The sequence below is a fragment of the Caulobacter sp. genome, from assembly GCF_039596335.1.
GTDB lineage: Bacteria > Pseudomonadota > Alphaproteobacteria > Caulobacterales > Caulobacteraceae > Caulobacter.
In genome coordinates this window covers 1-56,820 of record NZ_JBCNJZ010000011.1, presented here as the reverse complement: position 1 = coordinate 56,820, position 56,820 = coordinate 1, and the positions used below count along the sequence as shown (strand labels likewise).

Sequence of the window (56,820 nt, the reverse complement as noted above, 5' to 3'; positions counted from 1 at the left end):
GCACCAGCACCGGGGGGCCGTCCCGATCCGGCCGAACACTGCGCTCGACCAGCAGGATCCGACCATCGAACGGTCCGTCGGCCAGGCGCGCGTGCCAGTCATCGCCGTCGACGCTGGAGGCCGCCAGCGCCTGGTCCCACAGCGAGACCGACCGCTGGCTGCCCGCCGGGGTCGTGACCTGCCAGTAGAGCCCGCCGGCCGCCTTCATCAGGCGCGGGTCGGCCAAGCGAGCCTCGACGGTAGGCGCCCCATCCGAACCCAAGCGCAGGCCCGCGACGACCGCCTGGCCGACCCGGGTCAGTTCGGCGGTCTCGCGGCGGACGATGTGGCGCTCGAACAGCCAGGTCATGGCCAGCCACGACACCGCCAAGGCCGCCAGGATCGCCAGCATGCCGCCGGCGATCAGCCGCCACCGGAGCGAGACCCCCTTCACGCGTCCAGCCCGGTCAGCAGATAGCCGAAGCCGCGCCGCGTCTCGATCACCTCGGCCCCGACCTTGCGGCGCAGGCGCGTGACCAGGGCCTCGATGGCGTTGGCGTCGGCGGTGTCGGCCACGCCGTACAGCTGCTCGGCCAGCTCGCCGGCCGATACCGCGCGGCCGGGATTGTGGGCCAGGCAGTCCAGCAACCGGAACTCCAGCGGCGACAGCTTCAGCGGCGCGCCGTCCAGGGTCGCCGACATCCGGCGGGTGTCCAGCGCCAGCCGGCCGGCCTGGATCACCGGCGAGGTGCGGCCCGCCGCGCGGCGCACCAGCCCCCGGGCGCGGGCCAAGAGCTCGCCCATCTCGAACGGCTTGGCCAGATAGTCGTCGGCCCCGGCCTCGATGCCCTCGACCTTCTCGGTCCAGTCGCCGCGCGCCGACAGGATCAGCACCGGAAAGGCCCGGCCATCCTTGCGCCAACGACGCAGCACCGAAAGACCATCCAGCCGCGGCAGGCCCAGGTCCAGGATCACGACCGCATAGTCCTCGACCTCGCCCCGGTACGAGGCGTCCTCGCCGTCGCGGGACAGGTCGACCACGAAGCCGGCCTCGCCCAGCGCCTTGGCCAGGTCGGGACCGACGACCGGATCGTCCTCGACGACAAGCGCCCGCACTCAGTCGTCCTCGAGCTTCAGGGTCGCGCCGGTCTTCGCGTCCAGCTCCAGCTCGCGGACGCGGCCGTTCTTGCCCAGGATCTTCAGGTCGTACTTCAGGCGGCCCTTGCCGGCCTCCTCCAGCTCGACCTCGATCACCTCGCCCGGCGCGCGCTGGGCGGCGATGGCCAGGATGCGGGTCAGCGGCAGGACCTCCTTGCGCAGCAGCGCCTGGCGGGCGGCCTCGTGGCTCTGCTTCTTCTTGTCGTCGGCGGACGCGGTCGTGGCCGAGACGGCGACGACGAGCGCAAGGGCGGCGAGGATGGGGTGCTTGATCATGGGCTCGATGATTCCACGGCCATCCTGACACGGCCCTGACGCACAGCAACGCTAACCGTCAGCCGGGCGTCAGCGACGCAGCTCTAGAGGAGCGGCCAACGTCACCGGAGGGGCCCACCATGAACCGTCGCCTGAAGCTTGCCGCCAGCCTGCTGGCCCTCGCCGCCGCCACGCCAGCTCTTGCTCAGACCGTCACACCGATCGGCGCGACCGTCCCCACGGCCCAAGGCGGCGCCAATGGCGTGGCCCTGCTGCGCAATCCCGCCGATCCGGCCAAGAGCGTGATCCTGGCCAGCGGCGAACTGGGCGGACTGGAAGCCTATGGTCTGCACGGCCAGCGCACCGGCGCGACGCCGGGCGGCGAGACCTATGCCGTCGACGTCCGCGACGACCTGATCGCCGTCCTGGACCGAAAGGACGGCCGCCTGCGCCTGTCGCGCTACGACTTCGCCGCCGGCGCGACCACGGCCATCGACGCCCGGCCGCTGACGCTGGGCTATGCCGGCGAAGGTCTTTGCCTGCACCGCAGCGCCCGCGACGGCGCGTTGTACGCCTTCGCACTGGGCGGCGCGGGCCAGTTGGACCAGTGGCTGCTGTACCCCACGGCCGACGGCAAGATGGACGGGCGCATCGTGCGCCGCCTGACCCTGTCGTCCGAGGCCAAGTTCTGCGTCGCCGACGACGCCAGCGGCGCGCTCTATGTCGCCCAGGAAGCGGTCGGGATCTGGCGCTACGACGCCGATCCCGAGGCCGAGGCCGTTCCCACGCTGATCGACGCCAACCGCCTGGGCAAGATCCAGGGCGAAGTCGGCGGCCTGGCCGTGCTGAACGGCGGCAAGGGCGGGAACTGGCTGGTGGCCGCCAATGTCGAGGCAGGCGACTTCAACGTCTATGACCGCAACGCCGACGACCGCTTCGTCGGAGCCTTCAAGGTCGCCCCCGGGTCTATCGACAGCCCCTCGGGCCTCTACGGCCTGCGCGCGCCGGTCGGCTCGGCCCTGCCTGCCGGCACCCTGCTGATCGCCGACGACCGCAAGAGCGGCGCCCACAGCCAGATCGTCTCGTGGGCCGATGTCGCCGCCGCGCTCAAGCTGCCGGTCGGCGAAGACGCCCCGCAGGCCGCGCCCAGCAAGCTGGCCCTGGTCCAGGCGACCATGGAGACCACGCCGGTGGCCAATGACGGCGACGCCGCCGACGATCCGGCCATCTGGGTGCACCCGACCGACCCGGCCCAGAGCACGATCATCGGCACCAACAAGAAGCGCGGCCTGATGGTCTACGACCTGTCGGGCAAGCTCGTGCAGGACCTGCCGGACGGCAAGATGAACAATGTCGACATCCGCTCTGGCTTCAAGCTGGGCGGCAAGAGCGTGGCCCTGGTCGCCGCCAGCGACCGCACCCACAAGTCGATCGCGCTCTACACGGTCGATCCGGCCACGCGGAGGCTGACCAGCGTCGCCGACGGGGTGCAGGCCACCGGCCTGAGCGATCCCTATGGCCTGTGCATGTACCAGGACCGCAAGGGCGCGACCTTCGTGTTCGTCAACGATCCCGAAGGCCTGGTGCGGCAGTGGAAGCTGGTCGCCACCCCGGCCGGCAAGGTCCGCGCCGCGCTCGTGCGCGACGTCAAGTTCGACACCCAGGTCGAGGGCTGCGTCGCCGATGACGAGACCGGCGCCCTCTATGTCGCCGAGGAAGACGTCGCCCTGTGGAAGCTGGGCGCCGACGCCAAGGCCGGCCAGGCCAAGACCGCCATCGCCCGCGTCACCGACAATCCCGCCCTGAAGGACGACCTGGAAGGCGTGGCGATCTACGCCCAACCCAAGGGCCGGGGCTACGTCATCGTCTCCAGCCAGGGCAACAACACCTACGCCGTGTTCCACCGCGAGGGCGACAACGCCTATGTCGGCAGTTTCGCGGTCAATGCGAACGGGGCGCTGGGCATCGACGGCGTCTCCGAGACCGACGGCCTGGAGGTGACTTCGGCCTCGCTGGGCGCGGGCCTGGAGGGCGGCGCCTTCGTGGCCCAGGACGGCCGCAACGTCGCCCCGCCCGAGAACCAGAACTTCAAGGTGGTCCCGTGGTCGGCCATCGCCGCGAAGCTGAAACTCTAGAGCTTGGAGCGTGGCGGGCGCCGAAACCGCTCACACTTTCTGCTGCCACGCTCTTAGGCAGGGCTGCTCGGAATCGGACCGAGACACGCTTTGTTACGAACGCGATGCACAGCCGAAAGGCGGCCTCTCCACCTTTATAGACATGAAATCGCTAGCTTCCTTCAGCCTCGCCGCGGTGACCCTGTTCGCCGCCGCCCCGGCCCTCGCCGGTCCGGCCGGCCACGGCCTGACCTTCACCGAAGAAGTCCACAAGAAGCGCATGGTCAGCGTTCAGGCGTCCATCGCCTGCGCTGCGCCTGCGGCCGCCACTTTGCGCGCCCGCACCGATGTCGCCAAGGTGCAGACCCAAGACGGCCTGGTCCACGTGACCTTCCGCAACGCCTCGGCCGCCAAGTCCCAGGCTCGCGCAGTCCGCGCGCAAGTGTCGGAAATCTGCCGCACCGCCTAAGGCCCACGGCCTAGAGACGCCGCTTCGGCGGCCAGCCTCCGCGCGTAATCCCCAATACCTGCAATACGCGCGGGGGCGCCCTTTCTTCATCGATATCCCCTATCCTGGGATTGACCCGCTTGTTCGCGGCCGCGCCGCCCTTAAATACCGAGACCATGGACTCCACAGGCCCAGGCACCATCGCCCTGCCACGCGAGATGGCGACGGCTCCCGTCGCGCCCGTCGTGCTGATCGTCGAGGACGATCCGGCGCTGCGGACCCTGCTCATGCGCCTGCTGCGCGAGGAAGGCTTCCAGCCGCTCAGCGCCGCCCACGGCGCCGAAATGGCCCGGATGCTGGAGACCAACGCGGTCGACCTCATCCTGCTGGACATCATGCTGCCCGGCAGCAACGGCTTCGACCTGTGCCGCAGCATCCGCCGCGAGAGCGACGTGCCGATCGTCATGCTCAGCGCCCGCGACGACGAGACCGATCGCCTGATCGGCTTGGAGCTGGGCGCCGACGACTATATCGGCAAGCCGTTCAGCAAGAAGGAGCTGATCGCTCGCATCCGCGCGATCCTCCGCCGCACCCAGAACGGCGTCCAGGCCGCACAGCCCCGCGGTCATCAGCAGATGACCTTCGCCGGCTGGACCCTGGATCCGGGTCGCCGCGAGCTGCTGTCGCCCGACGGCGCTTTCGTCGATCTGTCGGGCGCCGAGTTCGATCTGCTGCTGGCGTTCCTGAGTTCGCCGCAGCGCGTGATCGGCCGCGAGCGCCTGCTGGAGATGTCGCGGGCCCGCTTCTCCGACGCTTCGGATCGTAGTATCGACGTGCTGGTAAGCCGCCTGCGCCGCAAACTGGCCGTCACTGGTCAGGCCGAGGCCCTGCTGCGGACCGTCAGAGGCGTGGGGTACATCTTTACCGCCGCCGTGGAGCGTAGATAGCCTGCATGAAGCCGTTGCGGCTGTGGCCCCAGCGGCTGGTCGGCCAGGTCACCCTGGTCCTGATGCTGGCCGTGGCGCTGGAGTTCATCGGCAGCTCGATTCTCTTCGAGAACAGCCGCATCTATCCCAATCGTGACAACCAGATCCGGCGCGCCGCCGAGCAGCTTGTAACCGCCGAGGCGCTGCTGGACGTCTCGCCGCCCGAGATCCGGGCCTCGCACGCCGCCGAGATGTCCAGCCACGGGGTGACCCTGCACTGGTCGGCCCTGCCCCCGCTGATCAATCACGACCGCGGCGCCGAACAGCAGATGCGCGAGCGTTTTCAGGACGCCGAACCGACCTTGCGCGGCCGCGACCTGCGTATCAACGCCGACCTCGACCGCAGCCTGCCCCGCGACACCCATCTGAAAGTGGCGCTGAAGCTGCGTGACGGCACCTGGGTGACGCTGAAGACCAAGATCCGCGCCGCCTCCTGGGCCGTGCTGCTCAGCAGCGCTGGCTCGGCCTTCATCCTGGGCCTGGGCGTGGTCGCGGCCTCGACCCTGGTGCTGCGCAACCTCAGCCGCCCCCTTCGCGCGCTGGCCGAGGCTGCCGACAAGATCGGCCAGGGCCAGGGCGCCCAGGTCCGCATCGCCGAGAGCGGCGCCGGCGACCTGAAGCTGGTGGCCAAGGCCTTCAACGCCATGCAGGACCGCATCGCCGGCCTGCTGAAGACCCGCACCGAAGCCCTGGCCGCCGTCAGCCACGACCTGCGCACGCCGCTGGCCCGCCTGCGCCTGCGCGCCGGCTTCGTCCAGGACGCCGCCGCCCGAGAGGCGCTGGAGAACGACGTCGACGAGATGGCCGCGATGCTGAACTCACTGCTGGCCTATCTGGGCGGGCAGGAAGACCCCGAGCCGCCGCGCCGCACCGACCTGGCGGCCATCGCCATGACCATCGTCGACGACGCCGCCGACGCCGAACGCCCCGCCACCTTCGCCGGTCTGGAACATGTGCCGGTCATGGCCCGTCCGCTGTCGCTGAAGCGCGCGATCAACAATGTCGTTGAGAACGCCCTGCACTACGGCGGCGAAGCGGCGCTGACGCTTTCGCGCGATGATCGCACCGTGATCCTGGCGATCGAGGACAACGGGCCCGGCATTCCGGAAGCGCAATTGACCGAGGTTCTGCAACCTTTCCACAGGCTGGACGACGCCCGCTCGCGCAATACCGCGGGATTGGGCCTGGGGCTGACTATCGTGCAACAGATATTGCAGCGCGAAGGCGGCAACTTGGTGTTGATGAACCGTGCTCAAGGCGGTTTGCGCGTTGAGCTTCGGCTTCCCGCGCTCTGAGAGCAGCTGATACCCTTTGTAACAAAACCGCTGCGACGCAGCAAAACCCCGACACGACCTTCGTTATGTGTCAGGCGCCACCCGTCTGACGCCCGCCGCGGCGCCTGCCCCCCCTTTTCCAAGCGTCGCGGCGGAGAAGTTCACTCGAAGTTTTGGCCGGTCGCGACCTCCTTGAGTGGCGACAGCCGGGCTTCAGCGCACGGAGGTTCCCTTGGAACAGTTTCTCGAACGCGCCGCGCTGTTCCGCGGCCAAGTCTTCCCCGCCCAAAGCGCCCTGTATGAGCGCCTGGCCAGCCACGGTCAGAACCCGTCGGCCCTGATGATTTCGTGCGCCGACAGCCGCGTCGTTCCGGAACTGATCACCCAGGCCAACCCGGGTGACCTGTTCGTCTGCCGCAACGCCGGCAACATCGTTCCGCCGTTCAGCCAAGCCAACGGCGGCGTCTCGTCGGCCGTGGAATACGCCGTCATGGCGCTGGGCGTGCGCGACATCGTCGTCTGCGGCCACTCGGACTGCGGCGCCATGAAGGCCTTCTCGAACCCGGCCGCCCTGGAAAAGATGCCGAACGTCGCCGCCTGGCTGCGTCACGCCCACGCCGCCCACAGCGTCGTCTGCAACGCCTATCACGGCCTGGACGAGCATGGCGCGACGCGCGCCCTGTCGCTGGAAAACGTGGTGGTCCAGCTCAATCATCTCCGGACCCACCCGTCGGTGGCCTCGGCGATGGCGCAAGGCAAGCTGACCCTGCACGGCTGGTTCTTCGAGATCGAGACCGGCCACATCCAGGCCTACAACGGCGACACCGGCCAGTTCGAGCAAGTCTATGAAGGCTCGCCGCTGCCCGTCGCCGCCCGTCCGGCCAAGCGCATGGTCGCCGCCGATCACCTGGGCATCGCCGCCGAATGACCGCTCCCGCCGCCTCCTCCCCGGCTGCAAAGACCGGTTTCTCGGCGACCATCTCGCGTGACTTCATCGCGTCGATCGTCGTCTTCCTCGTCGCGATGCCCCTGTGTATGGGCATCGCTGTCGCCTCGGGCGTTCCGGCTGAACGCGGCCTGATCACCGGCATCATCGGTGGCGTCATCGTCGGCGCCCTGGCCGGCTCGCCCCTGCAGGTCAGCGGCCCCGCCGCCGGCCTCGCGGTCATCGTGTTCGAGATTGTGGCCAAGCATGGCCTGTCCATGCTGGGTCCGATCCTGGTCGTCGCCGGCCTGGTGCAGCTGATCGCTGGCGCGTTCAAGCTGGGCCAATGGTTCCGCGCCATCTCGCCGGCCGTTGTGCACGGCATGCTGGCCGGTATCGGCGTGCTGATCGTCGCCGGTCAGTTCCACGTCCTGTTTGGCGACTCGCCCAAGGCCCACGGCCTGCAGAACCTGGCCGCCATCCCCGGCGCCCTGGCTGGCGTACAGTTTGCGACCCTGACCCAAGTCGAGGCCGCCCTGGCCGTCGGCGTGGTGACCATCGGTTCGATCCTGCTCTGGGAAAAGTTCCGTCCGAAGGCCCTGAAGCTGGTTCCGGGCGCCCTCTTGGGCGTCATCGCCGGCACCGTGCTGGCCATCGCGCTGAACCTGGACGTCCAGAAGATCGTCGTGCCGGAATCGATCGCCGCGGCGATCGCCATCCCCGGCGTCGCCGACTTCGCCAAGATGGCCAACCCCATGCTGCTGGTGACCGCTGTCGCGGTGGCCTTCATCGCTTCGGCCGAGACCCTGCTGTCGGCCGCGGCCGTGGACCGCATGCATGACGGCGAGCGCACGAAGTACAACAAGGAGCTGGGCGCCCAAGGCATCGGCAACATGTTGTGCGGCTTCGTCGGCGCCCTGCCGATGACCGGCGTGATCGTGCGCAGCTCGGCCAACGTTCAGGCCGGCGCCATGACCCGCATGTCGGCCATCCTGCACGGCGTGTGGATCCTGGCCTTCGTCGCCCTGCTGCCCTGGCTGCTGCGGATGGTGCCGAGCGCGGCTCTGGCCGGCGTGCTGGTCGTGACGGGTTGGAAGCTGGTCAGCCTCGACCACGTCCGCCACCTGTTCGCCCGCTACGGCCTGCTGCCGGCCATGATCTGGGGCGCCACCTTCGTGATGGTCGTGGCCACGGACCTGCTGACCGGCGTGCTGGTCGGTATGGCCCTGACGCTGCTGGAACTGGTTCCGAACCTCAAGAAGATGCGCCTGAATATCGCCCAACAAGACGTGGGCGACGAGAAGGAGATCCGTCTCGAGGGCGCGGCCACCTTCGTCCAGCTGCCCAAGATCGCCAAGGTCCTGGACGCTGTTCCCAACAACGGTCGCGTCAAGCTCGACACCCGGGGCCTCACCAGCCTCGACCACACGGTGGCCGAAGCGCTGAGCGACTGGATGAAGGGCAAGGCGCGGGTCGGGGTTCACGTCGAACTCCCCAGCCCCTGCGCCTTCGGCGACCGCCTGCGCGCCGCCGGGGCCCACTAACCGACTAACCCGCCTACCGGCCCGGGGACGCCTTCCAGAAAGCGTGTCCCCGGGCCTTTTCTTTAAGCGAAAGCGAGACTTGTGATGAACAAAGCTCAGGAACGCGCCGCGGAGATCGCCGCCCAAGTGGTCGCCGCCTATGTCAGCAACAATGCGGTCGCGGCCGACGATCTGCCGGGCCTGACCGCCCGCACCTACGCCGCTCTAGAAGTGGTCTTCGCCGGCCAGCCGGGCGCTGTCGCCCCGCGCAACGCCCCGACCGCCGAAGAGATCGCCGCCAGCATCACCGACGATGCGATCATCAGCTTCGAGAACGGCCGCCGCTATCGCTCGCTGCGCCGCCATCTGAACCAACTGGGCCTGACGGACGACCAGTACCGCGCCAAGTGGGGTCTGCCGGACGACTATCCGCTGGTCGCCAAGAGCTTCTCGGACCTGCGCTCCAACGCCGCCCGCGCCCAGCGCTTCGGCGGTCTGGCCGTCGCGGCCGAATAACCGAACACGCAAAAAGAAAAGCCCGGGCGAAACCGTCCGGGCTTGAGAAGTTAGGGAGGAAACGCCCAGGAAGGGCAGAGGCTCTCGCCTCACGAGGGTGAGTTATGATCACTCTTTGACCATTCAAGGGCGTGACCTGAAAAAAACTTCCCGCTCCGCGCGCTTGGCTTGCCGGGGCCGTGTGGTATTCCACCGCCGAGACGAGTGAGGGCGTGCGCCCGAAGCGAGCGCCCCATGTCCGACGATCCCAAAGACGTTTCCCCCGAGTCTTCCGAGGCCACGCCCGGGCCGAAGCCGCGTCGGCCTCGCAAGCCCCGCGCCCAGGCGGCGATGTCGGCCTCGGCGGGTGAGACCTCCGAGCCACCCAAGCCGCGCCGCCCGCGCAAGGCCCCCGCCGCCGCTGCGCCCGTAGAGCCGGTGGTCGAAGAGGTCCCCGCGCCCGAACCCGAACCCGTCGTCGAACCCGAGACCCCGCCGCAGGACGCCGAGCCGGAAACGGCGCAGACCGAACTGCCCGAGGCGGTCGAGACTGTCCCGGAAGCCGCCCTCTCCCCGGCCGAGCCGGTCGCCAAGCCCGCCAAGCCGCCGATCTGGAAGCGCCCGCTGTGGATCGGCGGTTTGGCCGCCATCCTGCTGGCCCTGGTGCTGCTGGTCGGCTCGCTGTTCTGGTCGCTGCCGCTGAGCCAGGCGCTGGAGCCGCTGGACAACTCGGCCATCGTGCTGGTGGCCCAGGACGGCTCGCCCATTGCCCGCCGAGGCTCCTACAAGGAAGCCCCGATCGACGTGACCAAGCTGCCGGCCTATGTGCCCGGCGCCTTCATCGCCATCGAGGACCGCCGCTTCTACAGCCACATGGGCGTGGACCTGAAGGCCATCGCTCGCGCCCTGAACCGCAACGCCCAGGCCGGCGGCGTGTCCGAGGGCGGCTCGACCATCACCCAGCAGCTGGCCAAGAACGCCTTTCTGTCCAGCGACCGCAACCTGCGTCGCAAGGCCCAGGAGGCGATGATCGCGGTCTATCTGGAGATGCGCCTCTCCAAGGACGAGATCCTGTCGCGCTACCTGTCGTCGGTCTATTTCGGCGACGGGGCCTTTGGCCTGCGCGCCGCGGCCCGCCACTATTTCGGCAAGTCGCCCGAGCAGCTGTCGGTCGGCGAGGCCGCCATGCTGGCCGGCATGGTCAAGGCCCCCTCGCGCCTGGCCCCCACCGGCAATCTGGACGGCGCGCGCGAGCGCATGGCCGTGGTGCTGGAAGCCATGGTCGAGACCGAAACCATCACCCGCGCCCAGGCCGACGCGGTCCGCGACATCGGTCCGGTCGAGGGACAGGACAAGCTGCCCACCGGCTCCTACTTCGCCGACTGGGTCCTGCCCCAGGCCCGCGCCACGATCGGCGCCCGCTATGGCGAGACAGAGGTCCGCACGACCCTGGATCCCAAGCTGCAGGCCCGCGCCGAGCAGATCCTGAACGACTATATCGCCCGCGACGGCAAGGTGCTGAACGTCACCCAGGGCGCCCTGGTGGCCATGCGCAAGGACGGCCGCGTCGTGGCCATGGTCGGCGGCCGCGACTACGCCACCAGCCAGTTCAACCGCGCCGACGCCGAGCGCCAGCCGGGCTCGGCCTTCAAGCTGTTCGTCTATCTGGCCGGCCTGCGCGAGGGCATGACCGTCACCAGCCCGATCCTGGACACCCCGGTCGAGGTCAGCGGCTACATGCCCAAGAACCACGAGGGCAAGTATCACGGCCGCGAGGTGCCGCTGATCACCGCCTTCGCCGGCTCGTCGAACGTCGCCGCCGTGCGCCTGGCCCACGAGCTGGGCCCGGCAAAGGTCATCAAGGTCGCCCGCGACCTGGGCGTCACCGAGGACATCCCCACCGACCTGACCATGGCGCTGGGCACCGGCCCGATGAGCCTGACCCGCCTGACGGCCGCCTACGCCTCGGTGGCGGCGGGCGAGTACCCGATCGTCGCCCACGGCCTGGACACCTTCCAGAAGCCTGCGACCAAGACCTACGACAAGGCGGTGCTGGCCAACATGCGCGACCTGCTGCGCTCGGCCACCCATCGCGGCACCGGACTGGAGGCGGCCATCGCCGGCGCCTATGGCAAGACCGGCACCACCCAGAACTATCACGACGCTCTCTTCGTCGGTTACGTCGACGACCTGGTGGTCGGCGTCTGGCTGGGCAACGACAACAACAGCCCGATGAACGGCGTCGTCGGCGGCGGCGAGCCGGCCAAGATCTGGAAGGCCTTCATGCTGGCCGCCCTGGGCCGCCCGGCCGCCGCGCCGGTCGAGGTCGATCCGCTGGAAGACCTGGGCCTGCCCTTTGAAGGCGAGATCGGTCCGGATGGCCTGCCGCTGGCTCCGTTGACAGTGCCGACGGAACCGGCCGAACCTGCCGAGCCGACGGAGCCTCTGCCCCCACCGCCACCGGAACCGCCGCGCCCCTAAACTTGGTAGCCGAGATAGGCGCGGCCCAGCCGCACCAGCTCGTCCTCGAAGTCCTGGCTCTGCAGGAAGTCGGCGCCCTCCAGCACGGCGGCCCGCATGGCCCCGTGCACGGCGCGCGACAGCACGAAGGCCTGCACCCGGGTCAGCGGCCGCCCCTGGGCGTCGACGATCCCTTCTTCGGCCGCCGAGAACCGCGCCGCCAGCTCGGCGTGGTCGGCCTGAGCCAGCATCGCCGACGCCGCGATCCGCCGCGCCCGGTTGCGGCCGGCGAAGGCCTGCACGAAGGCGCGGATGATCGCCCGGTCGCGGGAGACGCCCGACGCGCCGTCCTCGACCACCGCCATCACCGCGCGCCGGTGCGCCTCGGTCTCGCGCAGGGCCAGGGCCCGCAGGATCGACTGCTTGTCGGGGAAGTAGCGATAGAGGGCGCCGATGCTCACCCCCGCCCGCTCGGCCACGGCGTTGGTGTTGAAGCCGGCCTCGCCGCAGGCTTCCAAAAGCTGAGCCGCCGCTTCCAGCACGACGTCGACCGTGTCCTGAGCGCGGCTCTGGCGCGGGATTTTCCGCATGTTTTCAGCGGTGTTCATTCCAAGCCCTCCCCGGCCCGGCGGTCCCTGGAAAGTCGAGTAACAGAGCCGGGCCGCCTCCCCTAGCCTTCCGTCAGGTTCGACAAGCGGGAGGATGCGATGACCTGGGCCACCGATCGACTGGATGCGCTGAAGGCCGGCACGGCGACCCCACCGCCGATCGTCGAAACCTTGAAGCTGGGCTTGATCGACGACTGGGGCGACGGCTGGGTGCGCAAGTCGTGGCGGCCGACGCCCGAGCTGGCCACCGCCGACGGCTCGCTGTTCGGCGGCTACCTGGACGCCCTGGCCGACCAGGTGCTGGCCTTCGCGGCCATGACCGTGGTCCCGCACGATCGGCTGTATCGCACCGTGAACCTGCAGCTGAACTTTCTCAAAGTCGGGCGTGGCGGCCCGCTGGCGATCGAAGCCCGCGTCGTGGCCCAGACCCGCCAGCTGATCACCGTCCGCGCCGAGTTCCGCCGCCAGGACGGCGCCCTGATCGCCGACGCCACGGCACAGCAGATCCTGCTGGCCTTCGACCACTGGCCCGCCGAGCAGGCGGCGATCGAGGCCCTGGCCTAGACTCGGAAGCTCCGCCTAGACTGACCGCTCAAGTTCAGGAGTGAGGCGATGCGGAAGATCGGGCTGGTCGGCGGGATGAGCTTCGAGGCCACGGCGATCTACTATCGCAAGATCAACGAGGCGGTGCGCGACCGGCTGGGCGGTTTCAACGCGGCCGACCTGGTGCTGGGCTCGGTGAACTTCCAGGACATCGTCGACATGCAGAAGTCGGCCCGCTGGGACGACGCCGGCCGCCATCTGGGCGCGGTCGCCAAAAGCCTGGAAGGCGCCGGCGCGGCGTGCATCCTGATCTGCGCGGTGACCATGCACCTGGTCGCCCCGGCCGTCGAAGCCGCCGTCGGCGTGCCGGTCATCCACGTGATCGACGAGACCGCCGCCAAGCTGAAGGCCGCCGGCTGCACGCGCCCCCTGCTGATCGCCACGCGCTACACGATGGAGAACGGCTTCTACCAGGCGCGCATGGAGCGCCACGGGATCCAGGTCATGGTCCCCGACGCCGAGGGCCGCACGGCGACCCACGACATCATCTTCGAGGAACTGTGCGCCGGCATCGTCAAGGACAGCTCGCGCGACGTGCTGCTGGGCCTGATCGAGACCGCCAAGGCGCAGGGCGCCGACAGCCTGATCTTCGGCTGCACCGAGATCTGCATGATCCTGGACGTGGCGACCTCGCCCCTCCCCGCCTTCGACAGCACCGATATCCACGCCAACGCAGCGGTGGACTTCGCGCTGGGCGGTTAGTGGGTCCGTCCTCGCCCTTCGACAAGCTCAGGGTGAGGACTACTTTCAGGCCACAGTAGAGAACCTCACCCTGAGCTTGTCGAAGGGCGAGGTTATCGGCCCCCTCAGTCCCCCACCAGCTTCCCCGCCGGCGGCACGCGGACGATGAAGTGGCCCTTCACGCCTTCGGGCCACTGGCGGTAGGGCACGACGCCCTCTTCGCTGGCGGCATAGGCCTGGGCGTAGGCGACGATGGCTTCGGCGGCTTCCGCCGTGGGTTCGAACCGGCCCAGGACGTAGCCGATCTTGCCAGGCGCGCGCAGGTGGATCGAGCAGTGCTGCGTGCAGTTAAACAGGCACGGCATTTCCTGGATCGCGACCGCGGTACCGGTCGCCGCCTCGCGCAGGGCCGCCGCCAGCAGCGCCCCGCCGCGCAAGCCCTCGGGCGTCTCCCGCTCCTCGGCGGAGAACCGGCAGGTGTTGCAGACGACGATGGCGGCTGCGTCGTCGGCGTCGCGCAGAACGCTCACTGCGGCAGGGCCAGGCGGTAGACCAGCACCAAGCTGTCGTTGTCGCCGATCCCCGTCTCGCCCTTCAGCCCGGCGTCGAAGTCCTGGCCGTTGACGTGGCCCTTGGCGGTGGCGAAGTCGTTGTCGCTGCCGACCAGCAGGAAGACGTCGTTGGGCGCGGCCGCGTCGAAGGCCGAGCCGACGGCCAGGGCCTCGATCTTCTCGGGCAGGCTGGTCGGGGTCGAGGGCGACACATCCAGGTTCAGGCCGAACTTGGCCAGCTGCACGGGGTTGAGGATGTTGACCAGCTCGGCCTGGCCGGCCGGCTTGATGTCGGGGTTCAGCGCGCCGTCCTTGGCGATCGGCTTGGCCGTCTGTTCGTAAGCGCTGCCGGCCAGGTTGGTGGCGTTCGCCAGGTCGACCAACAGGATGCTCTTGTAGACCGCCACGTTCGGCGCGCCCTTGCCGCGGCCGTTGCCGTCGCGGGCCAGCACCAGCAGGCGCGTGTCGCTGAGCGCCAGGGCCTCGGATTGGGCGGCGGTGATGTCGGCAGCGCCGCCGTCGCCGGCCTCGCGCACGGTCGGCAGCTGCAGCACATAGTGGCCGATCGGCGCCTTGGGCAGCTTGGTCTTCGAGAGGTCGTAGACCAGGACGCGGGTGTTGTTGCGGGTGGCGTTGTTGCTGGACTGGTCCTGCATGGCCGCGCTCTGCAGCACGGCGATCAGGCGCTTGCCGTCGGGACTGATGGTCAAGGCCTCCAGGCCCTGGTTGTTGCGGCGGCCGGTCGTGGGGGCCTTCTCGGCGCCGAAGTCCAGCTGGCCCTTCTTCATCGGCAGCAGGGCCGGCACGGTCTGGATGGCGCCGACCAGCTTGGCGCTCTTGTCGAACAGATAGATGCCGGCCGCGTACTCGTCCGAAACGTAGAACCCGCCGTCCGGCAGGTAGGCGATCGCCTCGCTGTCCAGACTGATCTTGCCCGCGCCCTCACCGCTGGCCGGTGAGGGATAGCGCACGCCGCCGCGTTCGATGACGTTGGAGCCCGGATCCATGCCGGTGAACGGCTGGCCGGTCTGGTCCTTCAGAAGGAAGCCGCCGGTCGGGGTGATGGTCAGGCCCTGGCCCGGGACCAGGCGCACCTGGTGCTCGTGGACGCGGTTGGCGTAGTCGGTGGTTCCCACGAACGGCCCGACCATGTTCGGCCCGCGATCCGGCAGGGTGCGCAGGGTCCCGACATAGGCGCCGTCGGCCATCTTCTTCCAGTTGGACAGCGCCATGCTGGAGAACGAGCCCAGGGTCTCGCCCCGGAAGTCGCGCGTCGCGGCCGGCAGCCAGCCCACGGCGACCAGGCCGCGATTGACGTAGGTCTTGCCGCCGAAGGTCACCGCCACGTCGCCGGGGCTCTTGTCCCAGTGCGGGGCGACGAAGGTTTGGGACTGGGCCGTGGCCTGGACGCCCAGGGCCGCCGCCATCAGGCCAGCGACAGTTCCAACGAAATGACGACGCGGCATGCTGGCTCCTTGGACGTCGAGGCGTCCGCTTCCCAGAGCCTCAGGCCTAGTTCCTGTGGCCAGAAACGCAAGAGCGCGAATACAGCGCCCACAACTGCGGAGTTTTCCCGGAGATCAGCTGACATTTTCACGACAAGAGCTGCAGAAAAACTGTCATCAACCTGTGAAATAGACGCGGCGCTCAAGAACAACCGGCGCCAGACGCGAATCCGCGCGGCGCTCGATATCGGGGGATATCCGAATGCTGCTCAGAACCGCCAGCCTGGTGGCCATCGCCGCCTGCCTCTCGCTCGCCGCCCAAGCCCACGCCGCCGATGCGCCGGCTCCGGCCGCCGCCGACAACACCGAACTGGACGCCGTCGTCATCGTCGGCGCCGGCCAGACCCGCTCGGTCTTGACCCTGGTTCCGGCGCACCTGGAAGTGCTGCCGCCGGGCACGAGCGTGCAGAAGGCCCTGAACTTCCTGCCGGGCGTCAGCGCCCAGTCGATCGACGCCCTGGGCGTCAACGAGCAGTCGCTGACCCTGCAGGTGCGCGGCTTCAACACCACCCACCTGGGCTATTCGCTGGACGGCATGCCGCTGGGCGACGGCGCCTACAACAACTACAACGGCCTGACCATCAGCCGCGCCCTGATCTCGGAGAACCTGGGCCGCGCCGACCTGGCCACCGGCATCGCCGGCCTGTCGATCCCGTCGACCAGCAACCTGGGCGGCGCCCTGATCTACGTGTCCAACGATCCGAAGAAGGACATGGGCCTGTCGGTCAGCCAGAGCTTCGGCAGCGAGGACACCTACCGCACCTTCGCCCGCATCGACACCGGCGAGCACATGGGCTGGTCGGCCTATTTGTCGGGCCACTACGCCCAGCAGGACCTGTTCGTGAACCAGGGCGCCTACAAGAAGTCGACCGGCAAGCAGTTCAACGGCAAGGTCACCTACAAGGGTGAGCGCGGCCAGCTGACCGCCTTCGTCGACCTGTCGCGCACCAACCAGGCCGACGACGCCTACCTGTCCAAGGACATGCAAAGCCGCCTGGGCTGGGACTGGGCCGGCTACGCCCCCGACTGGAACAAGTATGTCAGCCGCGCCGCCTGTTCGGTGGCCTCGCAGGCCGCCAAGTGCGTCCAGCCGACCGGTCCGGAGAAGCTGAGCGACATCACCTTCACCAACGGCCAGATCCTGCGGAACGACGACCTGTTCTACATCGCCGGCGACTTCGACGTGACGTCGAACCTGAAGGCGCACATGCAGGTCTACCGCCACACCGACAAGGGCGCGGGCAACAACTTCATCACCGGCCTGTCCAACCAGGGCACGACCGACACGTCCGACGACCTGCCGGTGCAGATCCGCGACACGCGCTACACCATCGAGCGCGACGGCGTCGTGGCCAGCCTGGCCTGGACCGTCGGATTCAACCACCTCCAGGCCGGCCTGTGGCTGGAGCAAAACACCAGCAGCGCCGCGCGCTACATCTGGACCAACGTCAAGGGCCCGTTCAGCCTGGCGCAGTTTCTGAAGGGCCAGCCGGACACCGCCCAGTGGGTCCAGGCCACCGACTGGAACACCCAGCAGTTCTACGTGCAGGACACCATCACCCTGCTGAACGACGCCCTGAGCATCGACTTCGGCTTCAAGAGCACCGCCGCCAAGTCGAACGCCCGCGCCCTGCCCGGCATCGCCAAGGCCCCGGCCGCGGCCGCGACCCAGTTCGCCACCGGCTCGCTGAAGGCCGCCGACAACTTCCTGCCGGAAGCCGGCGTGCGCTGGCGCATCGCCGAGGGCCACGAGGTCTTCGCCAGCTACGCCGAGAACGTGGCCATGTTCCAGGGCGGCTTCAAGCTGGGTCCGCAATCGGTCTCGCAAGCCGTCTGGGACGCCCAGGGCCGCTACCTCGAGCCGGAAACCTCGAAGAGCTTCGAGGGCGGCTATCGCTTCATCAGCGGTCCGCTGCAGGTGTCGATCTCGGCCTATGAGGTCGACTTCAACAACCGCCTGCTGCAGTACAACCCCTGCCCGACCAACCAGCAGCAGAACCCGGGCTGCGGCAACTCCTTCCACAACGCCGGCAGCGTCACCAGCAAGGGCGCCGAGATCGGCGTGATGTGGCGTCCGACCTCTTGGCTGAACTGGTACAACTCGGCCTCGTACAACAAGTCGACCTACGACGAAGACCTGAACTGGTGCACGGGCGCGACCTGCGTCGTGAAGAAGACGGCCGGCAAGCAGCAGGTCGACACGCCGAAGGAAATGTTCGCCTCGATGCTGATGCTCAAGCAGGGCGGCTTCTCGGCCTCGCTGTCGGGCAAGTACACGGGCCGTCGCTACTACACCTACACCAACGACCAGGGCTTCGGCGCCTACACCACCTTCGATCTGGGCGTCAGCTACAAGTTCGACCAGGTCAGCTTCATGAAGGGCGCCAAGGCGTCGCTGAACGTCACCAACCTGACGAACAAGCGCTACGCCTCGAACTTCGACGGCAGCGTGTTCGCTCCGGACGACGCCGCCGGCTCGATCGTGGTCTTCCACTCGTCGGCGCCGCGCCAGGTCTTCGGCACGCTGAGCTTCGAGTTCTAGGACTACTGGCTCTTCCTCACTCGGATGAGTGGGGAAGAGCCTCTACCCAACACACCGCTCATCCCCGCGAAAGCGGGGACCCAAGCGGCGTTGGAGGCCTACCACCGCCTGGTCCATTCCCCCTGATTCAGCTTGGATCCCCGCCTTCGCGGGGATGAGCGATTTAGGGGGTGGTCAGTTCGGAGGTAATATCCATCAGCGCGCGCGTGACGCCGTTGGTCCAGCCGAAGCCATCCTGGGTGGGATACTCCCCGCCCCCGCCGGCCCGGACCTCCTGGATGTCGTACTTCTCCAGCATCTTGCCGCTGGCCTGGTACTCGCGCTCGACCGTGGCCAGCCAGCGCTTGGCGATCTCGCCCGACAGCGCCCGGTCGCCGTAGCGGCGCAGCCCCGCCACCGCCACCCACTGCAAGGGCGCCCAGCCGTTGGGGTCGTCCCACTGCTGGCCGGTCTGCTCGGTGGTCGTGCGCAGGCCGCCCGGCGCCACCAGTTCGTCCCAGGCCTTCATCGCCACGATGCCAGCCCGACGCTCGTCCGACGCCCCGACGAACAGCGGGTAGAAGGTCGCCGCGCTCAGGTGGTCCAGCCGCTGGCCGGTCTTCCACAGCGCGTCGAGATAGCCGCCCTTGGGGCCGTCCCACAGGTGGTGCTGGATGGCGGCGGCTCGCGCCTGGGCCCGGCCGTCATAGGTCTGGACGCAAGCCGTATCGGCCAGCTTGGCGCAGCCGTCCGAGATAGCCTTCTCCAAGCCGAACAGCAGGCTGTTGAGGTCGACCGGCGCGATGGCCGTGGTGCGGATCGTGGCCAGGGTCTTGCCGTCGGCCATCCAGCGCGAGGAATAGTCCCAGCCGCTCTCGGCCCCGGCCCGCAGGTCGCGGAACACCTGCGCGGGCGGACGGCCGCTCTTGTGGGCGGTCTCCAGGTCCTCGCGGTACGACTCGTCGCGCGGCGTGTCGCGGTCATCCCAGTAGCGGTTGAGGATCGCACCGTCGGGCATGGCCACCACGCGGCGATGGGCCTGGCCGGGCTTGAGGCCCTTTTCGCCGTCCATCCAGAAGGCGTGCTCGCGGCGCATGCGCTCGACCCGCGCCTTGACCACCGCCGGGTCGGTCACGTCCGACAGCCCGACCATGGCGTAGAAGAACGGCGGCTGCGAGCGGCTGAGATAGTAGCTCCGCGCGCCGTTGGGGATGTGGCCATAGGCGTCGATCAGGCTGCCGAAATCGTCGATCATGCTCTCGACGAGATCGGTTCGGCCGTCGGCCTTCAGGCCCAGCATCGTGAAGTAGCTGTCCCAGTAGTAGATCTCGCGGAAACGCCCGCCCGGCACGACGAATGGCTTGTCCATGGCCAGGGCTGAGCCGCCGGCCACGGGCTTGACCGGCGGCCGGGTCAGCTGCGGCCACAGGCTGGCGATGTGGGTCGCAAGATCCGTGCGCTGCGTCGTCGTCTTGGCCGCCGGCGCGTCCTGCGGAACCACGAAATTGGCGTGGACGAAGCGCTTCAGCTCGGCGTCGCTGAACCGCGCCCGGGCGCGATAGTCGGCCATGATCGCCGCCGGAGCACGCTTGGGCGTCGCATCGACGAAGGTCTTACCGTCGGCAAACAGCTTGCGGGTCTGCACCTGGTGGAACAGCGGGCCATAAAGGTCGGCGGGCGTCTGGACCGAGGCCGCGCTGGGCGTCTGGGCATTGGCGGACGCGGCCAGGCTCAAGGCGACGGCGGCGATGGCGATGGCGAGCGAGCGGATACGGACCATGGGACCTCTCGACTGAGCGGGACTTTACATCCTGCGCCCTGGCTGGTTCACGGAACCGGCTCAGGAGACTCCCCCATGTCCGTCACCGTCTATCACAATCCCAAATGCAGCACCTCGACCAAGGTTGTCGCCCTGCTGCGCGAGGAAGGTCATGATCCCAAGGTCGTGGAGTACCTGAAGACGGGCTGGACGCGGCAGCAGCTGCAGGACCTCGTGGCCCGCTCGGACACCGACCTGAAGGGCCTGCTGCGCAAGATGGGCACGCCGGCCGAGGAGTTGGGCCTGCTGGAGGCCGACGTCACCGACGACGCCCTGCTGGACGCCATGGTCGAGCATCCGATCCTGGTCAACCGGCCCATCGTCGACGGCCCGAAAGGCGTGGTCCTGGCCCGGCCGATCGAGAAGGCCCTGACCGTCGTCTGACGGCCGCTTCCCGTCGCAAAACTGTCTTTAAGCTGTGACACAAGCCCGGACATCGGTCCGGCAAGGTCGCCCTCTCGCCGCCAGATCAAAAATTAGAGCGTGGCAGGCGCCGAAACCGCTGACACTTTCGGCTGCCACGCTCTAGGACCCCTAGGACCCTGACGACATGAACAAGCTTCTCGGCGCCGTCGCCACGCTCGCCCTGCTCGCCGTCGCCGACAACGCCCACGCCGCCCGCGACTACGTCTGGTCGGCCGGTTCGTCGACCGTGTTCCCCTTCACCACCCGCGTGGCCGAGAACTACTCCAAGAAGACCGGTCGCAAGTCGCCCAAGGTCGAGAGCCTGGGCACCGGCGGCGGCATCAAGATGTTCTGCGGCGGCCTGGGCGAGCGCTATCCCGACATGGCCAACGCCTCGCGCCCGATAAAGGCGTCCGAGTACGCGACCTGTCAGAAGAACGGCGTCAAGGACATCGTCGAGATCAAGTTCGGCTTCGACGGCATCGTCATCGCCAGCGACAAGAAGGGTCCGACCTTCGATTTCAAGCTGGAGCAGATCTATCTGGGTCTCTCCAACCAGACCCTGCGCGGCGGCCAGCTGGTCAAGCAGCCCTACAAGACCTGGAACGAGGTCGGCGGCAACCTACCCCGCGCCCGCATCCTGGCCTACGGCCCCCCGCCGACCTCGGGCACCCGCGACGCCTTTGTCGAGCTGGGCATGGAAGCCGGCGCGGCCAAGCTGCCGACCCTGGCGGCGATGAAGAAGGCCGACGAGAAGAAGTTCAAGGCCACCGTTTCGCCGATGCGCACCGATGGCGGCTGGATCGACGCCGGCGAGAACGACAACGCCATCGTCGGCACCATCGAAAAGACCCCTAACGCCCTGGGCGTGTTCGGCTTCTCGTTCCTCGGCGAGAACGCCGCCCGCATCAAGGGCGCGGCGATCAACGGCGTGCTGCCGACCCCGCACACCATCGCCACCGGCCAATACCCGCTGTCGCGCTCGCTGTACGTCTACGTGAAGAAGTCGCAGATCGGCGTCACGCCGGGCCTGCGCGAGTTCATCAACGAGTTGGTCTCCGACGCCGCCACCGGCCGCGGCGGCTATCTGCGCACCCGCGGCCTGATCCTGCTGCCGGCCCCGCAACACGTGATCATGAAGGCCGAAGCCAAGGCCGGCAAGGTCATGGCGCCGCCGACGCACTAGCGCGGCTCATCCTCCCAGGCCGGCTTGTCGGGGAGGTATTCGTGGAAGGTCGTGCGGATCCCCGGATCGTCGTCCAGGCAATTGGCGGCGATGGCCAGGATCCGTCCGCTCTCCGGATCGCCCAAGGACGCGCCGCAGCGCTTGCAGAAGGTCCGCGTGAAGCGGTGCGGCGGCTTGGGGCGATAGCGGGTCAAGAGGTCCCGCCCCGCCAGCCAGCGAAACGCCTCGGCCCGGACATAGACATAGGCCTCTGAGCCGGCCTTGCGACACCGCGAGCAGTGGCACACGCCCAGCATGGCCGGCGGTTCGAACAGCTCGAACCTGACCCCGCCGCAGCAGCAGCTTCCCTTGATCGTCAACGCAGATCTCCTGGATCGCCCGACTGTGGACGACCTGGGGATAATTGCGCGCGCCCTGCCGCCAGCGCGGTGTCAGCAGAGATGGGGGCGGAGGTGTGGCGGGGTGTCGCGGGTGAGTTCGAGCAACCCAATCACCGTCATCCCGCGCTTTATGCGCGGGACCCATGGTTCAGCTGACACGTGAGATCTCAAGCTCGCACTGCCCATGCGGCGGACAGATGGGTCCCGCGCATAAAGCGCGGGATGACGATCTAAGTTAAGGCCGAGCCCGCGAGGTCATGCCGGCGGCGGCCGCATCATCGGCCACCTGCGGGTCCAGCTCGTGGGGCACAGTCGCCGGGCGCTCAACCGGCGGCGCGGCGACCGGCGCGCTCACCACCGGCGGGGCGGCGGGTTCAGTCCGGCGCAGCGGCGGCAGGTTGCTTTCGCCGTTCATCGCTGCGGTGGCCGCATCGTCGGCGGCGGTGCGGACCTCGGACGGGCCGTCTTCGTAGCCGCCGTCGCTAGAGCTGAGGAACAGGATCGCCCCGAAGGTGGCCAGCACGCCAACGATGAAGCCGAGAATGACCCAACCAAACGGGTTACCGCGACGTTCGCTCATGGGGTGCGCTTCTCCTCAGGCCAGAACGGCCCGCTACCATGCCCTAAACGCGCAAACTAGAGCATGGTTACCGTTTTCCGCCCTCAGGCGAACCCGGATCAGGTCCCCGACCACTTGCGCACGCGACCCACGTCGACGTGCACGAACTTGCTGACCGGATAGTAGCCGACGCCGCCCTTGCCCACGTCCAGGGCCGCGGCCTGCAGGTGCTTCAGGTCCACGTCTTCCAGGAAGACGTCCATGGCCTGGCCGTCCATGTGCAGGCTGTGCTTGGCGACCTCGCCGCTGCGGGCGGCCAACATCTTGTTGGTGGTCGGCGAGCGATAGCCCGAGATCACCTGGAACGGCGTCTTGGCGCCGGTCTTCACGTGGATCTGGTTGAGAATGTCATAGAGGCCCTTGTCCATCGGGTGGACCTCGTCGTTGCGGTAGTCGCGCAGCACCTTGTTCAGGGCCTGGACCGCATCGGGCACGTACTCGCCCTTTTCCCAGTAGACGGCCTCCAGCTTTTCGCCGGTGTGGACGTTGCGCAGGTTCACCCACTTGGGCTCGACCAGGGGGGCCGGCGCGATGATTTGCGGCGCGGCCGGAACCACGGGCGCGGGAAGCGGTTTTCCTTCCAACAGCGCGCCGATGATGTCGTCCTGCTGGCGCGCGTTCGCGTCCGCGACCGGCAAAAGACCAGCGCCAAGGGCGCTGAGGCCCAGCTGAAACAGCTTCCGTCGATGCATAAAGGGTACGCCCTGTCCCGACACTAAGGTCGGGGAGGACACCCGAGAAATGTTACAATTGCAAGCGGAGCCGGTTCACAGTGCGGCGATCCGCTGCACCAGATCACGATCCCAGCCATACGGATCGTCGCGGAAATTCACCTGCCCGTCCGGGGTCACATAGGCCGTCCAGTACAGCAGGAACACCGCAATCTGTTGCGGCAGCTTGGCCCGCACGGTGTCGCCGCCGGCCAGGGTCGCGTCGATCTTCTCATTGGTCCAGACCGGGTCGCCGGCCAGCAGCGCCTTGGCCAGTTCGATCGGCTTTTGCAGGCGCACGCAGCCGTGGCTGGCCAGGCGGCTGAAGCTGTCGAAGCGCGCGCGGCTGGGGGTGTCGTGCAGATAGACGCCGTAGGGATTGTTGAAGTCGAACTTCACCTTGCCCAGCGCCGCCAGCGGACCGGCTTTCTGCTGAAGACGCGAACCACCGCCGCCCGTGGGGATGACGATGAAGTCGTTGCGGCGGAAATAGCCGGGACTTTTGCGCTCCTTGGGCCACAGCTCCTTGGTGGCGATCGACTGGGGCACGTTCCACGGCGGGTTCAGCACGATCGAGTGGATCATCGACTGCAGCATCGGCGTCTCGTCGCCGGGACGGCCGGTGACCGCGCGCATGGTCAGGGTCGGGGTGTCGCGGCTGAACACCGACAGGATGGCGGCGGCGACGTTCACCTGGATGCGATCGGCCGGCAGGGTTTGGGGCAGCCAGCGCCAGCGTTCCATGTTGGCGTTGATCTGGTCGATGCGCTGCTCGACCGGCGTGTTCAGCGCCGCCAGGGTCTGCTTGCTGACAATGCCGCTGGGATTGAGGCCAAAGCGCTTCTGGGCGCGCTGCACGGCCTGGGTCAGGGCCGCGTCGAAGATCGGCGCGCCATCGACGGCGATGGTCGGGTCCTCGGCGGCCAGACGCGCTTCCAGCGCCACGACGCGAGCGCCGGTCGAGCCTTCCTTCAGGTCCGGACCGGCGGCGATCGGCTGCCACCCGCCGCGGGCGGCGATGTCGCGATAGGTCGCCAGGCCCACGCGAAGCGTCTGGTAGCCGGTATAGGGCGGCGGCAGACCGTCCAGCCACGGGGCCAGGCGGTCCTGCTGCACGGCGTTGATGAAGTCGATCGTCGGATCGTAGGCCGCCGGACGCAGACCCCACTCGTTCTTGAAGCCGCTGGCCGGCAGCTGACCGGTGCGCACGGCCTTCGCGTACGCCAGGGTCATGCCGATCAGCTGGGCTTGGGTCTGGGCGCGCTCGGGCGCGAACTGGCCGAGCTTGAAGCCGTGGGTATGGGCGTCGCCCAGCACGCGGCGCAGGATCTCGACCTGATCCGGCCGCAGTTGCACGGCAGAAATGTCGGGCTGAAAGGTGTTCGGACGCGGCGCCACCAGCGGCACGTTCTGAACCTGGCGGCCACCGGCCAGCACAGGACGCTGCGACTGCGCCTGTGCGGCGTCCACGACCAGGAGGCTCAGCGACGCCGCCAGCAGGGCGCAGGATCTCTTAACTCGCATCACCGTCGAACAGCTCGCCGCACTGGTGCGGCCAGGCCGCGTTAAGATTTCAGATGGCGGGCGCTGGGTCGTGACGTCAACGCCACGATCGCGAAAGGCGAACCCAAACCCCGGCCCGACACCGGATTTTCAAGGACAGGAACCCGCAAGCCACACCGTTGGTTTCACCCGGACCGGGGATGTACGCGTAGAGGGCCCAAATGACGGACAAGACTGTGAACAAGAAGACGCTGGACCTCTATCCGATCGGCAACTGCGCGGTCAGCGCCCTGATCGACACCGCCGGCCGTTTCGTCTGGGGTTGCGCGCCGCGGGTGGATTCCGACCCGATCTTCAGCGCTCTGCTGGACGACGCCGATCCCGACGGTCCCGACGCCAAGGGCGTGTGGGAGGTGCTGGTCGACCACCAGGCCGAGGTCCGCCAGGGCTATCTGCGCAACACCCCGATCCTGCGCACCGAGATCGCCGACCAGGACGGCGCGCGGATCGAGATCATCGACTTCTGCCCGCGCTACCAGCAGTTCGGCCGTACGTTCCGTCCGACGGCCTATATCCGGCTGATCCGCCCGATCGTCGGCGTGGCCCGCGTCACCCTGCGCCTGCGTCCGACCGCCGACTGGGGCGCCAAGGTGGCCGAGCACACCTCCGGCTCCAACCACATCCGCTATCGCTGCGCGGACATGACCCTGCGCCTGACCACCAACGCGCCGGTTTCGCACATCCTGGAGGAGCGCACGTTCCGGCTGGAACGCCCGATCGCCATGTTCCTGGGCCCGGACGAGGGTTTCGACGCCGACGTCGCCCAGACCTGCGAGCGCATGCTGCGCGAGACCGACAACTACTGGAAGCTCTGGGTGCGGGGCCTGGCCCTGCCGCTGGACTGGCAGTCGGCCGTGATCCGCGCCGCCATCACCCTGAAGCTGTGCATGCACGAGGAGACGGGCGCCATCGTCGCGGCCCTGACCACCTCGATCCCCGAACACGAGGGCAGCCAGCGCAACTGGGACTACCGCTACTGCTGGCTGCGCGACGCCTATTACGTGGTCCAGGCCCTGAACCGGCTGGGCGCGGTCGACATCCTGGAGAACTATCTGGGCTATCTGCGCAACATCGTCGACCGTGCCGAGGGCGGTCACATCCAGCCGCTGTTCGGGGTGGGCTTCGAGGAGACCCTGACCGAGCGCTTCGCCCCCGACCTGCCCGGCTATCGCGGCATGGGCCCGGTGCGGGTAGGCAATCAGGCGTTCGAGCACCTGCAGCACGACGTCTACGGCCAGATCGTGCTGTCGACCGTCCAGGCCTTCTTCGACGAGCGCCTGCTGCGCCCGGCGACCGTCGAGGATTTCGAGGCCCTCGAGCCGGTGGGCGAGCGCGCCTACAAGCTGCACGACCAGCCTGACGCCAGCCTGTGGGAGTTCCGCGGCCGCGCCAACGTCCACACCTATTCCTCGGCCATGTGCTGGGCGGCCTGCGATCGGCTGGGCAACGCCGCCGAGAAGCTGGGCCTGAAGGACAAGGCGGCGCTGTGGAACGCCCGCGCCGCCGAGGTGCGGATGGTCATCGAGACCCGCGCCTGGAACGACACGCTGGGCCGCTATTCGGCGACCTTCGAAGGCGACGTGCTGGACGCCTCCCTGCTCCAGCTGGTGGACCTGCGCTTCCACAAGGCCGAGGACCCGCGCAACCTGGCCACCCTGGCCGCGGTCGAGGACGGCCTGCGCCGCGGGGCCTATCTGCTGCGCTACGCCATTCCTGACGACTTCGGCTCGCCGCAGACGGCGTTCAACATCTGCACCTTCTGGCTGATCGAAGCCTTGCACATGTCCGGTCGCGGCGACGAGGCCCGCGAGCTGTTCGAGGACATGCTGTCACGCCGCACCGGCGCGGGCTTGCTGTCGGAGGACATCGGCTTTGCGGACGGCGAGCTGTGGGGCAACTACCCCCAGACCTACTCTCTGGTCGGCCTGATCAATTGCGCGGTCCTGCTCAGCAAGCCGTGGACGGCCGTGCGCTGAGCTTTTGCAGCCACACCATTGTTGCAACAAAGCCAAAAACTGAAATGCGCTCGTCATGCAACGCGGCGATGTGCAAGCCAGGGACATATTTGAATCGGAGAACGCGTCCATGAGCCGCAAATTGGCCCTGGTCGGTGTCCTGGGAGTCGTCGCGTCCGGCGCGGCTCACGCGCAACAGACTGCCCCCGCCCCTGCCCCGCCGCCCGCCGAGGCGCAGCGTCCCGTCACGCCACAGGACCTGGACGAGACCGAGGTCGAGGCCGTCACCATCACTGCCAGCGGCAAGCCCTATGGCGCGGTGGTCGGCGACATCAAGCCCGAGGAGACCTTCAGCGTCGCCGACATCCGCTCGTTCGGGGTGTCGTCGATGGAGGACCTGCTGTCCGAGCTGACGCCCCAGACCACCAGCGGCCTGGGCGGCGCGCCGGTGGTGCTGCTGAACGGCCGGCGCATCTCGGGCATGGGCGAGATCCGCGACATCCCCACCGAGGCCATCCAGCGCGTCGAGGTGCTGCCGGAAGAAGTGGCGCTGAAGTACGGCTATGCGGCCGACCAGAAGGTCGTGAACGTGGTGCTGCGCCAGCGCTTCCGCGCCGCGACGGTCGACGCCCAGATCGGCGGCTCGGCCGAGGGTGGCCAACTCAGCCAGCAAGGCGCCTGGAGCCGGCTGCAGCTGAACCGCCAGGGCCGCACCAACCTGGCGATCAAGGTCCAGAACAGCGACTGGCTGCGCGAGAGCGACCGCGACCTGACCAGCAACGCCCAGAGCGGCCTCTATGACTTCGTTGGCAATGTCGCCACGCCGACCGGCGCGCCGCTGACGGCGCTCAGCGCCCTGGCTGGAACCCCGGTCACCGTAGCCGGCGTCCCCGCTTCGGCCGCGACCGGCGCCCAGCCGCTGTCGGCCTTCCTGCCCGGCGCCGGCGTGGCCAACACCATCGACCTGTCCGATAGCCGCACTTTGCTGCCGGCCAGCCAGCAGGTGTCGATCAACAGCGTCACCAACCGCTACCTCTGGGACAATGTCTCGGCGACGCTGAACCTGGGCCTGACCGCCAACAAGAGCGAGTCGCTGTCGGGTCCGGCCCGCGCGGCCCTTCGCATCCCCGGCGCCAGCCCGTTCTCGCCGTTCGGCCAGGACACCGTCCTGTACCGCTATCTCAACGAGTTCCCGGCCCTGGGCCAGACCTCGCGCAGCCTGCAGGGCCACGCCGGCTTCACCCTGAACCGCGACACCGAGACCCTGCGCCTGTCGCTGACCGGCAATTACGACCGCACGATCAGCCGCACCCTGACCGACCGCGGCGTCGAGCTGACCGGCGTGCAGTCGCGGCTGGCGGCCCTGGACCCGACCCTGAACCCGTTCGCGGCGCTGGGCGGCCTGCCCGTGACTCAGGACCGCGCCCGCTCGACCACCGACAGCGCCGATCTGCAGCTGGTCGCCAACCGCGCCCTGGCCAAGCTGCGGGCCGGCGACCTCTCGACCACCCTGAAGGTCGGCGTCAGCGGTTCGCGCCTGAAGGGCACGTCGATCCGCTCGGGCGTCGAGGTCGACAGCGAGCAGTCGCGCGGCGACGCCAACGCCCAGGTCAGCTTCGACCTGCCCCTGGCCAGCCGCCGCAAGGGCGTGCGCGCCGGGATCGGCGATCTGTCGACCAACCTGAACCTGGCCGTGCGCCAGGTCTCGGACTACGGCGCCCTGACCACGATCGGCGGCGGCGTGAACTGGTCGCCGCTGGCCCCGATCAGCTTCACGGTCCAGGCCAGCCGCCAGGAAAACGCCCCCAGCATCGCCCAGCTGGCCAATCCGCTGGTCACCACGCCCGACGCCCGGGTGTTCGATTATGTGCGCGGCCAGACCGTGGACGTCACCCGCATCACCGGCGGCAATCCGAACCTGAAGGGCGAGGAGCGCAACACCCTGCGCGTCGGCGTCAACTTCCGGCCCGTCCAGGTCACCGGCCTGACCCTGAACGCCAACTACAGCCGCACGCGGATCGACAATCCGGTGGCCAGCTTCCCGGCCGCCACGGCGGCGGTCGAGGCCGCCTTCCCCGATCGGTTCCAGCGCGACGCCGACGGCGACCTGATCCGCATCGACACCCGGCCGGTCAACTTCGTCAAACGCGAGAGCGAGCAGGTCCGCTGGGGCTTCAACTACTCGCGCCAGATCGGCAAGACCCCGCCCCCGCCGGCCGGCGGCTGGCGTCGCCAAGGTGGCGCGGCCGCCGCGCCCGGCGGGGAAGCCCTTGCGCAGCGCGGTCAGAACGACGAACCGCCGCGCCCACCGTCGGCCGAAGGCGAGCAACCAAACCGTCCCGACGACAACGCTGCGCCGCGCACCGACGGCGCGCCCGGCATGACCCCCGGCGGCGGCGGTGAAGGTCCCCGCTTCGGCGGCGACGGCCCGCGCGGTCCCGGCGGCTTTGGCGGCGGCGGTCGCGGCTTCGGCGGCCGGGGCGGTGGCGGCAACCCACGCGCCACGCGCCTGCAGATGTCGCTCTACCACACCGTCCATATCAGTGAGCAGGTGGTGGTGGCCGACGGCATCCCCGCGCTGGACCTGCTGGACGGCGACGTCCTGGGCTCAGGCGGCGGCCAGCCGCGCAACGAGATCGAGGCTCAAGCCGGCCTGACCCGCTACGGCCTGGGCGCGCGCCTGTCGGCCAACTGGAAGAGCGCCAGCCAGGTCCGCGCGGGCCTGGGCGGTGCGTCGCGGGACCTGGACTTCTCCAGCCTGGCGACCGTCAATCTGCGCCTGTTCGCCGATCTGGGCGTGCGCCGCGAGCTGGTGCAGAAGCACCCGATCCTGCGCGGCACGCGGCTGACCTTCTCGATCAACAACCTGTTCGACGAGCGCCAGACCGTGCGCGACGCCACTGGCGCCACGCCGATCAACTACCAGCCCGACTACCTGGACCCCCGCGGCCGGGTCATCCAGTTCAGCGCCCGGAAGCTGCTGTTCTAACCGTCGACCGCCCCAGGGCCGCCCTCGCCCTTCGACAAGCTCAGGGTGAGGGCTAATGCAGCGCCGGAAGTAGAAAACCTCACCCTGAGCCTGTCGAAGGGCGGGGTTTTCGGCTCCTCTGCCCAAAATATGAGCCCCGTTCGCATTGGGGCGAAAATCCGGCGAACTTAAGTGTCAGGTCGGGATCGAACTGCCAGCCACGGCGTTCTGTGCGGCATGTTGCTTACCGATCAGGGGGTATTCGCCATGGCCGCCGCTCAGCCGGTCCTGCGTTCGGAGTCCGTCGTGCTCCCACCTCCGCCCCTAGACCTTCCGCGCCGCACGGCCCTGTTCCTGGACCTGGACGGCACCCTGGCGCCGATCATGCCGCGTCCCGACGACGTGGGTCCCGACCCTCGCCGCGCCCGGCTGCTGCAGCGCCTGCACGCCGCGTTCGACGAGCGCGTCGCCGTGGTCAGCGGCCGTGACCTGTCGAACCTGGACTACATCCTGGGCGGCGGCGTCAAAGCCATCGGCGCCGTTCACGGCCTGATGCGTCGCGCCGCCGACGGTCAGGTGATCACCCGCGAGCCGCATCCCGGCCTGGCCGACGCGCGCCGCATCCTGGTCGAGCTGGCCCATTGCGAACGCGGCCTGCTGTTCGAGGACAAGGGCCTGTCCGTCGCTCTGCACTATCGCAACGCCCCCGGCTGCGCCGAAGCGGTGATCGAGGCCGGCGAGCGCCTGTCTCAGGCCACGGGCCTGGTCCTGCAGCTGGGCGACATGGTCGTCGAGCTGCGCACGCCCGGCGCCGACAAGGGCGCGGCCGTCACCGCCTTCCTGCGCGAGGCCCCGTTCCTGGGCGCGACGCCGGTATTTGTCGGCGACGACCTGACCGACGAGGACGGCTTCCTGGCCGTCGCCCGCCTGGGCGGCTTCGGCGTGCTGGTGGGCCAGCCCCGCCCGACCGCCGCTCGCTATCGCCTGGACGACACCCACGCCGTCGCCCGCTGGCTGGAGGGCCTGACGTCGCCCGCCGAGCTGGGGATTCCCGCATGAGCCGGCTGATCGTCGTTTCCAACCGGGTCAACCCGCCCAACCCCGCCGAGGGCGGCGAAGGCAGCGTCGGCGGCCTGGCCATGGCCCTGGCCGCCGCGCTGCGGGAGTATTCCGGCATCTGGTTCGGCTGGTCCGGCAAGACCATTCCCGAGTTCACCGGTCAGCTGAACATGCAGCGGATCGAGGGCGTGACGGTCGCCACCGTCGACCTCGAGGAGACCGACTACCAGGAATACTACAACGGCTACGCCAACAAGACGCTGTGGCCGCTGTTCCACTATCGCGTCGACCTGACCGCCTATGACCGCTCGTTCGGCGAGGGCTATGAGCGGGTCAACCGGCGCTTCGCCGAGACGCTGCTGCCGCTGATCGAGCCGGACGACATCGTCTGGATCCACGACTACCACCTGATCCCGCTGGCCAAGGAGCTGCGGCGGATGGGCGTGAAGAACCGCATCGGCTTCTTCCTGCACATCCCGTGGCCGGCCCACCAGCTGGTGGTCACCCTGCCGCGCCACCGGCAGCTGGTCGAAGCGCTGTTCGACTACGACCTGATCGGCTTCCAGACCGAGGAGTCGCTGCAGGCCTTCGAGGGCTACGTCTATTCGGAGGTCCACGGGACCAAGAACGCTCGTGGCGAGCTGGAGGCGTTCGGCCGCAAGACCTGCGCCGCGGCCTTCCCGATCGGCGTCGACGCCGACGACTTCGCCTCGATCGTCAAGGGCGATACCGCCCAGCGGACCTACGACCGGATGATGGCCCACAGCGTCTTCCGCAAGATGGTCGTGGGCGTGGATCGCCTCGATTATTCCAAGGGTCTGGAAGAGCGGTTGATCGGCTTCGAGCGCTTCTTGGCAGACCACCCCAACATGCGTAACGAGGTCATGCTGCTGCAGATCGCGCCGCTGTCGCGCGACGAGGTCGAGGCCTATCAGGACCTGCGCGGACGGCTGGACGGCCTGATCGGCCGCATCAACGGCGCCTATGCCGAGATGGACTTCACGCCGATCCGCTATGTGAACCGCTCGTACCGGCGCGACGAGCTGGCCGGGGTCTATCGCGCCGCCAAGGCCGCTCTGGTCACGCCGCTGCGCGACGGCATGAACCTGGTGGCCAAGGAATATGTCGCCGCCCAGGACCCGGAAGATCCAGGCGTGCTGATCCTGTCGCGCTTCGCCGGCGCGGCGCGGCAGATGAAGGACGCCCTGATCATCAATCCCAACAGCCCGGAGGAGATCTCCGACGCCCTCGAACGCGCCCTGTCGATGGACGTGTCCGAGCGCAAGCGCCGCTGGGAGGCCCTGTTCGACAACGTCCAGCGCGAGGACGTCACCGCCTGGCGCGACGACTTCGTCACCGCCCTGCGCGGCCGCCCAGAGGCGGCAGACGAGGACGCCTCCGCCCCCGTCCGCAGCCTGGACGTGGCCAGCAAGGTGCTGCGCGCCAAGACCCCCGAAGCCAAGGCGATGCGGGCCTAGGCTAACGGAAAGGTCGGCGGCGGCAGCTTCAGCGTCGTGTCGCCGACCGTCTCGCCGCGGAAGAACCGCACCAGCAGGTCCTGCACGCCCGGATGGGCCTCGAAGACGTTGTGGCCGGCGTTCTCGACCATGACCTGCGCCTTGTTGCGGAACTGGGCGATCACCTCGGCCTGCTCCTCCAGCGGCGTGCGGCCGTCCAGCGAGCCGGCGACCAGCAGGGCCGGCGTGTCGATCTTGAATGACGCCCGGAAGTCCTCTCCCAGATCGACCCTCGGGATCGCGCCCAGCAGGTGTGGCATCGGGTAGTTGAAGGCGTCGCCGAACACCGCCGTCTTGGCTTCCGCCCGGATCAGCGCCAGGCGCCCCGGCGAGACGCCGGACGCCAGGTCCATGGCCTCGGGCATGCCGCCGATGGTGAAGAGGCCGCCCACGCCGGCCAGCAGCGGCGCCAGCACCTCGGTCCGGCCGGCGTCCAGCGCCAGATAGAGGCCCGGCAGGCGCGACAGGCTGGGCGGATTAGCCACCATCCCCGAGGCCAGCATCTGGATGCCGAAGCCGCCCAGCGTCAGGTCCTTGCCGTCGATCTTCAACGTCACCGGCTTGGCCTCGTAGCGGGCGTGCACGCGGCGCATCAGGGCCGGCAGGTCCGGGATCGCCGCGCGGGCCGCCGAATCCTGACCCAGCACGCCATCCACCCGCCGCATGAAGGCGTCGATATGGGCGGGGCGCTTCACCGTCTGATCCAGGCCCTCCAGGCTGGCCAGAGCGACGCGGTCGATCACGTCGGCATGGCGCTTCAGCACCGCCAGGCCCAGGTGCGAGCCGTAGCTTAGGCCCCACAGGCTTACCTTGTCCGCTCCCAGGTGGCGGCGCAGGTCGTCGATGTCGTCGGCGCTCTGCTCGGTGTTGTAACCGGCCATGGCGACGCCGGCCGCGGTCCAGTCCACCCAGGCCTTCTGGGTCTCGTCGCGGACCCAGCGGGTCAGGCCCTGATGCGTCAGGGCCGGCCAGGGCGCGGTCGAGGCCGGGCGCTCCGGGATATGGGCCGACAGCCCCACGCCCCGCTGGTCAAAGGCGATGACGTCGGCGACCTCGCGCAGCGCCATGAAGATCGAGAACCGCGGGCCGGTCGCCGCGTCGACGCCGGACCCGCCCGGTCCGCCGGCCAGATAGACGATCGGCGATCCCGGCTTGGCGGCGGTCGAGCGGAAGCGGACATAGCCCAGGCGGATGCGGCGCGAGCGCGGGTCGCGGCGATCCTCGGGGACCTCGAAGAAGCCGCGCTCGGCGTCGGCCTCCTGGCCCTTACGGCTGGCGAACCGGAACGGTCCGGCTTGAGGCTGGCGAGCCAGCGCGACACTGGGCAGCGCGAGGCTGGCGACGGCGAGAAGAGAGCGGCGGTTCAGGAAGGTCTGGGTCATGCTCCCGTTGAAGCCGACTTTCTGGGCCCGTGAAGCCGCGCTTCGGCGAACGGTCGCCCTGCCTCGGTGAACGGATGCGCATTTCGGTGAGCGACACGCTAGGGTGCCGGCCATGTGGCGCAGCTTGTTTCTGATCACTCTCCTCCTGGCCGTCCTGCCGTCTTCGTCGCGGGCGCAGGAGACGTCGTGGCAGGCGTGCCATGCAGACACGGGCGGGCCGACGCCTGTCCTGCGCGACTGCCGCCCGGTCGAAGGCGTCATCGATCCGCAAGGCCGCGAACTGTGGCTGCGCGCCGTCGTGCAGCGTCCGGCCGGGGCCAACGCCACCGCCTTCTATGTCGTCGGGGTCGCCTCTTCCGAGGTCTGGCTGAACGGCCAGACGCTGGGCGCCAACGGACGCCCCAGCGCGTCGCGCCAGACCGAGACGCCCGGCCGCTACCAGATCGCCTTTCCGATTCCCGAGCGTCTGTGGCGGCCCGCGGACAATGTCGTCGTCGTCCACCTGTCGTCGTTCCACGGAACCGTGCGGCTGGACACGCCCATCGGCGGGCTCATCGTGGCGCCCTATCCCTGGCCCGAGCGCACGACGCTGCTGGCTGTGACCTTCCTGGCGGCCGGCGCCCTGTTCGCGGCGGCCTTCGGCTTCGGCGTGATCCACGGCTTGAGACGCACCGCCTCCAGCCTGACCCTGGCCGCCCTGGCGTCGATCGCCGGCCTGCAGGCCCTGCTGGAAACCTTGCGGGCCCTGGTTCCCTATGCCTACCCCCTGCACGGCCTGCGACTGGTCGGCATCTGGGCCCTGAGCGCCGCCTTCGCCGTGCTGCTGGTCTCATATGCGGTGACCCGGTTCTGGCCCCAGGCGCGCCGCCCCTTGATGGGTCTTGCCCTGGCGGCGGTCGGCGCGTCGTGCCTGGCGCCCGGCTTCGATCTGAAGACCGTGCTGGCCTTGCTGATCGGCGTCGGCCTGGCGGCCATCGCCGCGGCGGTCGCCGTCTATCGTCGCGTCCCGTCAGCCCGCCCGACCCTGGCCTATCTGCTGGCATTCCTGGGCGTGGGCCTGGTCTTCCCCCAGTGGCTGGCCGACGTGACCTATTTCCTGTTCGCCGCCGGCCTGCTGCTGCCGCTGCTGATGGCCGAAGTCATCCGACTGGGCCGCGACGACCAGGACCGCGAGGTCGCCCTCACCCGCGCCGCCGATCGCCCTGACTGCCTGACGGTGGCCTCGGCTCGCGGCGTGGAGCGGGTGCCGCTGAGCGCCATCGTCGCCGCGGTCGGAGCCGACGACTATGTCGAGCTGCGGCTGACCGACGGCCGGCGCCTCCTGCACGCCACGCGCCTGGACCGGCTGGACGCCGAACTGCCGGCGACCTTCCTGCGCATCCACCGCTCGGTGATCGCCAACTTCGCCCATGTGCGCGGTTTCGAGCGCGACGGCGGCCGCCATCAGCTTCTGATGCACGACGGCGCGCCGCTGCCGATCAGCCGCAACCGGCTGCCGGCGGTGCGCGAGGCGCTGGACGCCTAGCGCTTCTCTTCCAGGCCCGCGATCAGGGTCTTCAGCTTCTCGACCTCGTCGGCCTTCAGCGGGCGGTGCTGGGCGAAGTGGCTGATCAGCGGGGCCAGTTGGCCGTCGAACAGCCGGTCCAGCAGGCCCTGGCTCTCGATCTGGACATAGGCTTCGCGCTCGATCAGCGGGCGATAGCCGTGCTTGCCCTCGGCCCGCTCGGACTTGATCGCCTTCTTCTTCAGCAGGCGATTGATCAGGGTCTTGACCGTGGCGTCGCCCCAACTCTGGGCGGCCCCGACCTCGGCGACCAGTTCGTCGGCCGACAGGGGATGACGGCGCCACAGCGCTTCCATGACCTGGGCTTCGGCGGAGGTGATGTGCATGACGCTTACATCCGTAATTCTCGGCGACGCTATACCCGCTATTACGGGTGTCAAGCACGGGGTGAGTTGGGGCGCCGCCTCCCTTCCGGGAAAGACGGATCGACGGGCCGGACGGGGTGGTTAGCTGCCCTTGGCTCCGAGCAATCGTAACTATAGCCTGGCAACTATGACCGCCCCGATTGTGATTGCGCGAAAGTCCCCGTGGGTGGTCGGCATTGCTTCGGTTTGCGCGGTTGCAGCTGCCATCGCCTTTACACATTTCTCCATGCAGACCGGTTTCGACACCTCGTCACGTCCTTGGATGACCAATCGTCTCTGGCTTTGGATCGCAGCAGCCTACCTGGTTAGTCCGCTACTGATTATCTTCGTTCTGACCCATTGGGTCATTCTCGCTCGTCGCGAGTTCGTTTGCATCGCATCGGAAGGCGACCGCTTGGTTATCTCCGCGCTCCCGGCAAGAAGCATTTTGCTCTCCGCACTGGAAGCTGTGGAGGCAAAGGGCGGACTGCTGCTGCTCACCTTGGATAGCGGACAGCAGATCGGCGTTGGGCGCTGGGGCTTGATCGGTGGGACCGATGCCGTGATCGAACGGCTGCGGCGACTGAAGCCAGGGCTTGAACCGGAAAGCGGACAATTTTGAAGTCTGCTCAGGGTGGTGAGCGGCCTTTCGAAATCCCTCTCTCATAGAGAGAGGGAGGGGCCCGCCGCGAAAGCGGTGGGAGGGTGAGAGGTTACACCGCTCACCGATTGATCCTCGGCCTCTCCACTTGGGTTGCGCAAAAGGCCCAGCCGGTCCTGGCTATCCCAAGGCCTGTATCCGCCGCCTTGCCCCCCGCCTGGTCCGGAAAGGCTGTAACCTCTCACCCTCCCACGCCTGCGGCGCGGGCCCCTCCCTCTCTCTATGAGAGAGGGGCCGTAGCGTCCCAGACGGGTCGAAATTCGTCCCTAAAACCCCTCTTTCATCGAGAGCGGATTCTGGTGGTGCTCGCCGCTTCGCCACGGCATCAACGGCCCCTGCAAGCTTCGGAGACGGTGATGGCTGACGGCAAGGTCAAGGGTCCGGCGTCCTATTTCCCGTCCATCGAGAAGACTTACGGACGCCCGGTCGCCGACTGGCAGGCTGTGGTCCGGAGCGCCTATCCGGCCAAGCACATGGAGTTGGTCGCGCTTCTGAAGACCGAGCATGGCCTGGGCCATGGCCACGCCAATGCGATCGTCGCCTACACCCTGGCGGAAGACGGCTTGAAGTAGCCCCGCCCAACCCCTTTCGCATCCCTTAACGGCCGCATTGTCAATGACACCGGTTTCCACTAGACACGATGCAAACCCGCCAAGCGGGGCTTGTACTGATGTATCGAGGGAGGGTTTACGGCGTGACCGTTTCTGAGGCCGACAGCAAGGTTTTCACCCCTGCGGCGATCGCTCCCCAGTTTGTAAAGGCCAGGCAAGAGGGCGTTTCGGTCCCCGGTTATCCGGGCGACGTGATTCCCGACAGCATGGCCCAGGGCTACGCCGTCCAGGACATCGCCATCGACCTGTGGCCCGACGAACTGGTCGGCTGGAAGGTGGGCCTGGTCCCGCCGCAGCACCGTGAACGCCTGGGCGCCGAGCGCCTGGCCGGCTGCATCTTCAAGAGCAAGGTTCAGGACGCCAAGGTCGGCGCCGCGAACGAATACCGCGCCATCGAAGGTGGCTTCTGCGCCGTCGAGGCCGAGTTCATCATCCGCGTGGGCAAGGACGCTCCGGCCGACAAGACCGAGTGGACCGCCGAGGAAGCCGCCGAGTACGTCGGCGAAGTGATCGTCGGCGTCGAGATCGCTGGCAGCCCGCTGGCCACCATCAACAAGCTGGGCCCGCCGGTTGTGTCGTCGGACTTCGGCAACAACGACGGTCAGATCCTGGGCCAGGTCATCCCCAACTGGCGCGACGTCGCCTGGGAAGACATGCCGGTCGAGACCATCATCAACGGCGTGTCGCTCGGCAAGGCCACCGCGGCCACCATCCCGGGCACGCCCCTGGCCGCCTTCGCTTTCCTGCTGGGCCTGGTCGCCTCGCGCGGCAAGCCGCTGAAGGCCGGTCAGATCGTCACCACCGGCGCCACCACGGGCATCCACGACGTGGTCGCCGGCGATGTGGCCAAGATTGACTTCGGCCCATACGGCGTCATCGAGTGCGTCGCCGTTCCGGCGAAATAAGAACAAGTAGGGGAAGGAAAGCGTCCATGGTGGACTTTTCTAAAGCGCCCGAGCCCTCCGAGAAGATCGGGCGGTACCGGTGGATCATCGTCGGCCTGCTGTTTGCGGCGATGGTCATCAACTATGTCGACCGTCAGACGATCGGCCTTCTGAAGCCCAACCTCTCCAAGGAGTTCGGTTGGGACGAAAACGACTACGCCAATCTCGTCTTCTATTTCCAGATGTCCTACGCCATCGCCTATGTGGCCTGGGGTAAGGTCATGGATAAGATCGGGGCCCGCTGGGGCTTCGGCATCGCCTTCCTGATCTGGCAGCTGGCCCACATCGCCCACGCCGGCGCGCGCGGCCTGAACGGCTTCATCTTCGCCCGCATGGGCCTGGGCGTCGGCGAAGCCGGCGGCTTCCCCGGCGGCATCAAGGCCGTGGCCGAGTGGTTCCCCAAGAAGGAACGCGCCTTCGCCACCGGTATCTTCAACGCCGGCACCAACATCGGCGCCATCGTCACGCCGCTGGTCGTGCCGGGCATCGTGCTGGCCTTCGGCTGGCAGATGGCCTTCATCGTCACCGGTCTGGCCGGCCTGATCTGGCTGCCGATCTGGCTGCTGGTCTATCGCCGTCCGCGCGAAGTGAAGAAGCTCGGCGCCGCCGAACTGGCCCACATCGAGCAGGATCCGGCTGACCCGGTCGAGAAGATCGCCTGGACCAAGCTGCTGACGAAAAAGGAAACCTGGGCCTATTCGCTCGGCAAGTTCCTGATCGACCCGATCTGGTGGATGTTCCTGTTCTGGCTGCCCGACTTCCTGGGCAAGCGCTACGGCCTGGACCTGAAGTCGTTCGGCCCCCCGCTGATCGCCATCTACCTGCTGTCGGACGTCGGCAGCGTGGGCGGCGGCTGGCTGTCGTCGAACTTCCTGAAGATGGGCTGGAGCATCAACAAGGCTCGCAAGATCACCATGCTGATCTGCGCCCTGCTGGCCGTGCCGGTCATCTTCGCGGCCAATGTCGACAACCTGTGGGTCGCCGTCCTGATCATCGGCGTCGCCACCGCGGCCCACCAGGGCTTCTCGGCCAACCTCTACACCCTGCCGTCGGACGTGTTCCCGCGCGGCGCGGTCGGTTCGGTCGTGGGTATCGGCGGCATGCTGGGCGCCTTCGGCGGCATGGTGTTCTCGAAGTACATCGGCGGTGTGCTGGAAAGCATCGGCACCTACACGCCGATCTTCATCGTCGCCGGCAGCGCCTATCTGGTCGCCCTGCTGGTCGTGCACCTGCTGAGCCCCAAGATGGAAGAAGTGAAGATCTAAGGATCCTCACCCATCACGAGACGACGACGAAGGCCGGGGAGAAATCCCCGGCCTTTTTCGTGGTAGCAAAGCGGCATGACCGCCTCCCCTCCTCTGAATGTCGCCCTCGTTGGCTACGGCTATGTCGGCCAGACCTTCCACGCCCCGCTGGTGGCCGCCACGCCGGGCCTGAGCCTGCACACGGTGGTGTCCAGTGATCCGACCAAGGTGGCGGCAGACTTTCCCGACGTGCGGGTCGTGGCCCAGCTGGACGAGGTCCTCGTCGACCCGGCTATCGATCTGATCGTCATCGCCACGCCCAACGCCCTGCACGCGCCTCAGGCCCTCGCGGCGTTCAGAGCCGGCAAGCACGTGGTGGTCGACAAGCCCTTCGCCCTGGATACGGCCCAGGCGCGGGAAATGGCCGATGCGGCCGAAGCCGCCGGCAAGCTGCTGGTTGTGTTCCACAACCGCCGCTGGGACAGCGACTTCCTCACCCTCAAGCGCCTAATCGCCGAGGACGCCCTGGGCCAGGTCGTGCAGTACGAGAGCCACTTCGACCGCTTCCGTCCCGAAGTGCGCGATCGTTGGCGCGAGCGGGCCGGTCCGGGCTCAGGCGCGTGGATGGACCTGGGGCCGCACCTGCTGGACCAGGCCTTGGTGCTGTTTGGCGAGCCGCTAGGGATCTCGGCCGACATCGGCGTCCAGCGCGAAGGAGCCGGCGCCGACGACTATTTCCACGTGGTGCTGCGCTATCCGACCTTGCGGGTCCTCCTGCACGGCAGTTTGCTGACCGCCGCCTCCGACCTGCGCCTGGCGGTGCACGGGACCAAGGGCAGCTACCTCAAGCACGGACTGGATCCGCAGGAAGCCCAGCTAAAGGCCGGCATGACCCCCGGCGCCCCCGGCTGGGGCCGCGACAGCCGGCACGGCGTCCTGGTCACCGTCGAGCATGACCACCAGATCCGCGCCGACGTCCGCCCCGAGATCGCCGGCTACCGCACCTTCTACGCCGGCGTCCGCGACGCCCTCCTGCACGGCGCCCCCTCCCCTGTGCCAGTGGCGGAAGCGCTGCGGGTCATGGAGCTTCTAGAACTGGCCCAGCGCGCCAGCGACGAGCGGCGCGAACTGGCGGTCGGCTAGCAAGAAAACGTCACGCGCCGACGGGTAGCCGCTGCGGGCGAAACGGGCTTAACCTTGGGGCATGCGCCAGATCATGCTCACCGCCGCCTCCGCCCTTGTCGTGCTCGCCGCTTGCGGGCCCGCTCCCGCCCAGCCGGGCCAGGCCGCCGGGGGCGCTGCGCCCGTCGAGACCCGCGTCGCCAACGCCGACAGCCAGAAGCCGGCCTTCGCCGGCCAGACCCGCGCGCCGGGGCTGAACTCCAACACTGTCGGCCAGTACACGACCAGCGCCAGCGGCCTCGACCACCCCTGGGGCCTGGCCTTCCTGCCGACCGGCGAGATCCTGGTCACCGAGAGGGCCGGCCGCCTGCGGGTCGTCGGCAAGGACGGCCAGCTGTCGCCCGCCGTGACGGGCCTACCGGCGGTCTACGCCTCGGGCCAGGGCGGCCTGCTGGGCGTGACCATCGACCCCGACTACGCCAACAACGGCCTGGTCTACTGGGCTTTCTCCGAGGAACAGGGCGGCGTGAACGGCACAGCCGTGGCGCGCGGCAAGCTCACGCTGGGCGCGGCGCCCAAGCTGGACAACGTCCAGGTCATCTGGCGCCAGGCGCCGAAGATGAACTCCAGCCTGCACTTCGGCGGCCGCGTGGTCTTCGCCCGCGACGGCAAGCTCTTCATCACCACCGGCGAGCGCTCGGTGCGCCCCGGCCGCGTCCAGGCCCAGCAACTGGACGGGACCCTGGGCAAGGTGGTGCGCATCAACGCCGACGGCTCGATCCCCTCGGACAACCCCTTCATCGGCCAGGCCGGCGCCAAGCCGGAGATCTGGTCGCTGGGCCACCGCAACCTGCAATCGGCCGCCCTCGACCCGCAGGGCCGCCTGTGGACCGTCGAGCACGGCGCCAAGGGCGGCGACGAGCTGAACCGTCCCGAGGCTGGCAAGAACTACGGCTGGCCGACCATCACCTATGGCGAGGAATATTCCGGCCAGCCGATCGGCGACGGCCTCACCCAGAAGGCCGGGCTGGAGCAGCCAGTCTATTATTGGGATCCGGTCATCGCGCCCTCGGGCATGACCTTCTACGAGGGCGACCTGTTCAAGGGCCTGAAAGGCAGCGTCCTGATCGGCTCGCTGGGCGGGCTGAACGTCACCCGCCTGGTGCTGAAGGACGACAAGGTGGTGGGCGAGGAGCGCCTTTTCACCGACATCGGCGCGCGCGTGCGTGACGTCGTGGCCGGTCCGGATGGGGCGATCTATGTCCTCACCGACGAAGGCGACGGCAAGCTGATCAAGATCACCCCAAAGGGCTAGGGCCGGCCCACCGTATCCGACACCGCCACCACGTTCAGCGGCGGCTGGGCTGGGCCGAACGGAATGCTGCCGGGCGCCGGAACGGCCGGCGCCGGCGGCGGAACAGACGGCGCGGCCACCTGCACCGGCGCGGGCGGCGGGACGGGATCGGCCGCCACGAAGACCGGCTTGGGCGCAGCCTTGGCGGCGACGAACACCAGGCGGTCGCCATTGCAGGCGCCGGCGTTCTGCAGGCCTTTCAGATAGCCGCGCCGCACAAAGCCGGCCTTGATCGCCTCGCGCACCATCTGGTCGTGGCGCTCGGCCCCGGTCAGGCGACGCACCCAGCCGCGCATCGGGATGACGTCGGTGATGGTGCTGGCCACAACGCCCAGGACGGGCTTGGACATGCCGCCGCTCTCGGGGTCGTTCTTGCCGTCGTCCTTGGGGTCGTCGTAGTCGTCGCCCAGCACGGCGTCGAGCTTGGCGATCTCGGCCTTCAGCGGCTTGCAGCCCATCGGCGGCGGCGCATAGGGGTCGGCCACCGCCTTGGTCAGCAGATCCGGGATCTTGGAGCGCACCACGTTGATATCGCGCAGCGGCGCCACCACGGCCGAGCCCAGATTGTCGGTATTGGCCTCCGACGAGGTCTGGGGAATGGCTTGCCGCTCACCCGCCAGCGCCGCGTCGCTGGCGCCAACGCCGAAGCACAGCGCCAGCACCGCCACACCGCAACGGCCCATTCGAACTGGCGAGGTCATCTCCCTGCACTCACGCTGTTGATCACGCCCCTTCAACCCGGGAATCGCCCGCGCTGTTCCGTACAGCGCGGGATCGTGATGCGCGGTCTGGGTTCTAGATTTTGGGGAGGCCGTCCATGATCGCCGTCAGGGCCAGCACGGTCTGGCCCTCCATGGCGCTGTGGCCCGCATCGGTGCGGACATAGGTCGCCGGCGGCATGCCGGCCGCCTTCAGGGCCTCGACCAGGCGCGAGGCCTGGGTCAACGGACACACCTGGTCGAAGCGGCCATGCACGATGTGGACCGGCACACCCTTCAGCGCCGTCACCCCGTCGATGATCTCGTCAGGCTTCAGGAACAGGGCGTTGGCGAAGAAGTGGGCCTCGATCTGGGCGAAGCTCAGGGCGAACTCGGCCTCGCCGAACTTGCCCGGATCGGTGTCGGCCGGGATCATGTTCGAGATCGTGCCCTCCCACACCGACCAGGCCAGGGCCGCGCGCATCTGGCGGTGCCTGTCGGCGTCGGTCACGGGGTTGCTGTCGAAGATGCGCTTATAGGCCCCCATGATGTCGCCGCGCTCTTCGGGCGCGATGACCTCGACGAACGACTTCCACTCATCGGGATAGGCGATATAGGCGCCGGGCTCGGTCAGGGCGTAGGGCTGGGTCTCGAACGTCGCCGCATTGCCCTGGTACATGTAGAGCAGGTCCTCGGGCGCGCCCAGGAAGATGCCGCGCAGGATCAGCGAGGCGACCTTGTCCGGGTTCCGGATGGCGTAGACCAGGGCCAGGGTGCTGCCCCAGCTGCCGCCGAACACGTGCATCTTGCCGGTAATGCCCAGCGCCTCGCGCAGGGCGTTGATGTCGGCCACCAGATGGTCGGTGGTGTTGTGGGCCAGGGCCTTTTCCGGCCCGTCGGCGGCCACGGTCGGGCGGCTCTTGCCGCAGCCGCGCTGGTCGAACAGGATCACCCGGTAGCGGTCGGGATCGAAGAACCGCGACATCACCGGCGCGCAGGCCCCGCCCGGCCCGCCGTGCAGGAACATCACCGGCTCGCCGTCGGCCTTGCCGTACTCTTCCCAATAGAGCTCGTGGTCGGGCGCAGCATCCACCCGCAGCCAGCCGGTGCGCAGGGCCGCGCCTTGCGGATAGGTCCACTCGGTGGTGACCTTGCTGGTCTTGCGCAGCGCCGAGAAATCCATGGTCGAATCCTGTCGAAAGAGAGCGCCTTAGTCTCTAGACCAAATGCGCCTGAAGACGGATTGAAGCCCCATGACGCCTGAGTCCACCATCGACATCGAAGACCGCCACGCCGCCGCCGCGTTCCGCCGCCTGGTCAAGCATCTGCGGATGCGCACCGACGCCCAGAACGTTGACCTGATGGGCTTGGCCGGCTTCTGCCGCAACTGCCTGGCCGACTGGGTTCAGGAGGCCTCGGAAGGCGTGCTCGACAAGGATCAGGCGCGCGAGGCGATCTACGGCATGCCGCAGAGCGAATGGAAGGCCAGGCACCAGACGGCGGCGAGCCCGGAGCAGCTGGCGCGGATGGACGAGAGCGTGGCTCTGAACGCCAAGCTGCGGGGCGAGCGCGCTTAGATACAACCGCCAAGGTTGCAAGACATGACCAAAGCGTGCTGATGTTGGGCGGCCTTAGGGGAGCCCTTCGATGATCGCTGTCTTCGCCGCTCTGGCCCTGGCCAGCCAGCCCGCGCCGCCGCGCGTGGTCCAGACCTATCCCGCCGCCGGCGCCGTGGTGCCGGCCGGCCCGCTGACCCTGACGGTGACCTTCGACCAGCCGATGCAGCAAGGCTGGTCCTTCGTCATGAGCGACACCGCCAGCTATCCAGACTGCGCCAAGGTCCCCAGCCAGTCCAGCGACCGCAAGACCTTCACCCTGACGTGCGCGGTTCAGGCCGGGCGGACGTACTGGATCGGCTTCAACAGCGACAGCCACCAGAAGTTCGCCACGCCGGCAGGCGTGCCCGCCGCGCCGTCGGGGCTGGGGTTCTCGGCGAAATAGGGCTGAACACCCGCGGGGGCAGGAGCGTATATCCCTCTCTCTTTGAGAGAGGGAGGGGCCCTCGCCGTCAGGCGTGGGAGGGTGAGAGGTTAGGCGAAGCCGGTGGGTGGTTTCGCTCATCTCACTGAGTTTTCAGGATTTACCGGTGAGCGGTGTAACCTCTCACCCTCCCATGCTGCGCATGGGCCCCTCCCTCTCTCTATGAGAGAGGGTTTGGGCAGCGCACGAGCATCCGCGCCTCTCCATCCCCCGCTCCGAAACCTGCCGTATCCTCTAACCACCTCGAAGCACTGGGGAGGGCGCGCGGCCAGCGACCTTCGCGGCTTCGGGGGGCGGTCGAGCGGGCGCGCTCGTCGGCGTGGTGGAAACACCGCAACTGCATCCCTCTGGCAGCGGCCGGCTCTGGAACACAAAAACGGCGTGGGATGCGGGCCGGCGACGCGATAGGCGGAGGGAAACCTCCGCATCCGGGACCAGGCTTCGCGGCCCGGCCCGCCCGTCGGAGGCTTCAAGGATGTCGCGGTGCGAACAGCATCACGGCGTCACGCTTCCGGAAAACGATCGCGCGGGGCGCTGCGTTTCGTCGAAACGGTAATTCTCTATCTGCTCCGGGCGATGTCCCGGCGCCCCGCTCCCTCCCCCGTCCCTCCGACGCCGACGCGTCGGAGCGCTTCAGCGCGCACGGAAGGATAGCCATGACCCGACGTCCCTGCCGATTTCCGCCCGATCCTGCCTGGCCGCCAGCCCGCAAGGCACAGCAGCGCCGAAACGTCTTCAAGAAGCTGCGAAAGCTGCGAGGCTCGAAAGAGCTCGAGCGACTGCTGGCGCGACAAAGCAAGATGCTCCCCCGCGATGCGGGGGAGCTGTCGCCCCCGGGACCGACCGAAGGTCGGCCCGAGGATAAACTCCGCGACTGAGGGGGCTAATCCGGCTCCGATCCAGCTCGCCCCCTCCGGCCCTCCGGGCCACCTCCCCCGCATCGCGGGGGAGGATCAGTCCCGCCCAAGAAAAAGCCCCCGGTCTTGCGACCGAGGGCTCCATCTTCTTCCGAGAAAAGGAAGCGCTTAGCGGATGACCCGCGCGCCCTTGCCCTTCATCACAGCTTCGACTTCCGCGGCCTTCACCATCGAGGTGTCGCCCGGGGTGGTCATGGCCAGAGCGCCGTGAGCCGCGCCGTACTCGACGGCGGCCTGCGGGCCCTTGCCTTCCATGAAGCCGTAGGCCAGACCCGAGGCGAAGCCGTCGCCGCCACCGACGCGGTCATAGATCTCGAGGTTCTCGCGCATCATCGAGGCGTAGAACTCGCCGCCGGCGTACAGGATCGCCGACCAGTCGTTGACCGAGGCGGTCTTGGCGTTGCGCAGGGTGGTGGCGGCGACCTTGAAGTTCGGGAACTGCTTCACGGCCGTCTCGATCATCTTCTTGAAGTTGGCCGGGTCGATCGAGCTGATGTGCTCGTCCAGGCCTTCGACTTCAAAGCCCAGGCAGGCGGTGAAGTCTTCTTCGTTGCCGATCATCACATCCACGTACTGGGCGATGTTGCGGTTGACCTTCTGGGCGCCTTCCTTGCCGCCCTGCGACTTCCACAGCGAGGCGCGGTAGTTCAGGTCGTAGGAGACGACGGTGCCGTACTTGCGGGCCACTTCCACGGCTTCGATCACGGCTTCGGCCGTGTTCGACGACAGGGCGGCGAAGATGCCGCCGGTGTGGAACCAGCGAACGCCTTCTTCACCGAACAGCTTTTCCCAGTTCACTTCACCGGGGCGGATCTGCGAGGCGGCGGTGTGGCCGCGGTCCGAGCAGCCCAGGGCCGGACGGACGCCGAAGCCCTTTTCAGTGAAGTTCAGGCCAACGCGGGTGTTGCGGCCCAGGCCGTCGAAGTCGCGCCAGATGACGTGCGACTGGTCGACGCCGCCTTGCATCATCAGGTCTTCGACCAGCCAGCCCAGGTCGTTGTTCGGCAGGGCCGTGACGACCGTCGAGCGCTTGCCCCAGCACTTCTTGAAGGCGCGGGCGACGTTGTACTCGCCGCCGCCTTCCCAGACGTTGAACTGGCGCGCGTTGCGAACCCGGCCGAAGCCCGGGTCGAAGCGCAGCATGACTTCACCGAAGGACGCGCAGTCCCACTTGGTTTCGGATTCCGGACGGATGTTCAGGATGTTGTCGGTCATTTGGTCTTAGGCCTTCCCACGAACCTTCTTGATCAGATCGACGGTCTCACGGACCTTCTTGGTGATGCCGGCGTAGTCGCCCGCATCCAGCAGCTCTTGCGTGATCAGCTTCGAGCCCATGCCGGCGGCGACGATGCCCGCGCCGAACCACTTCTTGACCGAGGCTTCGTCCGGATCGACGCCGCCCGTCGGCATGATGCGGGTCCAGGGCATCGGGCCCAGCACCGCCTTGACGAAGTCCGGGCCGCCGACCGACGAACCGGGGAACACCTTGACGATCTCGCAGCCCAGTTCTTCGGCGTAGGAGATTTCCGAGGCCGAACCGCAGCCCGGCGAATACGGGATCTTGCGGCGGTTGCAGACCTTGGCCACGTCGGCGTTCAGGATCGGGCCGACGATGAACTTGGCGCCGTTGGCGATGTAGATGCCGGCGGTCGGGGCGTCGACAATCGAGCCCACGCCCATGATCACGCGCGGATCCGCCTCGGCGAAATGGCGGGTAACTTCATAAAAGACGTGGCTGGCGAAGTCGCCGCGGTTGGTGAACTCGATGCAGGGCGCGCCGCCATCGGCGCAGGCCTGGATCACCTTCTTACAGACCTCGGCGTCGGGGTGATAGAAAACCGGGATCACCCCCTGGTCCATGATCGCGGTCAGAACCGCCATACGATCTTTCACCATCTCAATTCCCTTCCCGAAGGATCGTTATTGCGCGAACCGCCGATTGGGTCGCCGCGCGAGCAATTTTTCGCCGGAACTGGCTCAGGGCGTTCCCTTAGACCGCGTTGCGCGCGCGCGCCACACCGGGCTTGCCGCAACGTCAAACTAAGGCGGATTTGGGCGCGGATCCCGGACGCCTCGTCCGTCGCTCCGCGCAAAGGCCTCTGGCCTCCGCTTCCTTCCCCTTGCGCTCTTCCGTCGCCTCCCCTCGCCCGCCTCGGACGCAAAATTGAGGGCGTCGGATTTCGCCGACGCCCCAAAAGTTTGCGCAGGAGCGAGCTCAAAGAGCCGCAAAACGAGACGGCCAACCACGACGCTGGACCGAAACGTATGACACCGGTGTCACTCTGATGAGGACAAGTGGCCAGGCCACTTCGCTACCGGTGTCAGCGCGCAGATAAACAGAAACCGCCGGTTCGCGCAAGCGCCGTGGAGCTTGGTTTTAAGGGCCGGCAAGACTTTGAAATTCATCAGGTTTGGATATTTTTACAGGGTGTCATCCCGGACGGCCTGCAGGGCCGATCCGGGACCGCGGCAAGCGCAGACGTTTCCGGCGGTCCCGGCTTTCGCCGGGATGACAATGTGGACAGACCTCAGCCCGTATTGCGCAGGCCCGCCGCGATGCCCGCGACGGTCAGCTGAATGGCCAGACGAAGCTCCTCGTCCTGGTCCCCTGCCCGGCGGCGCGACAGCAGTTCCAGCTGCAGGTGGTTCAGCGGATCGACCGAGCGGCTGGCCAGGGCGACCGACTCGGCCAGGTCCGGCTGGTTGTCCAGCAGGGCCGAGCCGCCGCGGATGGCCAGGGCCAGGTTCGAGGCCGCCTCGTGCTCGCGCTGGATCGCCGCGAAGATGCGCTGGGCGTCGGCCTTGGCCGGCGACAGGTCCACATATCGGCTGGCGATGCCCATATGGCTCTGGGCCAGGGCCAGCTCCATGTTCGACAGCAGCGAGGCGAAGAAGTCGAAGTTGCCGGCCAGGTCGCGCAGCTGCTCGACCGACAGGCCGGCCCGCTCGACGCCCGAGGCGAAGCCGTACCAGCCGGGCAGCATGAAGCGGCTCTGCGACCAGCTGAACACCCACGGAATGGCCCGCAGGTCCTCGATCTTGCGGCTGGCGGTCCGGCTGGCCGGACGGCTGCCGATGTTGAGGCCGACGATCTCGCTGATCGGCGTGACCGACCAGAAGAAGTCCTCGAACGCCGGGTCGTCGTACACCAGGGCGCGGAAGCCGTGGAACGAGGCCTCGGCCAGGGCGGTCATGGCGGCCTCGACCTTGGGGTCGGGCTTGTGCGCCGGACGCTCGCTGGCCATCAGCACGGCGGCGGCCAGGCCGTCCAGGTTGCGGCGGGCGGTGGGCTGGTCGCCGAAGCGGCGGGCGATCATCTCGCCCTGCTCGGTCATGCGGATGCGGCCCTGCACGGTGCCGGCCGGCTGGGCCAGCACGGCCTCGGCGGCCGGTCCCCCGCCCCGCCCGACGCTGCCGCCGCGGCCGTGGAACAGCTGCAAGCCGACGCCCATGCGGTCGGCCTCATAGGCCAGCGCGGAAGCGCCGGTGGCGACACCCCGACGGCTGGCGACATAACCGCCGTCCTTGTTGGAGTCCGAGTAGCCGAGCATGATTTCCTGCACCGGCCGGTCGCCCAGGATCGTCCGGGACAGCGGCAGTTCCAGCCACTGGCGCAGCACGGCCGGGCCGTTCTCCAGGTCGCCGATGGTCTCGAACAGCGGCGCAACCTTGACCGAGGCGCGCGGCGCGGCCCCGCCCCAGACCATGCCGACCTGCTTGAGCAGCACCAGCGGCTCCAGGATGTCGGACAGGGTCGCGGCCTTCGAAATAATGTAGGCGCCAAGACAGCCATGGCCGTAGTCGCGGACCGCCTGGGCGGCGGCCTCCATCGTGGCCAGCTCCTTGGCGGTTTCCTCGCTATAGGCGGTGAACGGCGAGACCAGCGGCCGCTGGTGCGACAGCTCCTCGATCAGCACCTTGCAGCGGGCCTCTTCGTCCAGCTTCAGGTACTCGACCCCGGCGCCGGCCCCGGCGCGGCGATACAGCTCGTCCAGGGTGCGCTCGTGAACGTCGGCGTTCTGGCGCAAATCGAGGCTCATCAGGTGGAAGCCGCAGGCCTTGGCCACCTCGACCAGGGTGCGCAGGGCCGTGCCGACCAGGCGCTCGCCGCCGTTGCGCTCCAGGCTGTCGATAATCACCGACAGGTCGGCCACGAAGGCGTCCGGATGGCCGTAGGCGTCGACGTCGGTGTCGCCGGTCGCGAAGGCCACCGGCGCGCCGGTCAGCTTCTGCGACACGGCCGTCAGGCGGTCGAAGATCAGCTCCAGGGCCAGGCGATAGGGCTCGTCCAGGCGGTGGACCGACGGGTCCTTGGTCTGGGCGGCCAGGGCCAGCAGCTCCTGCGACACCGGGGTGTAGGCGGTCGAGACCGCCAGGTTGGACCACAGCTTGCGGACCTCGCCGGCGTACCAGTCCAGGATCACCCGCGACTGGCTGGCGAAGGCCAGCTTCAGGGTCTCGCCATTGACGCCAGGGTGACCGTCGCGGTCGCCGCCCAGCCACGAGCCCATCTTCAGCAGCGGGGCCAGGTGGCCGTGCTCGCCGACCTTCTGGGTCCAGTCGCCATACAGGTCGATAATCGCCGGCAGGATCGAGGTGCGGACGATCGACAGCGCGTTGCGGATCTCGTCCTTCACCGTGATCCGCTCGGGACGGTAGAGACGCGTCCGCCACATCAGGGCGATCTCGCGGAACAGGCTCTCGCGGATCTCGGCGTCCAGATCCGGCGGCAGGTGGTGGCGGCGGAGAGCCATCAGGCGCGAGATCTCGGTTTCGCGATCGACCATACTGCGGCGGCGCACTTCGGTCGGGTGGGCGGTCAGCACCGGCACGACGTTCATGGCCGCGAAGATCTTGGCGAGATCCGCGTCGGTCTTGCCATGGTCCTTCAGGATACGGACGGCGTCGACCAGGGTGCGGGGGCGCTCGTCGCCCGGCTGGGCGTCGGCCTCGGCGTGGCGGCGGCGGCCGGCGACGTCCTCGCCGATATTGGCCAGCAACGAGTGGCTGGCGAAGGCGCGGGCCAGGAACACGGCCTGCTCGGTCGACAGGTCGGCGAACAGGTGGTCCAGCACCGGCGCGTCGCCATTGGCCACATCCTCACGCGAGGCGGCCTTGCGGGCCTTGGCCACCAGGGCGGCGGCCTCGTCGCCTTCCAGATAGGCGATGGCCTCGGACAGCAGGTCGCTCAGCAGATTGGCGTTCTGGCGGACGTGCTTGCTGGTGGGACGGTCGACATCGATCGACAGGGGCATGGACGACCTCCAGGGGGCACTGAAAACGAGAACGGCGCCGCGAGCGTTGACGCTGCGGCGCCGTCTAGCGCGCTTCACCGAACGGGAAAACCCGCCCGGCAAGATGGTTGCGCTACCAATGTGGATTGGCGCGCTTTTCTTTCGTTAGCGGGCCAGCCAGCCACCATCCACGGGCAGAGTAATGCCCTGGACGTAGTCGGCGGCCGACGAGGCCAGGAACACGGCGGCGCCGCCGATGTCCTCGGGACGGCCCCAGCGGCCGGCCGGGATGCGGGCCAGGATCGCGGCGTTGCGGTCCTGGTCGGCCCGCAGGGCCTCGGTGTTGTTGGTGTCGAAATAGCCCGGCGCAATGGCGTTGACGTTGATGCCCTTGGTCGCCCACTCGTTGGCCAGAATCTTGGTCAGACCGGCCAGGCCCGACTTGGCGGCCGTGTAGGACGGGACGCGGATGCCGCCCTGGAACGACAGCAGGCTGGCAATGTTGATCACCTTGCCGCCGCCCTGCGCCAGCGCCTGCTTGGCGAAGGCCTGGGTCAGGAAGAAGACGACCTTCAGGTTGGTGTCCATCACAGCATCCCAGTCGGCTTCGCTGAACTCGATCGAGTCGGCGCGACGGATGATGCCGGCGTTGTTGACCAGGATGTCGACCTTGCCGAACGCGGCGACGGTCTCGTCGACCACGCGCTGGACGGGTTCGGTCGAACCGAAGTCGGCCTTGATCGACAGGAACTTGCGGCCCAGGGCCTCGACGGCCTTCTGGGTTTCGGTCGGCTCGCTGCGGCCCGCGGCGGCGATGTCCGCGCCGGCGGCGGCGAGCGCGATGGCGATGCCCTGGCCGATGCCGGTGTTGGCGCCGGTGACGAGCGCGACCTTGCCTTCGAGGCTGAACGGATTGGCCATGGTGCAGAGCTTCCTTTGAAAATTGTCATCCCGGCGAAAGCCGGGACCGCCGGAAGCGCTGACGCCTCTTGCGGTCCCGGGTCTACGCTACGCTCCGCCCGGGATGACAGCCGGAGCGGACGGGACCTTCCGGTCCTATTTCAGCTGGCAGATGTCCAGCACGTTCATGTCGGTGTAGTCGAGGTTCTCGCCGCCCATCGCCCAGATGAAGGTGTAGTTGGCGGTGCCCGAGCCCATGTGGATCGACCACGGCGGGCTCATGACAGCTTCCTCGTTGGCGATCAGGATGTGACGCATCTCATCCGGCTCGCCCATGTAGTGGAACACGCGGTCGTTTTCGCCGAGACCGAAGTAGAAATAGGCCTCCGAGCGACGGTCGTGCAGGTGCGGCGGCATGGTGTTCCAGACGCTGCCCGGCTTCAGCACCGTCATTCCCAGCAGCAGCTGAGCCGACTTGCAGGTGGTCGGGACGATGTACTGGTAGATCGTGCGCTCGTTGCTGGTCTCCAGCGCACCGCGCTCCAGCGGGATGGCGTCGGCGAAGGCCAGCTTCTTGGTCTCGAACGCGGCGTGAGCCGGCAGGCTGACCAGGTAGAAGCGGGCCGCGCCATCGACGCCCTCGAAGGTCACATCCTTGGCGCCCATGGTCACGTACAGACCGTCCCGCGGCACGATCTCGTAGACGACGCCGTCGACGGTGATCTTGCCGGTGGTGTCGCCGACATTGATCACGCCCAGCTCGCGGCGCTCCAGGAACGGATGGCCGGCGGCCGAGGCGGGTTCGGTCTGGTCAGGCAGCTTCACGGCTGCGGTCGCCACAACCCCGCCGACGACGAAGCGTTCGGCGTGGTTGTAGGTCAGGACGATCTGGCCGTCCTGGAACAGGTCCTGCATCAGGTAGCGGTCGCGCAGGTCGTCGTTGCTGACCGCGAACATCATGTCCGGGTGGGTGGCGTGATAGGTCTTGGCGAACATCGAATAGCCTCCGGGAACGGGTTCTTATTCAGCTGCCAGCTTGGCCGGACGCGCCCAGGCGGGGCGTTGATCAAGCTTGTAGGCCTTCTTAGGCAGGTTGTACGTCAGATCGACGATCAGTTCCTCGGCCTCGACGAGATCCATGCGGTGCTCGGCGACCATGCGGCCCAGGAACGAACTGTCGACGCGACGCGCGACGTCGTGACGGGCCGGGATCGACAGGAAGGCGCGGGTGTCGTCGTTGAAGCCGACGGTGTTGTAGAAGCCGGCGGTCTCGGTGACCTGCTCGCGGAAGCGCATCATGCCTTCCGGGCTGTCGTGGAACCACCAGGACGGACCCAGCTTCAGCACCGGATAGTGGCCAGCCAGCGGGGCCAGTTCGCGGCTATAGACGGTCTCGTCCAGGGTGAACAGGATCACCGACAGGCGCGGGTCGTTGCCCAGGCGGCCCAGCAGCGGCTTCAGCGCCGAGACGTACTCGGTGCGGGTCGGGATGTCGGCGCCCTTGTCGCGGCCGTGGCTTTCCAGCAGGCCGGCGTTGTGGTTGCGGTGCGAGCCCGGGTGGATCTGCATGACCAGCCCGTCGTCCAGGCTCATCTTGGCCATTTCCGTCAGCATCTGGGCGCGGAACAGCTCGGCCTTCTCGGGCGTGATGTCGCCCTTCACCAGGCTTTGGAACAGCGCCTCGGCCTCGACGTCCGACAGGTCGGCGGTCGCAGCGGTCGGGTGACCGTGGTCCGACGACGTCGCGCCGGCTTCGATGAAGGCCTGGCGGCGCAGGCGGTGCGCTTCCAGATATTGCTTCCAGCTGTAGACGTCCTTGCCGGACACGTCGGCGAAGCGCTCGAACGACCGCGGCGATCGCTCGTCCTCGAAGTCGATGACCGCGTCGGGACGATAGGCGGTGACGACGTGGCCGCCCCACCCGCTCTCACGGATGGCCTGGTGGTGCTTCAGGACCTCATGCGGACCTTCGGTGGTCGCCAGGGTCTCGATGTTGAAGCGGTCGAACAGGGCGCGCGGACGGAACGCTTCCGAAGCCAGGGCCTCGTTGATGCGGTCGAAATAGTCGTCCGCGTTCGAGCCTTCGAGGAATTCGGTGAAGCCGAAGACCTTGGAGAAGACGTGGTTCAGCCAGATCCACGAGGGCGTGCCGCGGAAGAGATAGAAGTTCTCGGCGAACAGCTTCCAGGCCGCGCGCGGATCGGTGTCGGGCACGCCGGCCTTGGACCGCACCTTCAGCGAGTCCAGGCTGATGCCCTGGCTGTACAGCATCCGGTACAGGTAGTGGTCCGGCGCCAGCAGCAGGTCGGTGGCGTCCTGGAACGGCTCGTTGGTCGCGAACCAGCTGGGATCGGTGTGGCCGTGCGGGCTGATGATCGGCAGGTCCTTGACCAGCGCGTACAGGCCCTGGGCGTAGGAGCGCGTCTTGGCGTCCGCCGGGAAAAGCCGATCGTCGTGGAAATTCAGAGGCCTGGGCATGGCGTTACGTCTGCTCCCTATCTCACCGGCTTCGCGGTTGGCCGCTTGTGCCAGCTTGGTAACCGGTGTCATGTTTCGATGCAACCCGCCGGAGGTTGCGCTGGGTCAGCTCGGAACCGGGCCCGAGGACTCGCGCACCACCAGGGTCGGTTCGGTCTTGGTCATGTCGCGCGGCTCGCGACGCTCGACCCCGATCAGCTTCTCGGCGGCCATCTTGCCGATCTCGCGCGTCGGGGTGTGGATCGTGGTCAACGGCGGCCAGACGGCCTGGGCGATCTGGAAGTCATCGAAGCCGACAACGGACAGGTCTTTGGGCACCGACAGCCCGGCCTTGCGCGCCGACTGCAGCACGCCGGCGGCCATTTCGTCGTTACCGCAGAAGATCGCCGTCGGGCGCGGCGTGCGGGCCAGCAGCGCGTCGCCGCAGGCCATGCCGGACTCGAAGGTGTAGGCGCCCTGGACGATGTCCTTGTCGGTCAGCTTCAGGCCGCTTTCCGCCAGCCCCTTGTCGAAGCCCCCTCGTCGCTCATGCGACGAGCGGAAGGTGTCGGGACCTGAGATGAAGGCGATATTCTTGTGTCCAAGGTCAATGATATGGCGCGCGGCCTGATAGGCGCCCAGACGGTCGTGACCGACGATCATGTGCTCGGGCTTGTCCAGCTCGACCGAGGCGATGCGGATGTAAGAGCAGCCGATCTCGTTCAGCAGCTTGGCCACGCGCTCGTCTTCCGAAACCGACGGCGGGAGGACCACGCCGAACAGCTTCTGGCGCTCCACGAAGGCGCGGATGTCGGCCAGGAAGGTCGGGCTGGCGCGGTTACAGGGGTGGACGACCAGCTCGAAGCCCGAGCCGCGCATGCCGTCCAGCAGCCCTAGCTGCATGTTCACGACGTACTGCGGATTGGGGTTGTCGTAGATCATGCCGATCAGGAACGAGCGGCGGAACGCCAGGCCCCGCGCCTGAGGGTCGGGGGCATAGCCCCACTCGGCGATCACCGCCTCGATGCGCTCGCGGGTTTCGTCGCGGACGAACGGCGATTGGTTGATGACGCGGGAGACAGTCTTCTTGGACACGCCCGCCAAGCGGGCGATGTCATTGATGGTGGCCCTGCGGCGACCGCCTTCAAGGCCGTTCTCCCCATCCCCCGGGGTCTGGTCATCGGGTGTCGAGGACGGCGTCTTCGAAGCGGTCACGGCGTTTCCAGCAGCTTTGTTCGTTTTCTTTTGTCATACTCTAGCCGCGCGGACGCCGCCAACCTAGGCAGAAACGTTCGCTCTTGGCGTGAGTGACACCGGTTACCATGTCATCATACAAGTCTTTTTGCGATCCTGAACGCGGCGACGACCCTTCCTATGACTGAAACGACCCTGGCCCAGCCCGAATCAATTCACCCCGTGGACCCGCGGGATCACGTCGCCACCGCCCTTCGCGACATCACCGCCGGCGAAGTCCTGGACCTGCATGGCGAAGCGATCACCGCCCGCGCCGACATCCCCAAGGGCCACAAGGTCGCCATCCAGGCCGCCAAGGCCGGCGAGGACGTTCTGAAGTACGGCTGGCCGATCGGCCGGGCGACCGCCGACATCGCCGTGGGCGACCATGTCCACGTCCACAATGTCGAGACCCGCCTGGACGGCGTCGAGGGCTACGCCTTCACCCCGTCCGCGCCGGAGCCGCACGCCGAACCGGCGGCCCGGACCTTCGATGGCTATCGCCGCAAGAACGGCCGGGCCGGCACCCGCAACGAGATCTGGGTGCTGTGCACCGTCGGCTGCGTGGCCAACACCGCCCGCCGCATCGCCGAGAAGGCCAGCCAGCGCTTCGCCGGCCGCGTCGACGGCGTCTTCGCCTTCCCCCACCCGTTCGGCTGCTCGCAGCTGGGCGACGATCTGACCCACACCCGCCAGCTGATCGCCGGCCTGGCCGCCCACCCCAACGCCGGCGGCGTGCTGATCCTGGGCCTGGGCTGCGAGAACAACCAGCTGAAGGCCCTGTTGGAGTCGGCCCCCGACATCGACGGCGAGCGCCTGCGCAGCTTCACCACCCAGATGGTCGAGGACGAGCTGGAAGACGGCCTAGCCGCCATCGAAGCGCTGGTCGCGATCGCCGAGAAGGACAAGCGCGAGCCGATCCCGGTCTCGGAGTTGGTCGTGGGCCTGAAATGCGGCGGCTCGGACGGCTTCTCGGGCGTCACCGCCAACCCGCTGGTCGGCCGCATCGCCGACAAGGTGGCCGACGCCGGCGGCACGCCCGTCCTGACCGAGATCCCCGAGGTCTTCGGCGCCGAGAACGTGCTGCTGCAGCGCGCCGCCAACCGCGAGATCTTCGACCAGGCCGTCGCGGTCATCGACGACTTCAAGCGCTACTTCATCGACAACAACCAGCCGATCTACGAGAACCCCTCGCCCGGCAACATCGCCGGCGGCATCACCACGCTCGAGGAAAAGTCCCTGGGCGCGGTTCAGAAGGGCGGCCGGGCCCAGCTGGTCGAGGTGCTGCGCTATGGCCAGCGCGTCGGTCCGCACGGCCTGACCTTCCTGGAAGCCCCCGGCAACGACGCGGTCTCGTCCACCGCCCTGACGGCGGCCGGCGCCACGGTCATCCTGTTCACCACCGGTCGCGGCACGCCGCTGGGTTTCCCCGCCCCGACCCTGAAGATCGCCTCGAACTCGGGCCTGGCCCAGCGCAAGCCCGGCTGGATCGACTTCGACGCCGGCCAGGTGCTGGCAGGCGTGTCGATGGACGACGCGGCCGATCGCCTGATGGACCTGGTGGTCGACACCGCCTCGGGCAAGGCCACCAAGGCCGAACTGAACGGCGAACGTGAAATCGCTATCTGGAAGCAAGGCGTAACTCTGTGACCCCGAATACTACGCAAGAAGTTCTTTCGAAGCCGCTGCGTCTGAACACCGTCAGCTATCCCGCCGCCCTGCCCGGCGTGGCCCTGCCGGCCTATGACCGCGACAAGGTCCAGATCGGCGTCGTCCACTTCGGTCCCGGCGCCTTCCACCGCGCCCACCAGGCCTTCTATTTCGACCAACTGCTGGCCACCGATCCGC

At 68.1% G+C, this 56,820-nt stretch carries 49 protein-coding genes and 1 pseudogene (1 of these 50 only partly in view); 28 read left to right on the top strand and 22 right to left on the bottom strand.

From position 1 onward, the window contains the following. The 3 genes in view from ABDW31_RS21460 to ABDW31_RS21450 are tightly spaced (each overlapping or abutting the next) and all read right to left on the bottom strand, a layout consistent with a single transcriptional unit that may run on beyond the window. Positions 1–433 carry the 5' portion of a sensor histidine kinase gene (locus ABDW31_RS21460; protein ID WP_343699517.1) on the bottom strand. Its footprint begins 902 nt before the window's first position, so 433 of the gene's 1,335 nt are visible here — the first part of the coding sequence; its start codon is at positions 431–433; its stop codon lies off the left edge, out of view. Further along, complete coding sequence (locus ABDW31_RS21455; RefSeq protein WP_184720605.1) at positions 430–1,095, bottom strand: response regulator transcription factor; 666 nt, start codon at positions 1,093–1,095, stop codon at positions 430–432. Before ABDW31_RS21455 ends, ABDW31_RS21460 begins: the two co-directional genes overlap by 4 nt. After that, a complete protein-coding gene (locus ABDW31_RS21450; protein ID WP_184720607.1) occupies positions 1,096–1,413 on the bottom strand; it encodes a PepSY domain-containing protein in 318 nt (105 codons plus the stop codon). Positions 1,414–1,532: 119 nt separating this feature from the next. Here ABDW31_RS21450 and ABDW31_RS21445 point away from each other — a divergent pair, with 119 nt between their 5' ends. From ABDW31_RS21445 to ABDW31_RS21410, 8 genes are all read left to right on the top strand, one after another. Then, a complete protein-coding gene (locus ABDW31_RS21445) occupies positions 1,533–3,527 on the top strand; it encodes a phytase (protein WP_343699516.1) in 1,995 nt (664 codons plus the stop codon). 142 nt (positions 3,528–3,669) lie between these two features. Continuing rightward, complete coding sequence (locus ABDW31_RS21440) at positions 3,670–3,975, top strand: hypothetical protein (protein WP_184720611.1); 306 nt, start codon at positions 3,670–3,672, stop codon at positions 3,973–3,975. A gap of 155 nt (positions 3,976–4,130) precedes the next feature. Continuing rightward, a complete protein-coding gene (locus ABDW31_RS21435) occupies positions 4,131–4,901 on the top strand; it encodes a response regulator transcription factor (protein ID WP_343699515.1) in 771 nt (256 codons plus the stop codon). Between the two features lie 5 nt (positions 4,902–4,906). Next, positions 4,907–6,235 (top strand): ATP-binding protein, encoded by a 1,329-nt coding sequence (locus tag ABDW31_RS21430; protein WP_184720613.1) that lies wholly within the window; start codon positions 4,907–4,909, stop codon positions 6,233–6,235. Positions 6,236–6,446: 211 nt separating this feature from the next. Further along, a complete protein-coding gene (locus ABDW31_RS21425; RefSeq protein WP_184720615.1) occupies positions 6,447–7,142 on the top strand; it encodes a carbonic anhydrase in 696 nt (231 codons plus the stop codon). Beyond that, entirely contained in the window at positions 7,139–8,683 is a 1,545-nt protein-coding gene (locus ABDW31_RS21420) for a SulP family inorganic anion transporter (protein WP_184720617.1), read from the top strand. Before ABDW31_RS21425 ends, ABDW31_RS21420 begins: the two co-directional genes overlap by 4 nt. Before the next feature lie 84 nt (positions 8,684–8,767). Beyond that, on the top strand, positions 8,768–9,178 hold the full coding sequence (locus tag ABDW31_RS21415) for a MucR family transcriptional regulator (RefSeq protein WP_184720619.1): 411 nt from the start codon (positions 8,768–8,770) through the stop codon (positions 9,176–9,178). Positions 9,179–9,412: 234 nt separating this feature from the next. Beyond that, the gene (locus ABDW31_RS21410) at positions 9,413–11,638 is read left to right on the top strand and encodes a transglycosylase domain-containing protein (protein WP_343699514.1); all 2,226 of its coding nucleotides are present in this window, start codon (positions 9,413–9,415) and stop codon (positions 11,636–11,638) included. Here ABDW31_RS21410 and ABDW31_RS21405 read toward each other — a convergent pair. Continuing rightward, positions 11,635–12,225, bottom strand: a complete 591-nt coding sequence (locus ABDW31_RS21405) for a TetR/AcrR family transcriptional regulator (RefSeq protein WP_184720623.1) — start codon at positions 12,223–12,225, stop codon at positions 11,635–11,637. The two genes, ABDW31_RS21410 and ABDW31_RS21405, sit on opposite strands and share 4 nt — an antisense overlap. 99 nt (positions 12,226–12,324) lie before the next feature. Between ABDW31_RS21405 and ABDW31_RS21400 the strand changes: the two genes are divergently transcribed. Continuing rightward, positions 12,325–12,789: a PaaI family thioesterase gene (locus tag ABDW31_RS21400; protein WP_343699513.1), complete on the top strand. Its 465-nt coding sequence runs from the start codon at positions 12,325–12,327 to the stop codon at positions 12,787–12,789. 48 nt (positions 12,790–12,837) lie between these two features. Further along, on the top strand, positions 12,838–13,530 hold the full coding sequence (locus ABDW31_RS21395; RefSeq protein WP_343699512.1) for an aspartate/glutamate racemase family protein: 693 nt from the start codon (positions 12,838–12,840) through the stop codon (positions 13,528–13,530). 104 nt (positions 13,531–13,634) lie between these two features. Here the strand turns inward: ABDW31_RS21395 and ABDW31_RS21390 are convergent, their stop codons facing one another. Beyond that, positions 13,635–14,039 carry a DUF1636 domain-containing protein gene (locus tag ABDW31_RS21390; RefSeq protein ID WP_343699511.1) on the bottom strand — a complete coding sequence of 135 codons (405 nt, stop codon included), beginning with the start codon at positions 14,037–14,039 and terminating at the stop codon, positions 13,635–13,637. After that, a complete protein-coding gene (locus ABDW31_RS21385; RefSeq protein WP_343699510.1) occupies positions 14,036–15,526 on the bottom strand; it encodes an esterase-like activity of phytase family protein in 1,491 nt (496 codons plus the stop codon). The genes ABDW31_RS21390 and ABDW31_RS21385 overlap by 4 nt, the downstream gene beginning before the upstream one ends. 241 nt (positions 15,527–15,767) lie before the next feature. Between ABDW31_RS21385 and ABDW31_RS21380 the strand changes: the two genes are divergently transcribed. Next, positions 15,768–18,107 (top strand): TonB-dependent receptor, encoded by a 2,340-nt coding sequence (locus tag ABDW31_RS21380; RefSeq protein ID WP_343699509.1) that lies wholly within the window; start codon positions 15,768–15,770, stop codon positions 18,105–18,107. Between the two features lie 163 nt (positions 18,108–18,270). Here ABDW31_RS21380 and treF read toward each other — a convergent pair whose 3' ends face one another. Continuing rightward, positions 18,271–19,866 (bottom strand): alpha,alpha-trehalase TreF, encoded by a 1,596-nt coding sequence (gene treF / locus ABDW31_RS21375; RefSeq protein ID WP_343699508.1) that lies wholly within the window; start codon positions 19,864–19,866, stop codon positions 18,271–18,273. Positions 19,867–19,941: 75 nt separating this feature from the next. On the opposite strand from treF, the gene arsC reads away from it, so the two are divergent. After that, a complete protein-coding gene (gene arsC, locus ABDW31_RS21370) occupies positions 19,942–20,289 on the top strand; it encodes an arsenate reductase (glutaredoxin) (protein WP_184720635.1) in 348 nt (115 codons plus the stop codon). A gap of 166 nt (positions 20,290–20,455) precedes the next feature. After that, on the top strand, positions 20,456–21,496 hold the full coding sequence (locus tag ABDW31_RS21365) for a substrate-binding domain-containing protein (protein ID WP_343699507.1): 1,041 nt from the start codon (positions 20,456–20,458) through the stop codon (positions 21,494–21,496). Here ABDW31_RS21365 and ABDW31_RS21360 read toward each other — a convergent pair. From ABDW31_RS21360 to ABDW31_RS21345, 4 genes are all read right to left on the bottom strand, one after another. Then, positions 21,493–21,855: a GFA family protein gene (locus tag ABDW31_RS21360; protein ID WP_343699506.1), complete on the bottom strand. Its 363-nt coding sequence runs from the start codon at positions 21,853–21,855 to the stop codon at positions 21,493–21,495. The two genes, ABDW31_RS21365 and ABDW31_RS21360, sit on opposite strands and share 4 nt — an antisense overlap. A 256-nt stretch (positions 21,856–22,111) precedes the next feature. Beyond that, positions 22,112–22,456, bottom strand: a complete 345-nt coding sequence (locus ABDW31_RS21355; protein ID WP_184720641.1) for a hypothetical protein — start codon at positions 22,454–22,456, stop codon at positions 22,112–22,114. A gap of 98 nt (positions 22,457–22,554) precedes the next feature. Further along, a complete protein-coding gene (locus tag ABDW31_RS21350; protein ID WP_184720643.1) occupies positions 22,555–23,187 on the bottom strand; it encodes a DUF882 domain-containing protein in 633 nt (210 codons plus the stop codon). Between the two features lie 75 nt (positions 23,188–23,262). Beyond that, the gene (locus tag ABDW31_RS21345; protein ID WP_343699505.1) at positions 23,263–24,732 is read right to left on the bottom strand and encodes a L,D-transpeptidase family protein; all 1,470 of its coding nucleotides are present in this window, start codon (positions 24,730–24,732) and stop codon (positions 23,263–23,265) included. Positions 24,733–24,929: 197 nt separating this feature from the next. Between ABDW31_RS21345 and ABDW31_RS21340 the strand changes: the two genes are divergently transcribed. The 4 genes from ABDW31_RS21340 to otsA all read left to right on the top strand — a co-directional run bounded on the left by ABDW31_RS21340 (position 24,930) and on the right by otsA (position 32,228). Next, positions 24,930–26,744, top strand: a complete 1,815-nt coding sequence (locus ABDW31_RS21340; RefSeq protein ID WP_184720647.1) for a glycoside hydrolase family 15 protein — start codon at positions 24,930–24,932, stop codon at positions 26,742–26,744. A 109-nt stretch (positions 26,745–26,853) separates the two neighbouring features. Next, complete coding sequence (locus ABDW31_RS21335; protein WP_343699504.1) at positions 26,854–29,712, top strand: TonB-dependent receptor; 2,859 nt, start codon at positions 26,854–26,856, stop codon at positions 29,710–29,712. Between the two features lie 246 nt (positions 29,713–29,958). Continuing rightward, the gene (otsB, locus tag ABDW31_RS21330) at positions 29,959–30,750 is read left to right on the top strand and encodes a trehalose-phosphatase (protein ID WP_343699558.1); all 792 of its coding nucleotides are present in this window, start codon (positions 29,959–29,961) and stop codon (positions 30,748–30,750) included. Continuing rightward, positions 30,747–32,228 carry an alpha,alpha-trehalose-phosphate synthase (UDP-forming) gene (gene otsA, locus ABDW31_RS21325; protein WP_343699503.1) on the top strand — a complete coding sequence of 494 codons (1,482 nt, stop codon included), beginning with the start codon at positions 30,747–30,749 and terminating at the stop codon, positions 32,226–32,228. Before otsB ends, otsA begins: the two co-directional genes overlap by 4 nt. On the opposite strand, the gene ABDW31_RS21320 is transcribed toward otsA, so the two are convergent. After that, complete coding sequence (locus ABDW31_RS21320) at positions 32,225–33,649, bottom strand: alpha/beta fold hydrolase (RefSeq protein ID WP_343699502.1); 1,425 nt, start codon at positions 33,647–33,649, stop codon at positions 32,225–32,227. The genes otsA and ABDW31_RS21320 overlap by 4 nt on opposite strands. Before the next feature lie 124 nt (positions 33,650–33,773). On the opposite strand from ABDW31_RS21320, the gene ABDW31_RS21315 reads away from it, so the two are divergent. After that, positions 33,774–35,174, top strand: coding sequence for a LytTR family DNA-binding domain-containing protein (locus tag ABDW31_RS21315; RefSeq protein ID WP_343699501.1), 1,401 nt, complete (start codon positions 33,774–33,776; stop codon positions 35,172–35,174). Here the strand turns inward: ABDW31_RS21315 and ABDW31_RS21310 are convergent. Further along, positions 35,171–35,539 (bottom strand): BlaI/MecI/CopY family transcriptional regulator, encoded by a 369-nt coding sequence (locus tag ABDW31_RS21310; protein ID WP_343699500.1) that lies wholly within the window; start codon positions 35,537–35,539, stop codon positions 35,171–35,173. The two genes, ABDW31_RS21315 and ABDW31_RS21310, sit on opposite strands and share 4 nt — an antisense overlap. 166 nt (positions 35,540–35,705) lie before the next feature. On the opposite strand from ABDW31_RS21310, the gene ABDW31_RS21305 reads away from it, so the two are divergent. The 6 genes from ABDW31_RS21305 (at position 35,706) to ABDW31_RS21280 (ending at position 41,454) form a co-directional block, all read left to right on the top strand. Next, positions 35,706–36,179 carry a hypothetical protein gene (locus ABDW31_RS21305; RefSeq protein WP_184720663.1) on the top strand — a complete coding sequence of 158 codons (474 nt, stop codon included), beginning with the start codon at positions 35,706–35,708 and terminating at the stop codon, positions 36,177–36,179. A 395-nt stretch (positions 36,180–36,574) separates the two neighbouring features. Then, a complete protein-coding gene (locus ABDW31_RS21300; RefSeq protein ID WP_184720664.1) occupies positions 36,575–36,790 on the top strand; it encodes a DUF4287 domain-containing protein in 216 nt (71 codons plus the stop codon). Between the two features lie 122 nt (positions 36,791–36,912). Beyond that, positions 36,913–37,734, top strand: a complete 822-nt coding sequence (locus tag ABDW31_RS21295) for a fumarylacetoacetate hydrolase family protein (RefSeq protein WP_343699499.1) — start codon at positions 36,913–36,915, stop codon at positions 37,732–37,734. Between the two features lie 26 nt (positions 37,735–37,760). Beyond that, complete coding sequence (locus ABDW31_RS21290; protein ID WP_184720672.1) at positions 37,761–39,038, top strand: MFS transporter; 1,278 nt, start codon at positions 37,761–37,763, stop codon at positions 39,036–39,038. A 75-nt stretch (positions 39,039–39,113) separates the two neighbouring features. Next, on the top strand, positions 39,114–40,160 hold the full coding sequence (locus ABDW31_RS21285; RefSeq protein WP_343699498.1) for an oxidoreductase: 1,047 nt from the start codon (positions 39,114–39,116) through the stop codon (positions 40,158–40,160). Positions 40,161–40,221: 61 nt separating this feature from the next. After that, the gene (locus ABDW31_RS21280) at positions 40,222–41,454 is read left to right on the top strand and encodes a PQQ-dependent sugar dehydrogenase (RefSeq protein WP_343699497.1); all 1,233 of its coding nucleotides are present in this window, start codon (positions 40,222–40,224) and stop codon (positions 41,452–41,454) included. Here ABDW31_RS21280 and ABDW31_RS21275 read toward each other — a convergent pair. Further along, complete coding sequence (locus ABDW31_RS21275) at positions 41,451–42,194, bottom strand: hypothetical protein (RefSeq protein WP_343699496.1); 744 nt, start codon at positions 42,192–42,194, stop codon at positions 41,451–41,453. The two genes, ABDW31_RS21280 and ABDW31_RS21275, sit on opposite strands and share 4 nt — an antisense overlap. 94 nt (positions 42,195–42,288) lie before the next feature. Further along, positions 42,289–43,374, bottom strand: coding sequence for a prolyl aminopeptidase (pip, locus tag ABDW31_RS21270; RefSeq protein ID WP_343699495.1), 1,086 nt, complete (start codon positions 43,372–43,374; stop codon positions 42,289–42,291). Between the two features lie 70 nt (positions 43,375–43,444). Between pip and ABDW31_RS21265 the strand changes: the two genes are divergently transcribed. Further along, positions 43,445–43,768: a DUF1244 domain-containing protein gene (locus tag ABDW31_RS21265; RefSeq protein WP_343699494.1), complete on the top strand. Its 324-nt coding sequence runs from the start codon at positions 43,445–43,447 to the stop codon at positions 43,766–43,768. Between the two features lie 70 nt (positions 43,769–43,838). After that, entirely contained in the window at positions 43,839–44,192 is a 354-nt protein-coding gene (locus tag ABDW31_RS21260) for an Ig-like domain-containing protein (RefSeq protein ID WP_343699493.1), read from the top strand. A 1,064-nt stretch (positions 44,193–45,256) separates the two neighbouring features. Here the strand turns inward: ABDW31_RS21260 and ABDW31_RS21255 are convergent. From ABDW31_RS21255 to ABDW31_RS21225, 7 genes are all read right to left on the bottom strand, one after another. Next, on the bottom strand, positions 45,257–46,363 hold the full coding sequence (locus ABDW31_RS21255) for a sugar kinase (RefSeq protein WP_172265415.1): 1,107 nt from the start codon (positions 46,361–46,363) through the stop codon (positions 45,257–45,259). A gap of 6 nt (positions 46,364–46,369) precedes the next feature. Beyond that, positions 46,370–47,044, bottom strand: a complete 675-nt coding sequence (locus ABDW31_RS21250) for a bifunctional 4-hydroxy-2-oxoglutarate aldolase/2-dehydro-3-deoxy-phosphogluconate aldolase (RefSeq protein ID WP_184720684.1) — start codon at positions 47,042–47,044, stop codon at positions 46,370–46,372. A gap of 632 nt (positions 47,045–47,676) precedes the next feature. After that, entirely contained in the window at positions 47,677–50,403 is a 2,727-nt protein-coding gene (gene ppc / locus ABDW31_RS21245) for a phosphoenolpyruvate carboxylase (protein ID WP_343699492.1), read from the bottom strand. A 144-nt stretch (positions 50,404–50,547) separates the two neighbouring features. Continuing rightward, entirely contained in the window at positions 50,548–51,303 is a 756-nt protein-coding gene (kduD, locus tag ABDW31_RS21240) for a 2-dehydro-3-deoxy-D-gluconate 5-dehydrogenase KduD (RefSeq protein WP_184720688.1), read from the bottom strand. A 135-nt stretch (positions 51,304–51,438) separates the two neighbouring features. Continuing rightward, positions 51,439–52,278, bottom strand: coding sequence for a 5-dehydro-4-deoxy-D-glucuronate isomerase (kduI, locus tag ABDW31_RS21235; protein WP_184720690.1), 840 nt, complete (start codon positions 52,276–52,278; stop codon positions 51,439–51,441). Between the two features lie 24 nt (positions 52,279–52,302). Next, positions 52,303–53,760 carry a glucuronate isomerase gene (uxaC, locus tag ABDW31_RS21230; protein ID WP_343699491.1) on the bottom strand — a complete coding sequence of 486 codons (1,458 nt, stop codon included), beginning with the start codon at positions 53,758–53,760 and terminating at the stop codon, positions 52,303–52,305. A 105-nt stretch (positions 53,761–53,865) separates the two neighbouring features. Next, positions 53,866–54,954, bottom strand: a complete 1,089-nt coding sequence (locus tag ABDW31_RS21225; RefSeq protein WP_184720694.1) for a LacI family DNA-binding transcriptional regulator — start codon at positions 54,952–54,954, stop codon at positions 53,866–53,868. Positions 54,955–55,113: 159 nt separating this feature from the next. Here ABDW31_RS21225 and ABDW31_RS21220 point away from each other — a divergent pair, with 159 nt between their 5' ends. Continuing rightward, positions 55,114–56,622: an altronate dehydratase family protein gene (locus ABDW31_RS21220; RefSeq protein ID WP_184720696.1), complete on the top strand. Its 1,509-nt coding sequence runs from the start codon at positions 55,114–55,116 to the stop codon at positions 56,620–56,622. Positions 56,623–56,657: 35 nt separating this feature from the next. Continuing rightward, positions 56,658–56,820 (top strand): annotated as a pseudogene (locus ABDW31_RS21215) (mannitol dehydrogenase family protein); the annotation flags it as partial.

What these genes read in the sequence shown, in the direction of transcription:
- ABDW31_RS21450 (WP_184720607.1), bottom strand. Translation starts at nt 1,413, where the DNA reads ATGATCAAGCACCCCATCCTCGCCGCCCTTGCGCTCGTCGTCGCCGTC.
- ABDW31_RS21445 (WP_343699516.1), top strand. Translation starts at nt 1,533, where the DNA reads ATGAACCGTCGCCTGAAGCTTGCCGCCAGCCTGCTGGCCCTCGCCGCC.
- ABDW31_RS21440 (WP_184720611.1), top strand. Translation starts at nt 3,670, where the DNA reads ATGAAATCGCTAGCTTCCTTCAGCCTCGCCGCGGTGACCCTGTTCGCC.
- ABDW31_RS21435 (WP_343699515.1), top strand. Translation starts at nt 4,131, where the DNA reads ATGGACTCCACAGGCCCAGGCACCATCGCCCTGCCACGCGAGATGGCG.
- ABDW31_RS21430 (WP_184720613.1), top strand. Translation starts at nt 4,907, where the DNA reads ATGAAGCCGTTGCGGCTGTGGCCCCAGCGGCTGGTCGGCCAGGTCACC.
- ABDW31_RS21420 (WP_184720617.1), top strand. Translation starts at nt 7,139, where the DNA reads ATGACCGCTCCCGCCGCCTCCTCCCCGGCTGCAAAGACCGGTTTCTCG.
- ABDW31_RS21415 (WP_184720619.1), top strand. Translation starts at nt 8,768, where the DNA reads ATGAACAAAGCTCAGGAACGCGCCGCGGAGATCGCCGCCCAAGTGGTC.
- ABDW31_RS21410 (WP_343699514.1), top strand. Translation starts at nt 9,413, where the DNA reads ATGTCCGACGATCCCAAAGACGTTTCCCCCGAGTCTTCCGAGGCCACG.
- ABDW31_RS21405 (WP_184720623.1), bottom strand. Translation starts at nt 12,225, where the DNA reads ATGAACACCGCTGAAAACATGCGGAAAATCCCGCGCCAGAGCCGCGCT.
- ABDW31_RS21400 (WP_343699513.1), top strand. Translation starts at nt 12,325, where the DNA reads ATGACCTGGGCCACCGATCGACTGGATGCGCTGAAGGCCGGCACGGCG.
- ABDW31_RS21395 (WP_343699512.1), top strand. Translation starts at nt 12,838, where the DNA reads ATGCGGAAGATCGGGCTGGTCGGCGGGATGAGCTTCGAGGCCACGGCG.
- ABDW31_RS21385 (WP_343699510.1), bottom strand. Translation starts at nt 15,526, where the DNA reads ATGCCGCGTCGTCATTTCGTTGGAACTGTCGCTGGCCTGATGGCGGCG.
- ABDW31_RS21380 (WP_343699509.1), top strand. Translation starts at nt 15,768, where the DNA reads ATGCTGCTCAGAACCGCCAGCCTGGTGGCCATCGCCGCCTGCCTCTCG.
- treF (WP_343699508.1), bottom strand. Translation starts at nt 19,866, where the DNA reads ATGGTCCGTATCCGCTCGCTCGCCATCGCCATCGCCGCCGTCGCCTTG.
- arsC (WP_184720635.1), top strand. Translation starts at nt 19,942, where the DNA reads ATGTCCGTCACCGTCTATCACAATCCCAAATGCAGCACCTCGACCAAG.
- ABDW31_RS21365 (WP_343699507.1), top strand. Translation starts at nt 20,456, where the DNA reads ATGAACAAGCTTCTCGGCGCCGTCGCCACGCTCGCCCTGCTCGCCGTC.
- ABDW31_RS21355 (WP_184720641.1), bottom strand. Translation starts at nt 22,456, where the DNA reads ATGAGCGAACGTCGCGGTAACCCGTTTGGTTGGGTCATTCTCGGCTTC.
- ABDW31_RS21350 (WP_184720643.1), bottom strand. Translation starts at nt 23,187, where the DNA reads ATGCATCGACGGAAGCTGTTTCAGCTGGGCCTCAGCGCCCTTGGCGCT.
- ABDW31_RS21340 (WP_184720647.1), top strand. Translation starts at nt 24,930, where the DNA reads ATGACGGACAAGACTGTGAACAAGAAGACGCTGGACCTCTATCCGATC.
- ABDW31_RS21335 (WP_343699504.1), top strand. Translation starts at nt 26,854, where the DNA reads ATGAGCCGCAAATTGGCCCTGGTCGGTGTCCTGGGAGTCGTCGCGTCC.
- otsB (WP_343699558.1), top strand. Translation starts at nt 29,959, where the DNA reads ATGGCCGCCGCTCAGCCGGTCCTGCGTTCGGAGTCCGTCGTGCTCCCA.
- otsA (WP_343699503.1), top strand. Translation starts at nt 30,747, where the DNA reads ATGAGCCGGCTGATCGTCGTTTCCAACCGGGTCAACCCGCCCAACCCC.
- ABDW31_RS21320 (WP_343699502.1), bottom strand. Translation starts at nt 33,649, where the DNA reads ATGACCCAGACCTTCCTGAACCGCCGCTCTCTTCTCGCCGTCGCCAGC.
- ABDW31_RS21310 (WP_343699500.1), bottom strand. Translation starts at nt 35,539, where the DNA reads ATGCACATCACCTCCGCCGAAGCCCAGGTCATGGAAGCGCTGTGGCGC.
- ABDW31_RS21305 (WP_184720663.1), top strand. Translation starts at nt 35,706, where the DNA reads ATGACCGCCCCGATTGTGATTGCGCGAAAGTCCCCGTGGGTGGTCGGC.
- ABDW31_RS21300 (WP_184720664.1), top strand. Translation starts at nt 36,575, where the DNA reads ATGGCTGACGGCAAGGTCAAGGGTCCGGCGTCCTATTTCCCGTCCATC.
- ABDW31_RS21290 (WP_184720672.1), top strand. Translation starts at nt 37,761, where the DNA reads ATGGTGGACTTTTCTAAAGCGCCCGAGCCCTCCGAGAAGATCGGGCGG.
- ABDW31_RS21285 (WP_343699498.1), top strand. Translation starts at nt 39,114, where the DNA reads ATGACCGCCTCCCCTCCTCTGAATGTCGCCCTCGTTGGCTACGGCTAT.
- ABDW31_RS21280 (WP_343699497.1), top strand. Translation starts at nt 40,222, where the DNA reads ATGCGCCAGATCATGCTCACCGCCGCCTCCGCCCTTGTCGTGCTCGCC.
- ABDW31_RS21275 (WP_343699496.1), bottom strand. Translation starts at nt 42,194, where the DNA reads ATGACCTCGCCAGTTCGAATGGGCCGTTGCGGTGTGGCGGTGCTGGCG.
- pip (WP_343699495.1), bottom strand. Translation starts at nt 43,374, where the DNA reads ATGGATTTCTCGGCGCTGCGCAAGACCAGCAAGGTCACCACCGAGTGG.
- ABDW31_RS21265 (WP_343699494.1), top strand. Translation starts at nt 43,445, where the DNA reads ATGACGCCTGAGTCCACCATCGACATCGAAGACCGCCACGCCGCCGCC.
- ABDW31_RS21260 (WP_343699493.1), top strand. Translation starts at nt 43,839, where the DNA reads ATGATCGCTGTCTTCGCCGCTCTGGCCCTGGCCAGCCAGCCCGCGCCG.
- ABDW31_RS21255 (WP_172265415.1), bottom strand. Translation starts at nt 46,363, where the DNA reads ATGACCGACAACATCCTGAACATCCGTCCGGAATCCGAAACCAAGTGG.
- ABDW31_RS21250 (WP_184720684.1), bottom strand. Translation starts at nt 47,044, where the DNA reads ATGGTGAAAGATCGTATGGCGGTTCTGACCGCGATCATGGACCAGGGG.
- ppc (WP_343699492.1), bottom strand. Translation starts at nt 50,403, where the DNA reads ATGCCCCTGTCGATCGATGTCGACCGTCCCACCAGCAAGCACGTCCGC.
- kduD (WP_184720688.1), bottom strand. Translation starts at nt 51,303, where the DNA reads ATGGCCAATCCGTTCAGCCTCGAAGGCAAGGTCGCGCTCGTCACCGGC.
- kduI (WP_184720690.1), bottom strand. Translation starts at nt 52,278, where the DNA reads ATGTTCGCCAAGACCTATCACGCCACCCACCCGGACATGATGTTCGCG.
- uxaC (WP_343699491.1), bottom strand. Translation starts at nt 53,760, where the DNA reads ATGCCCAGGCCTCTGAATTTCCACGACGATCGGCTTTTCCCGGCGGAC.
- ABDW31_RS21220 (WP_184720696.1), top strand. Translation starts at nt 55,114, where the DNA reads ATGACTGAAACGACCCTGGCCCAGCCCGAATCAATTCACCCCGTGGAC.